Genomic DNA, 55212 nt, shown 5'->3' with positions numbered 1-55212 from the left:
CGAACTCAGCCACGACGTGATCGGCGGCGCGGCCATCGACAAGCACGGCGTGCCCCTGGCCGATGAAACCCTGGACCGTGCCCGTGCTGCCGATGCCGTGCTGCTGGGCGCCGTGGGCGGCCCGAAATGGGACAAGATCGAACGCGACATCCGCCCCGAGCGCGGCCTGCTGAAGATTCGTGCGCAACTGGGCCTGTTCGGCAACCTGCGTCCGGCGATTCTCTACCCGCAACTGGCCGATGCCTCGAGCTTGAAGCCGGAAATCGTTTCGGGCCTGGACATCCTCATCGTCCGTGAGCTGACCGGCGGTATCTACTTCGGTGCCCCACGCGGTACCCGCGAGCTGGATAATGGCGAGCGTCAGGCCTACGACACCCTGCCGTACAGCGAGAGCGAAATCCGCCGTATCGCCCGGGTCGGCTTTGACATGGCCCGCGTGCGGGGCAAGAAGCTGTGCTCGGTAGACAAGGCCAACGTACTGGCGTCCAGCCAACTGTGGCGTGAAGTGGTCGAGCAGGTGGCCAAGGATTACCCGGACGTCGAACTGAGCCACATGTACGTCGACAACGCCGCCATGCAACTGGTGCGCGCACCGAAGCAGTTCGACGTGATGGTCACCGACAACCTGTTCGGCGACATCCTGTCCGACGAAGCATCGATGCTCACCGGTTCCATCGGCATGCTGCCGTCGGCCTCCCTGGACGCCAACAACAAGGGCATGTACGAGCCGTGCCACGGTTCGGCGCCGGACATCGCCGGGCAGGGCATTGCCAACCCGTTGGCGACCATCCTGTCGGTGTCGATGATGCTGCGCTACAGCTTCAACCTCAATGACGCTGCCGATGCCATTGAAAAGGCTGTCAGCGTGGTGTTGGACCAGGGCTTGCGCACGGGCGACATCTGGTCGGCCGGTTGTACCAAGGTCGGTACGCAGCAAATGGGCGACGCGGTAGTCGCCGCGCTGCGGAATCTGTAATCTCTCCGGTCCACCGCTTCGACGGTGGCCCACTTTTGTATAGGTGCAGTTGCGATGAAACGTGTAGGTCTGATCGGTTGGCGGGGCATGGTCGGTTCCGTGCTCATGCAGCGAATGCTGGAAGAGCAGGATTTCGATCTCATCGAGCCGGTGTTTTTCACCACCTCCAATGTCGGTGGCCAGGGCCCATCCGTGGGCAAGGACACCGGTGCGCTCAAGGATGCCTACAGCATTGAAGAGCTCAAGACCCTCGATGTGATCCTGACGTGCCAGGGTGGCGACTACACCAGCGAAGTCTTCCCGAAACTGCGCGAAGCCGGCTGGCAGGGCTACTGGATCGACGCCGCTTCCAGCCTGCGCATGCAGGACGACGCGGTGATCATCCTCGACCCGGTGAACCGCAAGGTCATCGACCAGCAACTGGACGCCGGCACCAAGAACTACATCGGTGGCAACTGCACCGTCAGCCTGATGCTGATGGGCCTGGGTGGCCTGTTCGAAGCCGGTCTGGTGGAATGGATGAGCGCCATGACCTACCAGGCGGCTTCCGGTGCCGGCGCGCAGAACATGCGTGAGCTGATCAAGCAGATGGGCGCGACCCACGCCGCTGTCGCCGATGACCTGGCCAACCCGGCCAGCGCCATCCTGGACATCGACCGCAAGGTCGCCGAGGCGATGCGCAGTGATGCCTACCCGACCGAGAACTTCGGCGTGCCGCTGGCCGGCAGCCTGATCCCGTGGATCGACAAGGAGCTGCCTAACGGCCAGAGCCGCGAAGAGTGGAAGGCCCAGGCCGAAACCAACAAGATCCTCGGCCGCTTCAAGAGCCCGATCCCGGTGGACGGCATCTGCGTGCGCATCGGCGCCATGCGCTGCCACAGCCAGGCGCTGACCATCAAGCTGAACAAGGACGTGCCGATCGCCGACATCGAAGGGCTGATCAGCCAGCACAACCCTTGGGTCAAGCTGGTGCCGAACAACCGCGAAACCAGCATGCAGGAGCTGAGCCCGACCAAGGTCACCGGCACCCTGAACGTGCCGGTGGGTCGCCTGCGCAAGCTGAACATGGGCTCGCAGTTCGTCGGTGCCTTCACCGTCGGCGACCAACTGCTGTGGGGCGCGGCCGAACCGCTGCGTCGCATGCTGCGGATCTTGCTCGAACGTTGATCGTTGCTGCTGTGAAAGAACCCGTGCCTTGTGAGAGGTGCGGGTTTTTTTATGGCGATTGTATTGGTAGTTAGATCGTCATCGCGAGCAGGCTCGCTCCCACATTGGGTCTTCAGTGAACACACAACCTGTGGGAGCGAGCCTGCTCGCGATGACGCCAGTCCATCCACCACCAATCCCCCGTCAATTGCCTGGCCGCCAGCCACCCGGTAAAGTGCCGCTCCCCACGCATTACCCGAGGTAGACCCCATGAGCCAGTCCTTTGACATTGCCGTGATCGGCGCCACCGGTACGGTCGGTGAAACCCTCGTCCAGATTCTCGAAGAGCGCGACTTCCCCATCGGTAACCTGCACCTGCTGGCCAGCAGCGAGTCGGCGGGCAGCTCGGTGATGTTTCGCAACAAGAACGTGCGGGTACGAGAAGTCGACGCGTTCGACTTCAGCAAGGTGCAACTGGCGTTCTTCGCCGCCGGCCCGGCGGTGACCCTGAGCTTCGCCCCGCGTGCCACGGCCGCCGGTTGCGCGCTTATCGACCTGTCCGGCGCCCTGCCGCCGGAACAGGCGCCGCAGATCGTGCCGGAAGCCAACGCCCAGTTGTTGGCCGGCCTCGGCAAGCCGTTTCAGGTCAGCAGCCCGAGTGCCTCGGCCACCGCGCTGGCCGTGGCGCTGGCGCCGTTGCGTGAGTGCCTGGATGTGCGGCGCATCAGCCTGACCGCCAGCCTCGCCGTGTCCGCCCAGGGCCGCGTTGCCGTAAACGAATTGGCGCGTCAGACCGCCGAGTTGCTCAACGTCCGTCCCCTGGAGCCGACCTTCTTCGATCGGCAGATGGCGTTCAATCTGCTGGCCCAGGTCGGCACCCCGGACGAGCAGGGCCATACGCAACTGGAAAAGCGCCTGGTGCGCGAACTGCGCCAAGTGCTGGATCAACCTTTGTTAAAGATTTCCGTCACTTGCATTCAAGCCCCGGTATTTTTCGGCGATAGCTTTAGCGTGACCGTGCAGTCCGCGAACGCCGTCGACCTGAAAAAGGTCAACGCGGCCCTGGAAGCAGCCCCCGGCATCGAGCTGGTGGAGGCGGGCGACTACCCGACGCCGGTAGGCGATGCGGTGGGCCAGGATGTGATTTATATCGGGCGTGTGCGCGGCGGGATCGACGACCCGACGGAACTGAATATGTGGCTGACGACGGATAACGTGCGCAAGGGCGCGGCGCTCAATGCAGTGCAGGTGGCGGAGTTGTTGATAAAAGACCTGCTGTAAAAGATACTTGGCAACAATTTGTCGAATGATTCTAGCCGGGCGCTATGCTTGGCCTGGACGCTGAAGGCGAAAATCTCCCGCTGGGGACGTTCCCGGGCATGAGTAAAACGATCGTGTGGCCCGTCGCTTTGGGGCTGCGCGAGATGCCTTACGGCAGCGACATCAATACCTTCTCGCTGGCCGAGGAATGTTCAAACAAAGGAAGAGGCTATGGTTCAAGTTCGCAAACTGGTGTTAGCAATAGCGGCCGCCTCGGCGCTGTCCTCCGGTATGGCGCAAGCGCTCGGGCTCGGGGAATTGACCCTGAAGTCGCCGCCGAACCAGCCTCTGGTCGCGGAAATCGAGCTGCTCGATGTCCAGCAACTGACCGCCGCCGAAGTCGTACCCAGCCTGGCCTCGCCTGAGGATTTCGCCAAGGCCGGCGTCGACCGCCAGGCGTTCCTCAATGACCTGACCTTCACCCCGGTGATCAATGCCAATGGCAAGAGCGTCCTGCGGGTGACCTCCAGCCGGCCGTTGTCCGAACCGCTGGTCAAGTTCCTCGTGCAGGTGATGTGGCCCAATGGCCGCCTGCTGCGTGACTACAGCGTACTGGTCGATCCGTCCAAGTTCTCGCCCCAGGCTGCCGAGGCCGCCCGACCGAAACCGCCCCAGGTGGTGTCGACGCCGGTCACCGGCGCTACCAAACCGTCCCAGTACACCACCACACCGCGCGATACCCTCTGGGAAATCGCCGCCAAGGCCCGCAACGGCGGGTCGGTCCAGCAAACCATGCTGGCGATCCAGGCGCTGAACCCGCACGCATTCATCAACGGCAACATCAACCTGCTCAAGACCGGCCAGGTCCTGCGCCTGCCGGACCCGGTGCAAAGCACCGCGTTGCCACAACCCCAGGCCATTGCCGAAGTGGCTGCGCAGAACGCCGCCTGGCGCCAGGGGCGTCAAGGGCGTGCGACTGCAGCACCTGGTGGCCGGCAGCAACTGGACGCGACCAAGCGTGGGCAGGGGGAAGCCGCACCGGCGCAGACCGCAGGCCGCGATAACCTGAGCCTGGTGACGGCCGAGTCTGCGAAGGCGGGCAAGGGCAAAGGCAAGGGGGCTGCCGGTGATGCCCAGGCCCTGAGCAACAAGCTCGCGGTCACCCAAGAAAGCCTCGACTCGGCTCGCCGTGACAATGAAGAACTGAAAAGCCGCATGGCCGATCTGCAGAGCCAGTTGGACAAGCTGCAGCGCCTGATCGAGCTGAAGAACAATCAGCTGGCGAAGATGCAGGCCGAAGGTGCCGCGGTTCCGCCAGCCAATGAAGCGCCACCGGCAATGTCGGCGCAGTTGACGCCCGCACCGACGGCACAGGTCCCGGCGCCTGCACCGCAGGTGGCCCCTGAAGCGACACCCGAAGCGACGCCTGCGGCTACTCCGGCCGAGGAACCGGCGGTATCCAGCGAGCAGAAGTACAACGACCTGCTGACCAACCCGATCCTGCTCGGTTTGGTCGGCGGTGGGGCGTTGGTCCTGCTGTTGCTGTTGTTGCTGCTCGCCCGTCGCCGAAAGGCCCACCAGGAAGCCGAGAAGCATCTGCGCATGGCTCGAGCCCTCGAGGAGGAGGCCGACTTCTCCCCGGAGCTCGATCTGCCCCCGAGCAGCTTCGAGGGCATTGAAGTACCCGCGCCAAGCGTAAAGCTCGATCCCAAGCCAGCCCCTGCGCCGGCCCCCAAGCCGATTCCCCAGCCGGCTCCTGTGGTTGCTCCTGTGGTGGTCTCGGCGCCTATCGCGGCGCCATTGGTCGCCCCGGCTGCCGATCCTTTCGACGACGTGCTGGGCCAGGCGCAGGCCCATATCGATCGCGGGCGCTTGAACCAGGCGGCCGATCAGCTCGAGCAAGGCATCAAGGCCGAGCCACAGCGCAGCGACCTGCGCCTGAAACTGATGGAAGTCTACGGCCAGCAGGGCGACCGCGACGCGTTTGTCGCCCAGGAACGCCAGTTGGTGGCCAATGGTGAAAACTTCGCCCAGGTCGAGCAGCTCAAGAGCCGCTTCCCGGCCATGGTGGTTGCCACCAGTGCCACCCTGGCCGCGGCGGCGGTGGCTGCCGAACTGGACGCCCAGTACGTCAAGGAACTGCTGGAAGAAACGCCGGCAACCAATGAAGAACTGGACAGTGCCTTCGACCTGAGTCTGGATGACCTGGAGAACGCACCGACAGCGCCCGCCCCTGAGCCGGTAGCGGAGCTGGATGCGTTCCCGATGGACGACGATCTGAGCTTCGAATCGGTGCTCAAGCAGCAGACCGAAGCCAACGAAAGCCTGGACGATCTGTCGGAGTTCGACCTGGACCTGGGCGCCGATGCCCCGGCTCCAGCCCTGGAAGATGAAGACTTCCTGCTGGACCTGGGCGACGACCTCAAGGGTCTGGACGTGCCTGCGGCCGACACCCCGGCCTTGCTCGACACCCCAGCCGACGATCTCGAGCTGCCGGCGGATTTCGATCTGTCCCTGGCTGACGAAATGGACGCACCGAAGGATCCCTTCGAGTCCGAGCTGGACGATGTCAACGCCGAACTGGATCGCCTGTCCGACAGCCTGGGCCAGCCATCCTTCACGGCGGAAGACGCCCTGGCCAGTGTCGAGGACGAGCCGGACTTCGACTTCCTCAGCGGCACCGATGAAGTGGCGACCAAGCTCGACCTGGCCCAGGCCTACATCGACATGGGCGACCATGACGGCGCCCGGGATATCCTTGGTGAAGTCCTCAGCGAAGGCGATGCGACCCAGAAGAGCGAAGCGCAGGAGATGCTGACGCGCCTGGTGTGAGATCTTTGCAGTAACAAGCGCGGCAGCCATTGGGGCTGCCGTTTTTGTTTGGGCTGAATGCGAAGGTGTCCGGGCTGGCCTCATCGCGAGCAGGCTCGCTCCCACAGGGGATCTGCAGCGTTCACAGAACCTTGTGGGAGCGAGCCTGCTCGCGATAAGGCCGGCACATCCGCCGCAGGATCGACGGTTGCACTGGCATCCCACCCCACCCGCCTTATAATGCCCGCCTTTGCGTACCTCAGCAGGCTGTAATTCCTTGGCAAACATAGACAACCCGGCCGCCGAAATGGCGGCTGACGGCTTTTCCCGGATCGCCTTGGGCGTTGAATACAAAGGCTCGCGTTATCGCGGCTGGCAGCGCCAGGCTTCCGGTGTGGCGACCGTGCAGGAAACCCTTGAAAACGCGCTGTCCAAAGTCGCCGATACACCTGTGTCGCTGCACTGCGCTGGGCGCACCGATGCCGGCGTGCATGCCTGCGGCCAGGTGGTGCATTTCGACACCCAGGTCGAGCGTTCGATGAAGGCCTGGGTCATGGGCGCCAATATCAACTTGCCCCACGACGTCAGCGTCAGTTGGGCCAAGGTGATGCCGGCGCATTTCCATGCGCGTTTCAAAGCCATCGCCCGGCGTTATCGCTACGTGATCTACAACGACCAGATCCGCCCGGCGCACCTGAACGAAGAAATCACCTGGAACCACCGTCCGCTGGATGTCGAGCGCATGGCCGAAGCCGCGCAATACCTGGTCGGGGTTCACGATTTCAGCGCCTTTCGTGCCGGCCAGTGCCAGGCCAAGTCGCCGATCAAGGAACTGCATCACCTGCGCGTGACCCGTCACGGCAAGATGATCGTGCTCGACATCCGCGCCAGTGCCTTCCTGCACCACATGGTGCGCAACATCGCCGGCGTGCTGATGACCATTGGCGCCGGTGAACGGCCGGTGGAGTGGATCAAGGAAGTACTCGACAGCCGCATCCGCCGTTCCGGCGGCGTGACCGCGCATCCGTTCGGCTTGTACCTGGTGCAGGTTGAATATCGCGACGAGTTCGAATTGCCGCAGCGTTACATCGGGCCACATTTCCTCACCGGCTTCTCGGAACTCGACGGCTGACGCCCTCCGTTGCATTTGCTACCATCCGGGACTTTCACGGATTTACCTGGGGTTTTGACAACATGTCGGTCGTTCGCAGCAAGATTTGCGGGATCACCCGCGTCGAGGACGCGCTGGCGGCTGTCGAGGCCGGGGCCGATGCCATCGGGCTGGTGTTCTATGCCAAGAGCCCGCGGGCGGTGACCGTGCAGCAGGCGAGGGCGATCATCCAGGCCTTGCCGCCGTTCGTGACCCCGGTCGGCCTGTTCGTCAACGCCAGCCGTTGCGAGCTGGGCGAGATACTCGATGCGGTGCCGCTGGGCCTGTTGCAGTTCCATGGCGACGAGATGCCGGCCGATTGCGAAGGCTGGCACCGTCCCTACATCAAGGCGCTGCGGGTCAAGGCGGGGGATGACATCGCGGCCGCTTGCGAGACGTTTGCCAGCGCCAGTGGCATTTTGCTGGACACTTATGTAGAGGGCGTTCCAGGTGGTACCGGTGAAGCGTTCGACTGGTCGCTGGTGCCCCATGGCCTGAGCAAGCCGATCATCCTCGCCGGTGGCCTGACGGCTGACAACGTGGCCGAAGCGATTCGCCAGGTTCGTCCTTACGCGGTAGACGTCAGCGGTGGGGTGGAGCAGGGCAAGGGCATCAAGGACCCGGCGAAGATCCGGGCGTTCATGGCGGCTGTACGCAGCAGCCAGTCGCCAATGTGACGGCTGGCAGACTGCCGCCGTCCATACCTGCACTGTACACAGCAGGCAGGCGCCGCCTCCGGGCGGGCCGATAGCGTAGTGGCAACCGCGGTGCAGCGGTTGCAGGAATGGTTGAGGAAGGTTGGGCTGCACGCAGGTCATGTCTGGCACTGACCGTGGTGGCCTTTCGGCCCTCGCCGCACAATGAATTTAGCTCAAGGGCATACGCGGGGCCGCGAACCAGAGCGTTCGGGCCGCCGGTACTGGAGAAAGAAAGCATGAGCAACTGGTTGGTAGACAAACTGATCCCTTCGATCATGCGTTCCGAGGTGAAGAAAAGCTCGGTGCCTGAAGGTCTGTGGCACAAATGTCCATCCTGCGAAGCGGTGCTGTACCGCCCCGAGCTGGAAAAGACCTTGGACGTTTGCCCCAAGTGCAACCACCACATGCGCATCGGTGCGCGTGCCCGTATCGACATCTTCCTGGACGCCGAAGGCCGTGTTGAGCTGGGTGCCGACCTGGAGCCCGTGGATCGCCTGAAATTCCGCGACGGCAAGAAGTACAAGGACCGCCTGACCGCGGCCCAGAAGCAGACCGGTGAAAAAGACGCCCTGGTGTCCATGAGTGGCACCCTGTTGGGCATGCCGGTGGTGGTCTCGGCCTTCGAATTCTCCTTCATGGGCGGTTCCATGGGCGCCATCGTCGGCGAGCGCTTCGTTCGCGCCGCCAACTATGCCCTGGAAAACCGTTGCCCAATGATCTGCTTCGCCGCTTCCGGCGGTGCGCGGATGCAGGAGGCATTGATCTCGCTGATGCAGATGGCCAAGACTTCTGCCGTCCTGGCGCGTCTGCGTGAAGAAGGCCTTCCGTTCATTTCCGTGCTGACCGATCCGGTCTACGGTGGCGTTTCCGCCAGCCTGGCGATGCTGGGCGACGTGATCGTCGGCGAGCCGAAAGCCCTGATCGGCTTTGCCGGTCCACGCGTCATCGAGCAAACCGTGCGCGAAAAACTGCCGGAAGGTTTCCAGCGCAGTGAGTTCCTGCTGGAACACGGCGCCATCGACATGATCATTCATCGCCAGGAACTGCGTCCGCGCCTGGGTAACCTGTTGGCTCAACTGATGGGCCTGCCGACGCCGACATTCGTCGCCGCGCCAATCGAGCCGATGGTGGTTCCGCCGGTGCCTGCCGGGCTATGACCGAACGCACCCTGGGCGACTGGCTGGCCTATCTCGAGCAATTGCACCCATCGGCCATCGACATGGGGCTGGAGCGCTCGCAAGCGGTCATGTCCCGCATGGGGCTGGGCAAGCCGGCGCCCCGGGTCATCACCGTCACCGGCACCAACGGCAAGGGCTCGACCTGTGCCTTCGTGGCCTCGTTGCTGCGGGCCCAGGGGTTGAGCGTCGGTGTCTACAGCTCGCCGCACCTGCTGCGCTACAACGAGCGGGTGCAGGTCAACGGTGTCGAAGCTGCTGACGCCGAGCTGTGCGAAGCCTTCGCCGCGGTGGAAGCCGGGCGGGGCGAGATATCCCTCACGTATTTCGAAATGGGCACTTTGGCGGCTTTCTGGCTGTTTGCCCGTGCCGGTCTCGACGCCGTTGTGCTGGAAGTCGGCCTGGGCGGACGGCTGGACACGGTCAACCTGGTGGACGCGGACATCGCGTTGGTCACCAGTATCGGCGTGGACCATGCCGATTACCTGGGCGATACCCGCGAATCCGTGGCCTTCGAGAAGGCCGGTATCTTTCGCCAGGGCGCGCCTGCGCTCTGTGGTGATCTCAATCCTCCGCAACCGCTGCTGGACAAGGCCCGGGAACTGGCCTGTCCGTTCTTCCTGCGGGGGCGGGATTTCGATCTGGCAATGACCGAGCAGCATTGGCAATGGCGTGGCAGCGATCTGCACGGTAATCCGGTGGAGTTGCGCGACCTGCCGCTGCTGGACCTGCCGATGGAGAATGCCGCGCTGGCGCTCCAGGCCTACCTGCTGCTGGGGTTGCCGTGGGACGCCGGGAAAATCGTCGAAGCATTGCAGGCGACGCGCATCGTCGGTCGTCTTGATCGGCGCCAGTTCGAGTGGCAGGGCAAGCGCCTGAACCTGTTGCTGGATGTCGGTCACAACCCCCACGCGGCGCAGTACCTGGCTGAGCGCCTGGCGCGGCGGCCGGTGGCGGGGCGGCGGCTGGCGGTGTTCGGGTTGCTGTCCGACAAGGATCTGGATGGCGTGGTCGAGGCGTTGGATGCTAGTGTCCAGCACTGGGCGGTAACGCCCCTGGATTCGCCGCGATCACGTCCTGCGGCTGAATTGCAGGCCGCCTTGCAGGGTCGTGGCGCTTCGGTGGATGCTTACGCCAGTGTGGCCGCCGCGTTGGAAGGGCAGTGCGCCGTGGCAACGGCCGATGATGAAATCCTGTTGTTCGGATCATTTTTTTGTGTCGCCGAGGCCTTGCAATGGCTGGCCCGGCGCTCCACGGAGGAAGCTGCAGATGGCATTGCTGGATAAGGCATACAAGCAGCGCATGGTGGGGGCCTTGGTATTGGTGGCCCTGGCGGTGATTTTCCTGCCGATGCTGTTTTCCCGTCAGGACGAGCAGCGCCAGGTCATAGTCGATGCACCCGCCGCGCCCCAGGCGCCATCGGTTCCGCCTGTGCAGGTCGAGCCGGTGACGGTGCCCGAGCCGCAGGCATTGCCCCAGGAGCCCGTCCCGAGCGACGAGGAACTGGCTGAGCAACCGGCCGTGCCTTCCGCACCCATCCCCGCGGCACCGGCTGCATCGAGCAAGCCCGCCGTGGTTCCGGCTCCAGCTCCAGCTCCCGTTCCGGCGACCCCGGCGGTCAAGCCGGCGCCGACCCAACCGATCACCGCCGCGCCGAGCAAGCCGGACACCACTCAAAGTCGCGTGGACGCCAACGGCCTGTCGGTCAGCTGGTCCGTGCAACTGGCCAGCCTGACCAGTCGCGAAAGTGCCGAGAACCTGCAGAAATCCCTGCGCAGCCAGGGCTACAACGCCTACATCCGTTCCGCCGATGGCAAGAACCGGGTGTTTGTCGGTCCGCTGATCGAGCGTGCCGAAGCCGACCGTCTGCGGGACCTGCTCGGTCGGCAGCAGAATCTCAAGGGTTTTGTGGTGCGTTTCCAGCCGGAGCGCGGCTAAGCACCTGATTTGACTCACACTGACAATCGCAGCTTACCGACAGCCCTGGGCTCTGCTAAAATGCGCCGCCTTATCCGTCTGTAGGCTGCACCGTGCCATTTACCTGGGTTGACTGGGCGATCGTTGCGATCGTCGCCATCTCCGCATTGATCAGTCTGAGCCGAGGCTTCGTCAAGGAAGCCCTCTCGCTGCTGACCTGGATCATCGCGGGAGTCGTTGCCTGGATGTTTGGTGGCTCGCTGTCCCAGTACCTCGCCGGATACATCGAAACACCGTCGGCTCGCGTGATCGCGGGTTGTGCCATCTTGTTTGTCGCCACCTTGCTGGTCGGCGCAATGATCAACTATCTGATCGGCGAACTGATTCGCGTCACCGGGCTTTCCGGGACGGACCGGTTCCTGGGCATGGCCTTTGGCGCGGCGCGTGGCGCGTTGCTGGTGGTCGTGGCCGTCGGGCTCTTGAGCCTGGGGCCGGTACAACAGGATTCGTGGTGGCAGGAGTCCCGGCTCGTGCCACAATTTCTATTGGTTGCAGACTGGTCAAAAAACCTGATCCTGGGTTGGAGCAGTCAGTGGCTTGCCAGCGGTATCAGCGTACCCGCTGAAATACCGTTCAAGGAACACCTCTTGCCGACGGCCAAAACGCCGCAGTGAGTGTTGTTCAGTTCAGATCCATTAAGTAGGGGTTGCGTCGCATGTGTGGCATCGTCGGTATCGTCGGTAAGTCGAACGTCAATCAGGCGCTGTATGACGCGCTAACCGTGCTCCAGCACCGCGGCCAGGACGCTGCCGGTATCGTGACCAGCCATGACGGCCGGTTGTTCCTGCGCAAGGACAACGGCCTGGTGCGTGACGTGTTCCACCAGCGTCACATGCAGCGCCTGGTCGGCCACATGGGTATCGGCCATGTGCGTTATCCGACAGCGGGCAGTTCGACCTCGGCTGAAGCCCAGCCGTTCTACGTCAACTCGCCGTACGGCATCACCCTGGCGCACAACGGCAACTTGACCAACGTCGAGCAGTTGGCCAAGGAAATCTACGAATCGGACCTGCGCCACGTCAACACCAGTTCCGACTCGGAAGTGATGCTCAACGTGTTCGCCCACGAGCTGGCCCAGCGTGGCAAGCTGCAGCCGACCGAAGAAGACGTGTTCGCCGCCGTGACCGACGTGCATAACCGTTGCGTCGGTGGTTACTCGGTGGTGGCGATGGTCACCGGCTACGGCATCGTCGGTTTCCGCGACCCCCACGGCATTCGTCCTATCGTCTTCGGCCAGCGTCATACCGACGAAGGCGTCGAGTACATGATCGCCTCCGAAAGCGTGTCCCTGGACGTGCTGGGCTTCACCCTGATTCGCGACCTGGCCCCGGGCGAAGCGGTCTATATCACTGAAGACGGCAAGCTGTTCACCCGTCAGTGCGCGACCAACCCGAGCCTCACCCCGTGCATCTTCGAACACGTCTACCTGGCGCGTCCGGACTCGATCATCGACGGCATCTCGGTCTACAAGGCCCGCCTGCGCATGGGTGAGAAGCTGGCCGACAAGATCCTGCGCGAACGTCCGGACCACGACATCGACGTGGTCATCCCGATCCCGGACACCAGCCGCACCGCGGCCCTGGAGCTGGCGAACCACCTGGGCGTCAAGTTCCGCGAAGGCTTCGTGAAGAACCGCTACATCGGCCGGACCTTCATCATGCCGGGCCAGGCAGCACGGAAAAAATCCGTACGCCAGAAACTCAACGCCATCGAACTGGAATTCCGCGGCAAGAACGTGATGCTGGTGGACGACTCCATCGTGCGCGGCACCACGTGCAAGCAGATCATTCAGATGGCTCGCGAAGCCGGCGCCAAGAACGTGTACTTCTGCTCGGCGGCCCCGGCCGTGCGCTACCCGAACGTCTACGGCATCGACATGCCGAGTGCCCATGAGTTGATCGCTCATAACCGCACGACCCAGGAAGTGGCCGACCTGATCGGTGCCGACTGGCTGATCTACCAGGACCTGCCGGACTTGATCGAAGCCGTGGGCGGCGGCAAGATCAAGATCGAGCAGTTCGACTGCGCGGTGTTCGACGGCAAGTACGTCACCGGCGACGTCGACGAGGCCTACCTGAACAAGATCGAAAGCGCCCGCAACGACGCGTCCAAGGCCAAGACCCAGGCGGTCAGCGCGATCATCGATCTGTACAACAACTAAAGTGACAAACCGGCCCTGAGGGGCCGGTTTGCGTTTGACCGATTGCAGGAGTGACAGCATGAGTCAGGATTGGGATGCCGGTCGGCTGGACAGCGACCTTGAAGGAGTAGCGTTCGACACCCTGGCGGTTCGCGCCGGCCAGCACCGCACGCCGGAAGCCGAACACGGCGATCCGATGTTCTTCACCTCCAGCTACGTGTTCCGTACCGCCGCCGATGCGGCGGCGCGGTTCGCCGGTGAAGTGCCGGGTAACGTCTACTCGCGCTACACCAACCCCACCGTGCGCGCTTTCGAAGAGCGCATTGCCGCGTTGGAAGGTGCCGAGCAAGCGGTTGCCACCGCCACCGGCATGGCGGCGATCATGGCCGTGGTGATGAGCCTGTGCAGCGCCGGTGACCATGTCTTGGTATCGCGCAGTGTCTTCGGCTCGACCATCAGCCTGTTCGAAAAGTACTTCAAACGCTTCGGCGTGGAAGTCGATTATGTACCCCTGGCGGATCTGTCCGGGTGGGATGCGGCGATCAAGGCCAATACCAAGCTGCTATTTGTCGAATCGCCGTCCAACCCATTGGCCGAACTGGTGGACATTGCCGCGCTGGCGGAAATCGCCCATGCCAAGGGCGCCATGCTGGTGGTCGACAACTGTTTCTGCACCCCGGCGCTGCAACAACCGCTGAAGCTGGGCGCGGACGTGGTGGTGCATTCGGCAACCAAGTTCATCGACGGCCAGGGCCGTTGCATGGGTGGCGTGGTGGCCGGTCGTGGCGAGCAGATGAAAGAAGTGGTGGGCTTTTTGCGCACCGCCGGGCCGACCCTCAGCCCGTTCAACGCCTGGGTCTTCCTCAAGGGCCTGGAAACGTTGGGCCTGCGCATGAAGGCCCATTGCGCCAACGCCCAGGCGTTGGCCGAGTGGCTGGAACAGCAGGACGGCATCGAGAAGGTGCATTACGCCGGCCTCAAGAGCCATCCGCAACACGACCTGGCCCTGCGTCAGCAGCGCGGTTTCGGCGCGGTGGTGAGCTTCGAGGTCAAGGGGGGCAAGGAGGGCGCCTGGCGCTTCATCGACGCCACCCGGCTGGTCTCCATCACCGCCAACCTGGGCGACAGCAAGACCACCATCACCCACCCAAGCACCACCTCCCATGGTCGCTTGTCGCCGCAAGAGCGTGAAGCTGCGGGGATCCGCGACAGCCTGATCCGCGTCGCGGTCGGCCTGGAAGACGTGGCCGACCTGCAAGCCGACCTGGCGCGTGGGTTGGCGGCCTTGTGATCGAGCTGGCGACGCCGCCGAGCGGCACCCATGGCCGGGTTGCACTGGTGACGGGCGCCGCCCGGGGCATTGGCCTGGGCATCGCCGCCTGGCTGATCTGTGAAGGCTGGCAAGTGGTACTGACCGACCTGGATCGTGAACGCGGCTCCAAGGTGGCCAAGACGTTGGGTGATAACGCCTGGTTCATCGCCATGGACGTGGCGGACGAAGCGCAGGTCGCCACGGGCATTGCCGAGGTGCTGGGCCAGTTCGGCCGGCTCGACGCGCTGGTGTGCAACGCGGCGATTGCCGACCCACACAACATCACCCTCGAAAGCCTGGACCTGGCCTACTGGAATCGGGTCCTGGCGGTGAACCTTGGCGGACCGATGCTGCTGGCCAAGCACTGTGCGCCTTACCTGCGTGCCCACAACGGCGCCATCGTCAACCTGGCCTCGACCCGCGCCGCGCAGTCGGAACCCGACACCGAAGCCTATGCCGCGAGCAAAGGGGGCCTGTTGGCCCTGACCCACGCTTTGGCAATCAGCCTCGGGCCGGAGATCCGGGTCAATGCCGTCAGCCCTGGCTGGATCGACGCACGGGACCCGTCCCAGCGCCGTGCAGAGCCGTTGACCGACACCGATCATGCCCAGCATCCGGCGGGCCGGGTCGGCACGGTGGAGGACGTGGCGGCAATGGTGGCCTGGTTGCTGTCGCGCAATGCCGGTTTCGTCACGGGCCAGGAGTTCGTGGTGGACGGCGGCATGACCAAGAAAATGATCTATGAATGAAGCAGCTGCAAGTGGCGAGTTGCAAGCTGCAAGCGGTTTCGCGGTGTTGGCGTTTCTGCTTGCAGCTTGAAGCTTGTCGCTCGAAGCTGTTTTTGAAAAAAAACCAACCCTGCTATTGACTTAGCTTCGGCACCTGCGTAAATTTCGCGGCCTCAGCGAAGCAAAGGGTGATTAGCTCAGCCGGGAGAGCGTCTGCCTTACAAGCAGAATGTCGGCGGTTCGATCCCGTCATCACCCACCATGTTTCACGAGAGTTTTGCGAAAGCAAGACGGAAGCTGTCAAAAGCCTCCACCGACGCGCAGCGGTAGTTCAGTCGGTTAGAATACCGGCCTGTCACGCCGGGGGTCGCGGGTTCGAGTCCCGTCCGCTGCGCCATATTTTCCGAGTCAGGTCCGCCTGGTTCGAGATCAAGCCCGAGGGTTTTGATCAGACGAGTCAAATGGACGCAAGTCCACAGCGATACGCAGCGGTAGTTCAGTCGGTTAGAATACCGGCCTGTCACGCCGGGGGTCGCGGGTTCGAGTCCCGTCCGCTGCGCCATATCTGCTTCGAGGCCCACTGAACGCCTTGAAGCCAGGAAGAAAGCCAAAAGGCCTCTTCTGATCGATAGCAAAGACCCTGGTCGAAAGACCGGGGTTTTTTGTTTGTGCAATTCAAGACAAGCCTGCGACCATTCCAGTTTCTGAAAGAGTGGATTGTGGTTTGTGCGCATTCCGTCACAGGTGCATCAGGAGGAATATGAGCGCTCACGCTCACCTCCGCAGGGGGTGAAAGAACTCTGGCCGTAGCCGCTGGCGCGCGATTGCGCCGCGTGCGCGAGGTGACCTCGAATGGACAAAATCTCAACACCACAACGTTCGCCCTGGCATGAAGGCGAGTTGACCTTGCAGCGCGCAGTCGGTGCGGTCGACATGATGGTGGGTGTAGGCCAGCGGCAAATGGCCCGGGCGTGGATGCCGGACCAGCATCGTGAGTTCTATGCCCAACTGCCCTTCGTGGTGTTGGGGGCTGTGGACCGGCAAGGCGATGTGTGGGCCACGATTCGCACGGGGCAACCTGGCTTCATGCATTCCCCAACGCCGGAACGCCTGCACATCACCCTCCAGCCACAGCCCGACGACCCTGCCCAGGACGGCATGCAGCAAGGCGATGCCATTGGCATGCTCGGCATCGAGTTGCATACCCGTCGACGCAACCGCATGAACGGCAACGTGCTGCGTCAGCTGGATGACGGCATTGAAATCGCCGTGACCCAGGCCTACGGCAATTGCCCGCGCTACATCAATCTGCGCCAGTACGCCTTCGTCGACGAGACAGCGGGCGCCGTGCTCGAGTTGACCAGCGCAGACCCACAGGTACGGCGCATGGTCACCGCGGCCGACTCGTTCTATGTCGCGACCTACGTCGTGCGCGACGGCCAGAACCAGGTCGATGCCTCACATCGCGGCGGCAAACCCGGTTTTGTGCGAATGGAAGAAGACGGGACGCTGACCATTCCGGACTTCTCCGGGAATCTGTTCTTCAACACCCTGGGCAACATCCTGCTGAACCCCCGGGCTGGACTGGTGTTCGTTGACTTCCAGACCGGCGACCTGCTGCAGATGAGCGGCTCTGCCGAGGTGCTGCTGGACAGCCCCGAAATTGCTGCGTTCCAGGGCGCCGAGCGGCTATGGCGCTTCAAGCCGCAGCGTATTGTCTATCGTCAGGCCGCGATCCCGTTGCGCTGGACAGACACGGCCGAAGGCGCCTCACCTAACTCGATGATGACGGGCAGTTGGGAGCAAGCCACCGAGCGCTTGCAGGCCGAAGCCCTGCGCAGTCACTGGCGACCGATGCGGGTGGTGCGCATTGAGGACGAGAGCCGCAGCATCCGCTCGTTCTATCTGCAAGCCAATGACGGCGCCGGCTTACCCAGCTTCGAGCCGGGGCAGCACTTGCCCGTGCGGGTTCTGCTGGAAGGGCAGCAGGCACTCTCGATTCGTACCTACAGTGTTTCCAGTTCACCGTCCGATGAGTTCTTGCGCATCAGCGTCAAACGCGACGGCTCGGTGTCATCGCATCTGCATGATCGTATTCACGTCGGGGACTGGATCGAAGCCCGAGCGCCCCAAGGGGATTTCACCGTCCAGGCCGCCGAGCGACGCCCCCTGGTACTGCTGGGCGCGGGGGTTGGCATTACGCCGTTGCTGTCGATGTTGCGGGAAGTGGTTTATCAAGGGAAACGCATCAATCGCATGCGGCCGACGTGGCTGATACAAAGCAGCCGTGCAGTCGCCGACCTGGCTTTTCGTAATGAAGTCGACGAGCTGGTGGCCCGTGCGGGGGACAAGATCAAGGTCCTGCGGGTGGTCAGTCAGCCGCCCATCGACGGTTCAGCCGACAGCTATGACATGGCCGGCCGCATCGATGTCGAGCTGCTCAAGACCTTGCTCCCGCTGAATGACTACGACTACTACCTCTGCGGGCCGGGGAGCTTTACCCAGGCGCTGTATGATGGCCTGCGCAAATTACGCATTCCGGATGATCGCATCCTCGCGGAAACCTTCGGCCCGTCGACGCTGGTTCGTGACATTGAAGTCAGCGTGCCTGCGGCGGAACAGGTGCCCATGGCCGATGAAGCGGTGAAAGTCCTGTTCGCCACCTCGGGCAAGGAAGCGCGCTGGGAACCGGGGGCCGGGACGTTGCTTGAATTGGCGGAGGCACGAGGCCTGAGTCCGGAATTCAGTTGCCGCGGAGGTTCCTGCGGCACCTGTAAAACCCGACTGAGCAGTGGCCAGGTGCATTACCTGAACACGCCGGCGCAACGATTGGCGGAGGATGAAGTGTTGATCTGTTGCGCTGTGCCGGCCCAGGGGAGTGAGACTCTGGTGTTGGACGTCTGAGGCGTTTGAAGGCTGCCCTGGTTCAATCAGGCGCGTCCGGCTCGGGCTCCAGCAGGTTCGACAGGCGTGTCAGCCCCTGGGTCAGTTCCTCGAAGGACGGGCCCCCAAGACACAGGCGAATGCCGGTCATCGGTTCATCGCGATCCACCATCAGCGATTCCGGCGCCGTCACCCTGATGCCTGCCAGGGCAGCCGCCTTCGTGAAGCGATCAGCGGCGTCGCGAGGCATCGGTAGCCAGATGTGATAAGCGTCCGGGTGCGAGACGCATTCGGCCTCGCCGAGCAATTCGCTGGCGAGCCCCGTTCTGCGCCGCGCTTCATGCCGCAAGTCCTGCTGGATGGAGGCGATGACGCCGCTGGACAACCAGTCTTCCACCACGGCACAGGACAACGGCGACGGGCCCAGGGGAATATCCTGCAGGTGTTCCTGCGCCGCGACAAGCAACTCAGCGGGCAGCGTGAGCATGCCGATCCTCAATCCGGGGCCGAGGGATTTGGACAGGCCGTTGACGTGCAGCACCCTCTCGGGCGCCAGCGTCGCGAGGGCAGGCACTGACGCAGATCCCAGCGCATAGACCCCATCCTCGATGATCCAGACGCCCGCTTGTCGACAGACCTCGACAATAGCTTGCCGTCGCGCCGCATCCATCGTCGCCGTGGTCGGGTTGTGAAGCGTGGGGGTGAGATAGACCACTTTATTGCTGGCTGCTGCGAGATGACCGAGGGCCTGGGCGAGCGCCTCCGGCAGCATGCCTTGCGCGTCGATCTGGACCCCTTGCATCCGGTAGCCTTTGCGCCGGGCCAGGGCAATCGCGCCGGGGTACGTGAGGCGTTCCGTCAGGATCACTCCGTGGGGGCCGCAGGCGAGGTCGAAAGCCAGGGAAATGGCCTGGCGGGCATTGCCCGTCAGCACCAGGTGGGACGGTTCGACCACGATGCCGAGGGTTTCAAGCCAACGGGCCAATAGGCGCCGATGTTCCAGGTGTCCGGCGGGTGGTGAGTAGAGATTGAGATGGTCGGCGTCGATCTTGCGAGCGATGCCGGTCAAGGTCTGCGCCAGGAGGCGGCTCGTCAACATGGCCGGCGGCACATTGGACGAGAGATCGATCTGCCGCTGCCCGTGTGCCTGCAGGATGGCCACGAACGTTGCCCGCCCTTTGACGCTGCGCACCAGGCCCCGTCGTTCCAGGGCGGCATAGGCTTTCGTCACCGTGCCCAGCCCGATTCCCAGTTGCCACGCAAGCTCCCGATGGGCGGGCAGGCGGTCGCCACTGTTCAATCGTCCTTCAACGATATCGTCGGCCAGGGCGCACACCAGCCGTTCTGATGCGTTCGCTTCGATGTCCGCGAGGCGGGGTGTCCAGGGCGATTGAAGGCGCATTGCGGGTACCCAGTGAATGAATAGTGTCGCGTGACACTATTTCAATAGTCATGAAGTGTCACGCGCATTATGGTGCTTTCTAAATGACTTATTTAACTGCGATAGCGAACCAGGGAGCGCCTAATGTTTAGCCATGTCACCGTGGGGACGCAGGACCTTGAGCAGGCCGGCCATTTCTACGATGCCATCCTCGCGCCACTCGGTCTGAAGCGTCGTGCCGTCGTGCCGGATGGCGGGCCAGCGTCGCTCTGCTGGGTGACGGGCGTTGCGCCGTTGCCACGCTTTTATGTCTATACCCCTCGCAACGGCGACCCGTCGACCATTGGCAATGGCAGCATGGTCGCCTTCCTGGCGTCCTCGAAAGACGCCGTAGAGCAGGCCTACGCTGCGGGGCTTGCCAAGGGTGGGACGGACGAAGGAGAGCCAGGTCCGCGCCCTCACTACGGCGACGGTTATTTCGGCGCCTATCTGCGCGACCCTGATGGAAACAAGGTTCACATCGTTCACCGCGCGGACCTGCTGCCATGAATAAACCTACTCATGGATTTAGGGCTCCGTGCCTAGGGGCGTTCCCATGATCGACCACACGATCATGCTCGCCTTTGGCAGCTACATTCTTGCTGCCGCCAGCCCGGGCCCGAGCAATATGGCGATCATGGGCGTGGCGATGCGTGACGGGCGCTCCCACGCCTTGGTCCTGGCGTCCGGCGTCATGACAGGGTCGCTCTTCTGGGCGTTCCTGGCGGCAACGGGCATCTCCGCATTGTTGGCGGCTTATGCTCAGGCGCTCTTCGTCATCAAGGTGGCGGGCGGGGTCTATTTGCTCTACCTGGCGATGCGCGCGGGTAAGGCTGCCATGGCATCGACACACGAGGGCGCCGGTGCGGTTGACGGGCGGGAGGCGCGACGTTATCTGCCTCTGTACCGCCAGGGCGTGCTCATGCACATCGGCAACCCCAAGGCCGTTATGTCGTGGATGGCGATCATGTCGCTCGGGCTTCGTGAAGATGCGCCAGCCGGCACCTTGGCTGCGATCATCGGCGGCTGCGCCTTGCTCGGCGTCCTCATCTTCGGTGGCTATGCCATTGTCTTTTCAACGGCCAGGATGATCGCTGGCTACGCCCAGCTGCGACGCTGGATACAAGGGCTTTTTTCTGCGCTGTTTGCTGTTGCGGGATTGAAGCTGCTCGTGTCATCCAACTGACGATTCGCGTTCGAAACCAGCAGAAAAAATGAGGAGGAATGCCTTGGAGCCTGTGATTCAGATCGTTGATGTGTTTAGCGCGGGGCCGCTCTCCGGCAATCCGCTGGCGGTGGTCATGGGAGCCGATGCGCTGGAGACGGATGAAATGCAGCGTCTGGCGCGCTGGCTCAACTTGTCGGAAACGACCTTTTTGTTGGCGTCGGCGCATCCGGACGCAGACTACCGGGTCAGGATTTTCTCGCTGGACCGAGAGTTGCCGTTCGCCGGGCACCCGACATTGGGGAGTTGTCATGCCTGGCTTTCGACCGGCCGCACACCCAGGAGTGAAGCGCAGATTGTCCAGGAGTGTGGTGTAGGACTCGTTGCAGTTCGTCGTGACCAAGGCCGGCTTTGCTTTGCCGCTCCGTCGTTGATTCGCGCCGGCGCCCCGTCAAGGGAAGAGCTGAGCGAGGCGGTGCGGTTTCTGCGGATAGATCCGTGCGACGTCGTCGATGCGACCTGGGTCGACAATGGTCCTGGATGGTTGGGAATCCGATTGGCATCGGCCGAGCAAGTCCTCGCCCTGCAACCGGCACCAAACTAGCCGGGTAGAATCGACGTTGGCGTGGTCGGGCCGCACGCCAGTGGGGATGCGGCTTTCGAAGTGCGCGCCTTTTTCAATAATCACCTGGGCGCTATCGTCGAAGACCCGGTCACGGGCAGTTTGAATGCCTCATTGGCGCAGTGGTTGTTCAAGGCTGGTCAGGCTGAGCAAGCCTATGTCGCGGCCCAAGGCACTTGTCTCGGTCGCAAAGGGCGCATCCATGTGAGCCGCGATGAGGCCGGTCAGGTCTGGGTCGGTGGAGAAACGCGTACTCAGGTTGAGGGAAGGTTGCAGGGGCTTTTTTGAGCATCAGCCCCTGATGGAATAGCCCCATTCTCTCGCGGGGACTACTACAGGTTTCAAACCCCGAGCTTGTCCCGCAGCCCGTAATACCATGCGCCCAGCGCCGCGAATGGCGTGCGCAACAGCTGGCCGCCGGGGAACGGATAATGGGGCAGGTCGGCAAACGCATCGAAACGCTCGGCCTGGCCGCGCAACGCCTCGGCCAATACCTTGCCCGCCAGATGCGTATAAGTCACGCCATGACCGCTGCACCCCTGGGAATAGTAGACGTTGTCCCCCAGGCGTCCGACCTGCGGAAGACGCGACAAAGTCAGCAGGAAGTTTCCGGTCCAGGCGTAATCAATCTTCACATCCTTGAGCTGCGGGAACGCCTTGAGCATCTTCGGCCGGATGATCGCCTCGATGTTCGCCGGGTCCCTGGCGCCATACACCACGCCACCGCCGAAGATCAGGCGCTTGTCGCCGGTCAACCGGTAGTAGTCGAGCAGGTAGTTGCAATCCTCGACGCAATAATCCTGAGGCAACAGGCTGCGAGCCAATTCCTCTCCCAACGGCGCGGTCGTGATCACCTGCGTGCCGCAAGGCATGGACTTGGCCGCCAGCTCCGGCACCAGATTGCCCAGATAGGCATTACCGGCCACGATAATGAACTTGGCCCTGACCTTGCCCTGTGGCGTATGCACCACTGGGCTGGCACCGCGCTCGATGCGCACCGCCGGCGACTGTTCATAAATCACCCCACCCAGGGACTCCACCGCCGCGGCTTCACCCAGCGCCAGATTGAGCGGATGGATATGGCCGCCGCTCATGTCCAGCATGCCGCCGACATATTGATCGCACGCCACCACCTCACGGATACGACGCTGATCCAGCAGCTCCAACTGGGTATGGCCGAAGCGCTCCCACAAACGCTTCTGCGACTCCAGATGGCCCATCTGTTTAGCTGTAAGGGCCGCGAATACACCGCCGTCCTTCAGATCGCACTGAATCTGATACTTCGCCACCCGCTCGCGAATGATCCGCCCACCCTCGAACGCCATCTTGCCCAGCAACTGCGCCTGCTGCGGGCCGACACTGCGCTCGATCACATCGATGTCGCGGCTATAACTGTTGACGATCTGCCCGCCATTGCGACCCGAAGCGCCAAACCCCACCTTGGCGGCCTCGAGAATCGTGACCTTGAAACCGTTCTCCAGCAAAAACAGGGCAGAGGACAGACCGGTATAGCCTGCACCGATCACGCACACATCAGTCTCGATGTCATCCTGCAGGGCCGGGCGGGGCGGCACCGGATTGGCCGACGCGGCGTAATAGGACGCTGGATAAGGTGTGTTCGCCATTCTGCAACCTCTGTTTTATATTTTTTACGAGTGCGCAGATCCTACCCGAGATAAAAATCGGCCGCCAGCCACCCCCAAAGTCTCCGTCCCGTGGGGGAAATTAAATATTTTGCATATTCATAGGGTTAGGTGAAAAAAAGGTGTTGACACCCCTTCGGAATTCCGTAGAATGCCGCCTCACAGCAGGCACGTAGCTCAGTTGGTTAGAGCACCACCTTGACATGGTGGGGGTCGTTGGTTCGAGTCCAATCGCGCCTACCAAACAAAATCCGCTCTGCTGGGCGGTCTAGAGGGGCTCACCGAAAGGTGGGCCCTTTTTGCTTACAGAGAAACATTCACAATTTAGCCCCTCCTTTCACAGTTGCCTAGTGTGAACGGTTTAGGGGCTTTCTTGTTTTCACACTCAGAATTGTGAACGGCTCTCCTTAACCTATTGATACGTAAGGCTTGAGCCCTTTCTTGTCTAGGTGGTGGTACGTTCGCAAGCTCACTCCCTTGCCCGTTGTTCGTACCTCACACGGGCATGCTGTCTATCCGAGGATGAAGGCTGCCAGTGTGTATCTGCGGCGTCTGTGACGTGGACGAAAGCGGAGGCGAACACGATGGAGCGGGTGCTTGCACCGGCCAACCTCAAGCGTGGGTATCAACGTGTAGTCAGCAACAAGGGGCATCGGGTGGCGGCAATGGAAGCGACCCTCGACGAGGGCCCGCAACCTGATCCGGCTTGCCTCGATGAAGCGCGTGCTTGGAAGTCGACGGTCAATGGTCGTGGCCCGTGGTGGAACTCGGCAGCGCCACGTATGAATCAGGCACTGCCGAAGAAGTTGTGGGATGGCCTTGGGCTGGTCTCGATACTGGATACGATCAACGGTTTATCCGCATAGCCTGAACCGCCGTATACGGAACCGTACGTACGGTGGTAATGGAATGGACGCCCCCTATCCTGACGGCATCGATGTGCCAAAGTGAAAGTGTTAATAGCACTTAACGGAAGGGAGCGTCCCCATGAAGCTTACGACTGTTGGTATCGACTTGGCAAAAAACGTGTTTCAAGTGCACGGAGTCGACGAACAAGGCAAGCCAGTACTGAAAAAGCAGCTCAAACGTGACCAGCTTGCCCCTTTCTTTGCAGTATTGGCGCCGTGCTTGATCGGTATGGAGGCTTGCGGCAGTGCCCATCACTGGGCAAGAAAACTGCAAGCATTTGGACATACGGTCAAGTTGATGGCTCCACAATTTGTTAAGCCCTATGTGAAACGAACAAGAACGACGCAGCCGATGCAGAAGCCATCTGTGAAGCGATAGCTCGACCCAATATGCGTTTCGTGCCGATCAAGACGACAGAGCAACAAGCGGTCTTGGCCACGCATCGTGCGCGTCAGGGTTTTGTTAAGGCGCGTACAGCGCAAGCGAACTCGATTCGAGGTCTGCTCGGTGAGTTCGGCATTGTCATCGCGCAAGGGATCGGCCATATCGTCGAGCGTTTGCCGGGCATCCTGGAAGATGGCGAAAACGGTCTACCCAGTTCATTCCGGCAATTGATGCAGCGCCTGGGCGATCATCTGAAGGAGTTGGACCGGCAGGTGGGTCAACTTGAACGGGAAATTCAACAATGGCATCGAGGGAACGAAGCCAGTTGCAAGCTTGCAGAAATACCGGGTATTGGACCGATCACCGCAAGTGCTCTGGTGGCTTCGGTAGGTGATGCGAAGAGTTTTGCCAACGGTCGGCAGATGGCGGCATGGTTGGGATTAGTACCGCGACAGCATTCGAGCGGAGGCAAGTCCACGCTGTTAGGTATCAGCAAGCGGGGCGATAGCTATTTGCGCACATTGCTGGTTCACGGAGCACGAGCTGTGGTTCGTTACGCCGAAGGTAAAACCGACCCCTCAGCGGATTGGTTGAAGGGTTTGTTGGTGCGTCGCAACACGAATGTGGCAGTCATCGCACAGGCCAACAAAAATGCCCGGATTGCCTGGGCGCTGTTGGCCCATGACCGCAGATTCCGGTCTGGTTACACCCCTGCTGTCGCAGGAGCGTAACCAGACCGGTGGAGTCAGGCGATGATGGGTTAGAAGGAGTACTTCCAAGGTTGCCCAGGCAATCATGACGTGATGGCAAGACAGGTCGGACCGGGATCGGGTAACTCTGCCCTCTCACAGGCGCTTCGAGCGCGTGGTGGTGATAAGAGCCCGATCAGCGAATTCCATCAGGGACAGAGGCAGAGCCTCACATAAAGTCCGGATGTATGGCTGCAATCTCAACCCCGTCTGTGTTGTCGCGAATTGAAAGCTCGGCAAACTGGGGGCGTCCATGTATGTGAGAGGACCTTGGAAAGATCGGCCCGCCGCCGAAAAAATCGCATTGATCGTCGGCTGGTTGATCATCGCAAGCCTCATGGCATACGCATTCCTGCCGAACAAACCCGAACCGAGTGCTCCCTCACCAGGCATCGAAACTGAAGCACTGCCCCCCACAGCCCGACACAACCGCGCCAGTGCACAGGCCTTGAGCAGTGCAACCAGGTACCTATCGCAGCTGGATAGCGCGATGACTGAAGGGATGCACCTACTCAAGGCCAACCAGCTCCCTGAACTGGCCGCTCACAGCCAAATATTCAAATCATTGCTTAAAGAGGGCTACGCGCAATTCGGTCGCTCCGTGTTTCAACCCTTAGGCAAGTGCACCTCGGCGGCCGTCTTTGCCAACAGCTGGTGGCAGGCCCAAGTGGCAGCCGCTCGCCAAGGCGGTACTGAGCCGATTCCCGGCTCGATCCAAAGCCACTTGGATGAGTACACACTCAACCGAGCTGACTGCCTGCAAAGCGCGAATCCCCCGGTCGAAACCGCTACGTCAACCATCGACAAAACACGGCGGATTGGTCAGCGCACTTATCAGCCATGACAGGCTGAGAGCAACGCGTCGATGCAGGTGACGACGGGCAGAAATCGGCCGATTGTGTTGAAAAAGTCGGCCATGGTTTGCGCGTCAGAAAAGTACGCGTCCGAGATTGAAATCTTTACTTTTGGCAGAGGCTTTCTGACTCGGATTTCACGTAGCAGCGTGCAAAAAAGGCGTTTTCACCGGTCAATGGCTATGCAGTTTGGGCAGACCGACTTTTTCAACAGAATCGGCCAATTGCAGTCGTTCGCGAGCGACAGTCTCCGACCCAAAGCTGCCATCGACGACTCAGCTTATGGCATGTGTAGAATAGCGATTTCCCCCATTTTCAAAGGAATGACCCAGTGATCACTTGCCACGTCAGGTATGTAATCGATCCCTATCAGATCCCGGCTTTCGAAAGCTATTCTCGCCATTGGATTCGTGTGGTGAACCGTATGGGAGGGAGCCACCACGGCTACTTTCTACCAGCCGAAGGCGCCAATAACATCGCTTACTGTCTATTCAGCTTTTCCAGCCTGGCAGATTATGAGCAGTACCGTAGGGAGGCCGGAGTAGATCCTGAGTGCGTTCAATTGGTGAAGCAGGCTACCGAGCAAAAATTCATCCTGAGCTACGAGCGCAGTTTCCTTCGTCCCGTTCTTGATTGAAATGACTGTTTCGGCCATGCTCGGGCAGGCGAAGGAGGCTGCTTTTGGCCGATCCACGCCTGCGTCCACCCCAATAACGAAAAACTCTCAATTTGTAAGGGCTCGCATTATTTCGCTAACCACCGGCCTTGTGTATTTCTCACTGGGGTCAGTCTCAGGCGGGTCGCTACTACGGATCCACTCACCTTGATCGAACGCTTGGTAAAGCGAGAAAGCAGGCTGAGGCATTTCGTTGGTCATACCCACCTCAACCACGGCATTTACGATCCCGTTCATGACGTCGTCGCAAAAATCATAGATCAAAGATCCCTGTAGATAGCCTTCCGCAACCGCAACGGACAGCTCGTTCAGCACATCTTGCGCCGTAACATCAAATTTCTCACAAGTGGCGGTAAGATCACTCAGGGTTAAACCGTCTGCGCCAGCTTTCATCGAAAGCTTCTCGAGCTCACTCTTCGGTAACACCCTGATCATGAGCTTCTTCCGGTTAGGTACGAAGGTACGCTTGCATCACTCATAAGCTCTCTATCCAACAGGGTGGCCGCACAGCCGCCACATGTTCAATGCCATGCTGCAATACGGCTTCATTGACGGTCAACTTCAAATCCAGGCAATGCCCGCTTCGGGTTAGCAGCCGTTATTCCTTGCACCAGCCAAACGGGCTGAGTACGTTCTGAAAGCGCTTATAGCCACGGAGGTGCATATGGAAAGCCATGCAGCATTGGAAATAGAGCAAGCGGCTTACGATGAGTTTCTGATCCAATGGAATCAAGACGCCTTCCAACAACAGAGGCTCGGTCAAGCTTTCTACAATTTTTTCAACCTTCATAAGCTAGCGGATCAGACATTGCTGACTGGCCTCTATGAGGCTGACGGTCAAAAAGCTACAGCCCTGATTTCCCGAATTTTCAACATTAGGTAGTAGCCGGCTACCGGCCAAGAACAGTCGATAGGATTGTGGGAGACGTTGCAGCAATCGAGCAAGAGCCTTGGTTGCCTGGTTACCTCTAAGAGCGCGTGCCCAACAGGCGCTGCCCGCCGACGCGTGAAGGCCCTTTACCGTCTCCTTAACCGCGAAAGCTGCCTGCGGATGGAATAATGGCAAATAGATGGCTATGCTTGCTTGGATCCCGGATCGACTGGACAGATTTGGCATTCCGTTTGCGAAAATTCGGGCGCCCCGCCGTGGCGATGAGGAGGATCCCGACGTCAATAATCGCCACGTCGAGTTCAAGTGGAAGGTGCGAAATTGCACCTCTTCAACCCTAATCAAGATCAACCGATGCAAAACACTTTGAAAACTTTGGCTTGCTTACCGATGCTTTGGGTCACATTAGCCAGCGCAACTTCACCCTGCACAGGTGATGGGTGCGTTGACGAAGCATCGGCTTCCTTTATTGCCCCATACGATTTTTTCGAGGCCAAGTGCTCTTCAGTGAATCCTGGTATGCGAGAGCGATACTCTGCGGTGGCCGCCACCTTCCTACAGGATGCGGATGCAGATTTCCTCAAAAAATTGCGGGCTTCTGAACCCTACGCTCGTGTGTTCGCCCAGATAGAATCGAAGGCAAACTCCTTAAGCTCAGATGAGCTTGGCAACGCTTGTGAGGAGTTCTCTAAAGAAAACTAAAGCCCAGCAAAAAAGAGCAAAAAACGAATCTAACTAGAACAATGAGCATCGATATGTCGAAACAGCTATTCACGTTCCTTCTTATGGCAACCCTGTCTACTTCTACTCTGGCTCTCCAAGAGTCCCCGCAGCAGACCCTCAAGTACGATGGCAATGAGCTACTTAGCGCCTGCCACGAGTGGAGCAATTCGGATGCATCTCGAAGAGACCCGTTCAGGGCTGGCTACTGCGTTGGTACCATACTTAGCACGAAGAGCACGATATCCGGTTTGCAACAGGCTCAATTGATGAAGCCATTCTTGTGCGTTCCCAAGGGGATTATTAACAGCGAGTTGATTAAGTTGGTAATGCTGCGCCTGGAAGACGATGACGAGTTGCGCCAGCTGAACCAAAACGTGGCTGTTGCCACTGCGCTATCGGATGCCTATCCTTGCCGATAGGATAGCGCCCCTTGGGGGCGTCGCAGTGTATTCCTTCCTCCTCTTCTCAATAGCAGCGTTTGAGCGGGGATGCCCCAAAAAAGGCATAAAAGGGAGGTGGCAGGAAAGGGATTTATTTGCTGTAAGTAAATTTTTCTCTTTTTCTGTTCGTTCCCTTTTCTGTTTCTATCGCGGACTATTAGCTTCACACATTAAATTATTTTAATCCGTCTAGCTCTTTTACTGCAGACCACATCACCGGCCAATCTTTATAGATTTCCGTGTATTGCGTGCCGAAACACATTAAGTTAATTCAATATTTTTGACTGCAATACTATGCGAGTAAAAAGTTTCGTCACCCTCATAAAGAAACTTAATGGATAATTTGTTTTCGAGATAGTCACGCCTTGATATCAGCTCATCACGACATGACTTTCTATCATGGTACTCTGCTATCGCGTTAATCGAAAACACCAGCTTGCTTTTAGGCGTCACACCGATTTTTAGGGTGCTGAAAGGCAGCTCATTATGCTTGAAGTCAATATAATATGAACCAACGCCATTTTTATCTCCCATAAAATGGGGTTTATATGTAGCGCTGCCCGCCAATTGAAATTCCTTACCTAGCTCGATGCCGAGAAATGGCTTAACCACATCCCAATTTGTAGTATCAACCAGCGTTGTGCAAGAAGCACACAGCCCAGCAAGCACCAAAGGTACCCCGCTCAATAAACGCATAGCTTCGATTGCCCCGAATGTCTAATTATAAGTTAGCTATAAGCAAGCGATATAAGTGGCGTAATTTTTCCGCCATTCCGTATGACGCCCCCCGTCCCAGCCTTACATTTTAAGGCAACTGCGTCGAACATGGGAGGTATGACATTGCCAAAAGGGAAGGAAGAACTGTTGAGTTATCGCAGCCTACCTGATAGTCGTAACCCACCGATCTTTTGCAATAGAGCTTTTTCGCTACTCTTTCGATGGACGTGTTAGACCTCAGGGGGCACACAACGCTTTCAGTCTTCGTATCAGCTAGCCAAAGGCCAACCGACCCGCGCCGCACGAAGAAGGCTGGCCTTAACAACCAAGCGGTGAAACGGGGCAATCATCAAAATGTAGGCCCGGCCTAAACGCTTGCGACACTGCACCACGGTTGAAAAAACCAGTTGGCGACTGCCTTCCTGTTCTGCCTCCTCAGCACATAGGATCGATATCCGGAAGTCGAGGTGCTTGTCGTCTTCTCCCAGCACGATTTCAGTCTGGTTCGTGCTGTAGACCTTGAAGATTCCAACCCGATTGGCAAGCGTTGCCAACTGTTTGGCTGTCTTGAGACTAAAACAGGCAACGATGTCTCGGACTTTCATGAGCCAGCCGATCCGCTCACTTTTCCTTGGCGAATACTGAGCCCGATCAAGGCATCATAGAGCGCTTGCTGCCCAGCTGGCAGAACAGGGAGCAATGTCGCACGGCGCTTGGCAACACCGAACCAGGACTCCACCAACCATCCCACCAGATAGAGTGCCGAAAGGCATCCGCCAGCGGTGGCAACGTTCCCCTGGCATACAAGAGGCTGGTCCATGGGCTCAAGTCCCAGGGCTTGCAAGCTCGATCGTGCATCCGGGTGTGTCGTCGCTTGGCCGCTGAGCAGCCCAAGCCGTTCGAGAATGAAAGCGCCGGCGCATATGGAGCCGATTCGCTGGCGTCTGGCGTCAAGTTCAAACGACGGCAGGAAATCTGGGGCGGCAAGTGCCGTGGGTATACCTTCCTTGCCGCTGGCGAACAATATCGCGTCGGCACTATTGGCCTCCGAAAGCGGACCGTGCACCGAAACAGGCAGGCCATGTGCCGATCGCACGATAGGGCTAGCACCCAATATTCGGACGTGCCAGTCCTCAGTGTTGCGGCCTAAGATGTCCCACATCAGGAACAGGTCGATATCCGTGAATTGGTCGAAAGCAACCAGAACGATTTTCTTCAAGGCGAACTCCATGACAAGTGCTGGTGTTCGCAACGTATCAATCGGGTGTGCACCCTACACAGTCTGTATGGTGCTAAACAGGGAGCGAAATAACGGGTGAAAAAACTAACGCGTAACCATTGGATCGCGGCTGGTTTTGAGGCCCTCGACCAAATAGGGCACCTGGGCGTTTCGGCCGAGAGTCTATCGCGCCGATTGAATGTGACCCGTGGATCGTTCTATCACCATTTCCGCAATCGCGAAGACTTTGTCCGCACCTTGCTGGCCGCTTGGGAAGAAGACTACACAGAGCGCATGCTTGCTCATGCGGCGCAGGGTCGGAGCGCGGGCGAAACCTTGAAACGCTACTTGAGTATCGCCGCTGAGAAACAACCTGGACGGGAAGTTTCCATTCGAGCCTGGTCGCTGCACGATCCGTTGGTAGGCGAGTTTCAGCAGCGTGTCGACACAAGACGACTGGACTTCGCGATACGGACCTGCCGCCGCTTGCTCCATAGGCCGGGCGAAGCAGAAGTGATTGGTCAAGTGGCCCATTTGTGCCTGATTGGCGGTCAACAGGCAGGGCTACGGCGTGATGCCGCTCGCTTCAATCGTTTCATGCATCGAGCCTTTTCACTTTTCGAAGGGGCTCTTCCACCGTGGCGGGCTAAGTCATGAGCTAATACCTTCCCGGCGTGAAATGAGTCCCTACACAGGTGCTATGGGCAGGCAACAGACTTTCGATACTGGTGCTTGGACCATAGGAGACGACCAATTTCCACTCAGCTTCAGAAAACAGAGCAGGCCACGAGTAAGACAGACCGATTACGGGATGAACCCAGAATCGCGGATTGCCCCCGATCTCTCATGATGCTCCCGGCTCGTAGTGGCGAAGTAATGATGCTAGATTCTGCGCGTTCGATGTGCGCGCTCATCCGGCCCAGCGGGAATACCTGACCGTCTCTCAACCTATCTTGTGGATATGGAAATCAATGAATAACTTCAAGCTTTCGATTGCGCTGTCCTGCTCTGTTGCCATCGTGATGTTGAGTGGGTGTGCTGCCTCCGTGAAAAGCGGCGGAACTGAAGCGCTGGTCATCCAGGAGTCAGCCAAGCAGAACCTGATCGTCAACTTCCAGGGAAACAGCAAGGTTGAACAAAACGAGGACTGGTCTCGCTTGAAGCAAGAATGGAATGACGCTCTGCAAGTGGAAGCGACTCGCGCGGGCTACCACCTTGTCGAAGCCCAGCCGACAAGTCTCGACGGTAAAGACGGAGTCGGCATCAAGATCAACGTGACCAATTTCCGTTACCTGACCCCAGGTGCACGCTACGGAGCCGGTGTCATGGTAGGAAATGCGTGGGTCAACTCCCGCGCAGATTATTCGGACTTGAAATCAGGCCGTCTGATTGGCACCCGGACCTATGACACGTCGTCCTCCGCTTGGGAAGGCGTCATGTCGGCCATGACCCAAAAGCAGGTTCAGGCTATTTCTCAGCAAATCATAAGTGACATCAAGAACGCGAAAGCCAAGTAAGACGATCCTGGCTTTAGGGAAACGGACAGAAAGGAAATAAGCTTTGCTGAGGTGCAAGGACGGCAATGCTCGATCCTGGATCATGTGTTCTGATGGGCGAGCCGCACTGAAGCCGATCAGGCACGCCCTGAGGAAGGGGTGATCGATGACAAAGAAAAATCAGGAAAGCAAAGCAGTGACTGCTGCTGACATCGAGCGCTCTATCCAGGCACTGAACAAAATGGCTGAACGCCTCTGGGGCGATGGCCGGGAAGTTGAGGCGAAAGCGCTGCTCGATGCCTTGGATGCGTTAAACAGAGCGCTCGACCGGATCAGGATTGGAGAGAGCCGTAGGGTTCTTCATTGAAGGCAAGAGCAGGCCGGTAACGCGGGGTGGGACCGGGGGAACTGGTTATCCAACCCATGCTCTCTATAGTCACCCGGTAATGTCCAGAGTGCTTGTCATGTCTGCCCCCTCTGATCAAAAAAACGCTGTCGTTTTACGCGGAGCATCAACCTGCGATCTGGAAGATCTGGTAGCCATTCGGATTGAGGCCATGCGCGAAAGCCTGGAGAGGCTTGGGCGATTTGATCCTGATCGTGCGCGCGAACGGTTTCTTAATGGTTTCGACGTCAGCAGTACACGCCGCATAGAGGTATCAGGTGATCTGGTCGGTTTTGTCGTTATCAAAGACCTTCAGGACGAGCTGCTGCTTGACCATCTGTATGTAATACCGAGCGCTCAAGGAGCAGGGATAGGCACTGAAGTTCTCACTCGGATTTTCCGAGAAGCAGATGAGATCGGACGTTCTATCAGGGTTGGCGCTCTCAAGGAAAGCGCCTCGAATCGGTTTTACGTTCGCCATGGTTTCGTATTCGTAGAGAGCAGCGAATTTGATAATTATTATGTCCGCGCCAGCAGTAAAACCGTTAGCTTGGGCCACTAGGCGAGTCCCAATACAGTGATCGGTTGGGTGGGTATGGGTATCGTGGTCAGCGGCGTGTGTGTAGCCATTGGTCTGCCACATCACCCATCGTCGATGGCTCGCCGCTCTTGATCCAGGCCATAAAGGCGCGATCAAACTTGAATGCGCCGCCGCATTCGTCGATGAGGAACTGGCGTACCTTCTGGGTACTCCGGTAGTTCTGGTCGATAAGCGTGGAGCGGGTGATAGGTCCTGAGTGCCAATCGAATGCCATGATCATTCCTTTGATTGATGCCGGTCCTTCCCGGTGCGGCATTGAAAATAGCATTCCCGCGCCACGTTATCGAACAAAGCCTGGCAGGGTCACGTTGACCTTCTCGGTTTTGCCCAGGTAAGGCGTGATGTCCATTTCCAGCGTGTTTGGATGCTTGAACATGTGATGGCTCCCGGTTACTCGACCCGAACCCGCATTGCACGAGAACCACGTAAAAAGGTGACAAACGTTGAGCCATCCGTTGTCGATAGCCCGGCCTCATAAAACCTAAGAGGTGAATCCATGCATCTATGCGTCATACGGCACGGTGAAACCTGCGCGAACGCCGAACAACGTTACCTCGGATCGCTCGATCCAGCACTTAACGAACGGGGCAGGGCACAAGCTCTCGCGCTCCTAGGACATCTGCCTGAAAACCTGGACGCAATCGTCGTTTCTCCACGTCTCAGGACCCAGGAAACTGCCGATATCATCAACCGCTCCCTGAATCTCTCCAGCGAAATAATGGATGCCTTCCGAGGGCGCGACGTTGGCGTTTTTGAGGGCCTGACTCCGGAGGACGCAAGCGAACGTTATCCGGAATTGTGGTCACAGAACATCACGCGTCGCTGGGCTGCTGGCCCGACGGGTGGGGAGTCGGTCTCTGATGTGGTGACGCGAGTGAGAAGGGGTTTGCTTGAGCTTGGAGATCGATACCGGTCAAAGACTATCCTGCTGGTTACCCACGGCTTCATTGCCAAGACGATATTTGCGCTGGCAAGGACAGACTTTTCAGACTTCTACGATTGGCAGCTCCCCTGTGGAGACATGCTCATGTTGGAGAACGTTGATGTAGAAGAGCGCGACGCTTTTGGTCAGAAGCGTCCTGAGGGTTGGAGTTGTTCAGATTTGGTCTTGGATAGATGAAACAGGCACGAGCACCCGATGCTCAGCCTATAGTCTGCGTCAGCAGCCACTCACTAAAAAACCGCACAGCCGCTTCCCGCTCCCGCCCCGGCACGCACACCACGCTATACCGTGCCCCCGGCAGACGCACCTCAGGGCGATAGCCAACCAATTGCCCTCGCGCAACCGCGTCAGCAACCAGCACATTACTGGCAAGCACCAGCCCATGCCCGGCGATTGCTGCCTGCAACGCGTGTTGCTCCTCGTCATAACGCCGCAAGCGCGCGTCATCCAACCAGCCGAGGGTACCGGCCTTGGCGCACCAGGCAGGCCAGTCGACCGCGAGGTTCGAGCTGCTCAACCACGGCACGTCGATCAGTTCGACGGGCGAGTTCGCAGCGGGCGGTTGCCAGTCGGGGCGGCAATAGACGCCAAAGTACTCATCCAATAAAGGCTGCTCGAATAGCTGTGGATCAGTCATGAACAGGGCGCGGATCGCCAGGTCGATGCTTGCGTCACGCCGCAGGTCCACCACCTCGTTGCTGCTGTGCAGGCTGACGTCGATCTCCGGGTGCAGGCGATGAAAGTCCCCAAGCCGGGGTATCAGCCACAAGCTGGCAAACGCCGGCGTGGTGCTCACCACCAGGGACTGGGCAGCACGAGGCGGCGACAGCAGTTGCAAGCCGTGTTGGATATCGAGCAGAGCCCGGTGGATGTGCGGGTGAAGGCGCTCGCCATCGGCGCTCAGGCGTACATTCTGGCTGGAGCGTTTGAACAGTTGCACTCCGAGGAAGGCTTCGAGGCTTTTGACTTGATGGGAGATCGCCGCCGGGCTGACATTCAGTTCCTGGGCCGCTGCCTTGAAGCTGCTCAGCCGTGCGGCAGACTCGAAGCCGCGCAGGGCGGTGAGGGGCAGTTTGGCGAACATGGGAGGGTGGGTTACTCAGGTTGAGCGTGGCTCAATTTAGCTCAATTGTGCGTGGGCGCTCAACTCGCCAGGCTGTGGTCTCCTCACCCCAATCGAGAGAGCCACGATGCAAGGCGCTCCCCGCAAGATTCTCCAGGCGATCCTCTATGAGGTTGGCGGCGTGCTGTTCGTGGCGCCGGCCCTGGCGCTTACTTACGAACAAGGTCTGGCCTATTCGACCCAACTGTCGTTGGTGATTTCCGCCGTCGCGCTGGGCTGGAACATGCTTTTCAACGGCTTGTTCGAATGGTGGGAGCGCCGCCAGTACCATCGTCATCGCAGTTGGCGACGACGCTTGTTGCATTCCTTGGGATTCGAGGGGGGATTGACGCTGATCCTGACTCCGGTGATTGGGGCGTGGCTAAGCATCAGTCTGTGGCTGGCATTGATCACCAACCTGGGGCTGTTTGTGTTTTTCTTTTTCTATTCACTGGTTTTTCAATGGGTGTTCGATCGCGTGTTCGATGTACCGCTTTCGGCGCAGCCTGATCAGGATGCTGCCTCCAGTGCCAATACTCCCTGAGCCTGAATGGACCCCGGGCCGACGGTCATACCACCTCGGACTCACCGGTGATGAGCGCTGAAGACAGTGTGGCTCACCACAACGCGACGCTGGATGGGCCGTTCTGCCAACTGGTTCCGGCAGAGGAGCAGGACTTCCGGTAACTTGGGCTTGTTGCCCAACGCCCGCGATATTTTTGGAGTGCTCCATATGAAGTCTTTTCTTGGCGCGATCACCGTCATGCTCCTGACGGGATGTTCGACGCTTGCCGAAACCTTTGACGATCACCCGCGTTGTGGTGCTCATCCCTATTGCGGATCTTCCACGGATATCGAGGTGTTCAAGGGGGCGACGGAGGAAAACGCTGGCGTGCTCCGTGTGTTGTTACCGGTGGCGCTCATTGACCTGCCGTTCAGCCTGGTTGCCGATACATTGTTCCTGCCGTATACCGCGTTCAATACCGAACCTGCGCATAAGTAGCCGGAGGAAGCGTGGCTGTGAGAAACAGGTTTATAACGGGTGCGTTTTTTCTGCTGATGGCCATGATTGTTCAACCGGCCTACAGCAGTGGGGGAGATGAGACTGAAGAGAGCGCATCGTTGCTCTGCAAGCTGCTGGATGGCATGGATGCCTTGACCCAGGCTTCCGAGTTCTCGGTAGAGCATCGTACGGTCAATATCGTCATAGACGGTTCTTCAGAAGACGCCCGCAACCTTTGTCCGGAAATCAGCGCGATGGTTGAGGAGCAGGCGTTGGTCTTTAGCGAAGGCTGGGTGGTCGAGATCGTATCTTCCAAACCGGACTATCAAGTCATCGGCACTTGCCCGCTGTTGTGAAAGTCTTTCCGCCGGCACTTTGTCACTCGAGCGCCGTCAGGTACTCAGCGGCCTTGCGATACTTTTCAACCCGCTCCAGATCGTTCTGGCTCGGCCTGTCTAGCCGTGATAAATCACTGTTTTCCGCGAGGTCGGCGAGTTTCACCCGACGCGCCAAGGGGTCAAGGCCAGCCCGTTCGATGAACGCCTGATAGGTCTCGCCTTCGCGCTTGGTGAGGGATTCGATGGCGGTCAGAATAGCCTCGCTGAAACCCTCGTTGCGCAGGTCTGCGAGTGTCACGTGGGTGTCTTCGACCACGTCATGCAGCACCGCCACGATACGTTCGTCGTGATGCACCAGACGCAACATGACCTTCAGCGGGTGCAGGATGTAAGGCGAGCCACCCTTATCGGTTTGCCCTTCATGGGCCCGGGCGGAAATCGCTATGGCTTTCTCAAGCGTACTCATGCCACCTCACTCGTTCTCCAGGGATGCTCGACGCGGGGACTGATCGACCGTGCGGCAATCTTAGCGTCAGACAAGCGTCTTCGATATGAACGCGTTCACTGAAGCATGAGGTTATCGAATAGGGCCTGTTCGAATTATGTGCTTTTCGGAAGTCGCCTTCGGCTCGCATACTGATTCCTTCTAAGCCGATCCTTGAACGAGGCGCTGTCTTGTCAAACGTTGAACCCCCTCTGCACGAGTTGAAGCGCGAGTACATCTACGACGGCTTCCGGCTGTTGATGCCGATCTCTCTGTTCGTCGTCGTGTTCGGGGTCGCGTTCGGCCTGGCTGCAGCGCAAACGGGCTTGAGTGATACGTCGGCGGTACTCATGAGTACGCTGGTATTTGCCGGCGCTTCACAATTTGCCGCGCTGGATCTGTGGGGCGAACAGGTGCCCGTGGTGCCGTTGATCATCACCGTGTTCGCCATCAACGCCCGCCACCTGTTGATGGGCGCGACGCTCTACCCGTGGCTGCGGGAGCTGCCGGTGGCCAAGCGCTACGGCGTGATGCTGGTGGTTTCGGACGCCAACTGGGCCATGGCGATGCAGGCGTTCAACCGCGGTAAACCGGGGTTCGGGTTGTTGTTCGGGGGCGGCATTGCGCTGTGGGCCGCCTGGATCCTGGGCAGTTGGCTGGGCCTGCATTTCGGCAGCGCCATCCAGAATCCCGTCAGTTTCGGGCTCGACATGGTGATGGGGTGTTTCCTGCTGGCGATGGTGGTTGGCGGCAAGAAGAACTTGCGCATGTTCATCATCTGGACCGTCGCGGCCTGCTCTTCGCTGATGGCTTACTGGTACTTACCGGCCAACAGTCATGTCGTCGTGGGGGCTTTGGCGGGCGGGCTGCTGGGCGCGTTGTGGATGGAGGAAAAACAATGAATATCGCGACGGCGGGGTATGGCACGCTGGTGATCATCCTGATCATGGCGCTGGTGACATTGGCGACCCGCTGGGGCGGGGTCTTCGTGATGTCGTTCGTACCGATCAGCTATCGGGTGCAGCAATTCATCACCGCCATGTCAGGCTCGGTATTGGTGGCGCTCCTGGCACCGATGGCGGTCAAGGGGGATGACGGCGCACGCCTGGCGTTGCTCACCACGGCAGTTGTCATGCTGGTCCTGAAGAAACCGTTGCCGGCGATTGCGGCCGGCATACTGGCAGCTGCTGTGGTGAGGCACCTCTGATGTCTATGATTTTATGAGGGGAAAGCCCCTGATCGTGAGCTCTTCATGATTTCCCGAGGGAATAACTGCTTTTTCTCCATGCCTTACCCTTTCAGTCGCAATACGAAAGGGAATACCCGGCGGTTCTCAGCAAACCGACCGACTACGACGATGGCATGGTCCTGCTGTACCGTCAGTGCTGACAGAAACATTTCGTCCTTCATGGGATACTCGTTCCAGCCATGGTTTTTGCCGAAGCTGGCATCGAACGTCCCATCGGGCTGATAACGTCCAACAATCAGGAGCTCTTCATTTTTCCCGGAGCTGCCACAGGTGACAATGCGCCCGTCCGGTTGAACGGCACAGTCGTGCCATCGAGAGCTACCATTCATGATACTCAGGATGGGCTCGCCATAATTGAAATTCGGATCTGCGCTGCCTTCCTTGTCGATGCTTGCCAGCATTCCATGACTCGTAAGCCGAGTGGCGGCGCTCTTACCGCTGCCGACTCCGACAAGCGTGAGGTCGTTTCTGAATGTGATGGAGTTGAAAGTTCCTCTGCCTTTATCGTCGAAATCAAAGACAAAGCCACCTGCGCCAAAACTCAAGTCGAGCTGTCCGTTCAAGTGTACTCTGACCCATGCCATGTAATTCTTTTGGTTGTACTGTATATGACCTCCCAGATAGATATGGCGATCGGTGACCAGCATGCTTCGTGCATTCACATGATGGGTATCGGGGTACGGCTTGGGATGCTCAATGATACTTCCTCCCTTGTTGCCAAAGTCCTGTACGAGATTGCCCAAGTCATCCAGACACATGAGCAGCGTCAAGGCTTTGCCCTCTCTCACAGTAAATCCCGAAATGTACGTGCGCCCGCCATGCAGAAATAACGAAGTTTGCCCAGGCTCAAGATACTTTGGGGCAGGTGAGTCGGCTGCAAAGTTGTAGCTGCTCAAGCTTAGATTATCGAAATCTTCATGAAGCGGAACGGAGTGACCGTTGACGCCGAATGAAAGATCCGGGGTGCCGTCTGGCAGGTAACGGGCCAGTGCGAAATTGCTAACCATAACATCAGGTGGAATTATTACTCTTCCAAGGATGAGGATTTTTCCATCTGGTAATACGTGAACCTGATCTGCCAGGCTTGGTAAGTCAGGTACGAATGAGTTTGTGACGGAGCTGCCGTTATTGAAGGTTTCATCGGGAGTACCGTCAGGATTGAGCACAGTAATCAGGTATTGACTACTGGCGTTGAGGGCAGTGCCACCCACGATATACAGCTTGTTCCCTGGACCGATTGCAACATCGGTGGCGTCTGTTCCGGAAAGAATGAGGATCTGACCGTTATTGAATTCGGGATCAAGTTCGCCTGCCCGGGGTGAGGCTGCGTTTGTAGTTTTACTGTTGTCGGTGTCCACGCCGGTATCTCCATTTGGGGTACTGGCGTCATTTCATGCCTCGATCCGATTCATGGCTACTGTCAGAGTTGACAGGTCGCGCAATGTATCTGATGAGTGGTGATGGAAAGACTTATGCAGTTCATAAATCCTGTACACATGTTTCCAGAATGTGTTTCTCCGGTCCCCTCGACACCGGAGTGAGAAATCAGATCGTGCAGCCAGTGCCTTCCACGAACGAATGCTCCAGAACGGGAGCCATGAAGAACAAGGCCGACTCCTGCGTCGCATCAACAGACGGCAGTCCAAAACCACCCAGCACCTGTGCATGAAACTCACTCAGCCGTATCGATTCTTCTTCCTTTGCCTTTGCCATTCTCGCGTGGTTCGCTGCGATTTCATTGAGAGTTGACACGGTACATCTCCGGTGGCCGACCAAGCGTGATTGGGTTGTCGCAGCGCCAGGATATCGTCGTCCTGGCTGCTACGGCGATTGCTGCAAACCCTGAGCCAGACGTGACCGGGCAAGGTTGGCCACGTCTGACAGGCGACGAATGGATTCGTACACCTAATGCCTCAATCATGCCTAAACAATAAGTCAGTAAGCGTGCAGCGACGGGCTGACAGCGCGAGGTCATCATCGGTTGCGCGAATTCATTCGGTATCCGCGCCACGGAACGTTGATCGAGGACTCCGGCTTCGATAGGCCACCACCACCCCGAAGCCGATCAGGCCAGTCGCCAACGCCAGCAGCAGAATCAACTTTTGCAATCCGATCGGTGCGGCCAGCAGCGCGACCAACAGGCCCGCCAGCGGTTGTGACAGGTTGTTGAGCAGTGTGATGACGCCGACGGTCTTGCCGAAGTCCTGGGGCGGAATGACTTGCTGGCGGATGCTGCGCATGTAGACGTTGAACATCTTGTCGAAGCCGACGACCAGCAGGAAACCCACCACGTAACCCCAGGCGTTCGGGCTGAGGGCGGTGATGAAGGCGCCTGTGGCGATCAGCGTGTAGGACAGAATACCCAGCCACTTCAAGGGCAGCGTGACCCGTGCCAGGAGGAACAGAATGACGATAGTGGTCACGGCGCCGGCCGCCTGCAGCCCGGCGTAATAGTCCTTGCCGGCGCTGTAGTGGCCGATGACCATGGCCGCCGAAGTGGCGAGGGTGACACCGATGATCAGATTGACGCCGACCGCCAGGCTGATGAGCTTCTTCAGCTCTGCCAGGTTGCGGATATGGCTGAAAGCGATGCGTAGCGGGTTCAGCCAGAGGTCGTGGTGTTGCTCAAAGGTTTCCAGGGTGACCGAACTGGTGCGCTGCCAGTACCGCATGGCCAGGTCCGCCAGCAGAAACAGCGCGGAAATGGCCAATACCACCCAATGCCATGCTCACACGTCGAGCATCAGCGCGGCGAGCAGCGGGCCCAGTACCAGTCCGCCCTGGTCGGCGATCTGCGAGTAGGACAGGGTTTTGGTATAGGTGTAGTGCTTGAAGATATACGGCATCACCACTTCGCGGGCCATGATGCCTTGGGTGGTCAGCACGCCGCACACGGCCGAGAGGGCGATGATCCAGTAGAGGCCGCCAACGATCCCATAGAGGGCCATGGCGACGACGCACGCCACGGCGCGGTAGACCTGGCTGATGTGCAGGATGCGGATGGGCGGGAACTTGTCGCACAAGGCGCCGCAGATCGGGAACGACAAATAGCGCGGCAGGGATTCGACGAAGAAGGCCAGGCCCGCCCAGGAGACGCTGTTGGTGTCTGGAACACAATCAACGGGACGATGAACAGCAAGATCTGGTCGGCCAGTCGGGAGAGGAACAATGAGACGAAGAAGGCCAGGTAATCCTTGTGCATGGAGCTCCTTGATAGCGTTCGTTGCAAGCCTCAGCAGCAGGAGACGTGATGTGGAACTAATATCACCCTAAGCGTCCATATGTGCAGGGACATTCCCTTTTTAGTGAGAACCATAATGCTCAAATCGCGCTCGTTGATTGCAGTGGTGACTTGCTTCGCCTTGGTGGCGGGGCCTGAAATTGTCGTTGCGGATCCGGGGAACGGCAAGGGAAACGCTCAGTTCGACCAGGGTCCGGGTCACGGGCAGGGAAAAGGAGGACAAGGCAACAAGGGTGGTCAAGGCAACTACGGTAACCAGGGTGGCAAGGGCAACGCTCACGGTGGCGGTGGCGATTGGCACAACGGCCCGAGCATCGACCGAGGCGGTATCATCGGCGTGATCGGCGGTTATCGCGATTATTGGAGCCCCGGCCCGGCACTGCCGCCGGGTATCCAGAAGAACCTCGCCCGGGGCAAACCGATGCCGCCGGGTATCGCCAAGAAGCTGGACGGGCGCCTGTTGGGACGCTTGCCGCACTACGATGGCTACGAGTGGCGGCAGGTGGGCACGGACCTGATCCTGGTAGCGATAGCCACTGGCATCATCTACGAAGTTCTGAACGGTGCGTTCGATTGAGACTCGGTTGAATCAGGCGTAGCAGCCTGTCCGCAGGCTGCTGCATCCTCAGCTCTCAAGCTGCCGCAGACGTTTGTACAAGGTATTGCGACTGACCCCGAGCCGACGTGCCAGGTGCGAGATGTTTCCGCCCACCGCCTGCAATTGGCGGTTCAGGTCTTCGGCATCGTTCAAGTCCACCGACAGCGGCTCCGGTGTGTCCACCGGGTCCATTTCCAGGTCCACGAAGAAGTCATCCGGCAGATGTTCCGGGCGGATCGGCTGTTCCTCGGCCATCGCCAGGGCCACTTGCAGCACACTGCTGACTTGGCGCAGGTTGCCCGGCCACGGATGACGCTCGAACAGCTCCTGCACCTCGCGGCTCAGGCCGGCCCATTGGCTTGGTTCGCGGTGATGTTCCCAGAGGCGTTTGAACAGGGCCTGCTTGTCGCTGCGTTCGCGCAGGGGCGGCAGTTCCAGGGTCAGGCCGCCGATGCGGTAGTACAGGTCTTCGCGGAAGCGGCCCAGTTGCACCTGTTCGCGCAGCGAGCGGTTGGTGGCGGAGATGATGCGGATGTCCACCGGGAACAGCTCGGCGCTGCCCACCGGTTGCACGCAACGCTCCTGCAACACCCGCAGGAGTCGGGCCTGGGTCGGCAGGGGCATGTCGCCGATCTCGTCGAGGAACAGCGTGCCACGGTCGGCCTTGCGGATCAGGCCGATGCTGCCCTTCTGGTTGGCGCCGGTGAAGGCGCCTTTTTCGTAACCGAACAATTCCGATTCCACCAGTTCGGCCGGGATCGCCGCGCAGTTGACCGCAATGAACGGCTGCTTGCAGCGGGAACTGGCCTGGTGCAGGGCCTTGACGAACACTTCCTTGCCGACGCCGGTCTCGCCGTGGATCAACAGCGGAATGTCTTTTTCCAACAAGCGCTCGGCCTGGCGCACGGCCTTTTCCACACGGCTGTCACCAAAGTGCAGGGTGTTCAGGCTGATGACGTGGGTAGCAGCAGCCGGGGCGGGCGAGGGCGCCGGCTCGGTGAAGATGCGTGGCTTGATCGACACCTGGTTCGGGCGCTTGAGCATGCACTGGAAACGATGGCGCCCAGCCGCTTGCAAGGAGAACGGCAGGCCGTCGGGCTGGTTCAGCAATTCCAGCAGCGAAACCTTGAACAGGCTTTCGATGCTGACCCGCGACAGGCTCAGGCCCAGCAGGTTGTCGGCCCGGCGATTGGCGGAAAGCACCTGGCCGCTCTCGTCGAAAATCAGCAGCCCGGCCCATTGGCTGTCGAGGTTGTTCAACCCGGTGTTGAAGGTCAGCTGGAAGTGTTCACTGCGGAACAGGTTGAGGATCAGCCGGTTCTCCACGGTCTGGCTCATCATCTTGACCATGCCCAGGGTGTGGGAGGGCGGCAGGTAGCTGTCGCTGGACACGTCCAGCACGGCGATGACCTTGCGCTCGGCGTCGAAGATCGGCGCGGCGGAACCGGTCATGAAGCGGTTGGCCTTGAGGAAGTGTTCATCGTGTTCAATGTGCACCGCCTGCTCACAGGCCAGTGCGGTGCCGATGGCGTTGGTGCCGGTGCAGCGCTCCATCCAGCTCGCCCCGGCGCTGAAGCCGTGGGCCAGTTTCGGCTCGATGAAGCGCTGGGTGCCCCAGGAGGTCAGCACCTGGCCCTGGTTGTCGGCCAGCATGATCAGGCAATTGGAGTTGCTGAGGATGTTTTCGTAGTACGGCAGGACTTCCTGGTGGGTGGTCTGCACCAGGGAATGCTGGCTCTCCAGCAACTGGGCGATGCCTTCGGCGGGCAACGGGTCGAAGGCTGGTGCGCTCTGGTGATTCAGGCCAAAGGCACGGCAGCGGGACCAGGAAGCCTGGATGATGGCGTCGTGGGACAAGGCAGGAGCTGGTGCGGCCATGGGGCATTCTCGCAGGAGCTGTTTTTATTGTTGTGGTGAGTTTCGCACAGACTCCTTGTGCTGGGGCAAGCCCCGATTGCCAGGTAGAACGCAAATCCTGTGTGGGAGCGAGCCTGCTCGCGATAGCGGTCTATCGGCAATATGGATGCTGGCTGATCCACCGCTATCGCGAGCAGGCTCGCTCCCACAGGAAAACAGTTTCCGCCCGAGAAAACGTTCATTCATTGTTGTTCAGAATTGTTCATTGTCAACCTACGAATTGTTCAGTTGTTCAATCATGTCTGTTCACTTGTGTTCATCGGCGAATACATTTTTCCTACAAAAAACACCAAAACCCAATAAATTCAGGCGGTTGGAATTTCTGGCACGCCTTTCGCTTTTAACCTTCGGTCGCTTGACTCCAAAAAATAAAAAGGCCGAGCCATGTCATTAACGCTTGAGCACATCTGTCGCACCGTCGAAGGCCAGACCTGGATCGACGATGCCAACCTGAATTTCGAACCCGGATCCTTCAACGTTCTGTTGGGCCGCACCCTGTCCGGCAAGACCAGCCTCATGCGTTTGATGGCTGGCCTGGACAAGCCCGACAGCGGGCGCATCCTGATGAACGGCGTTGATGTGACCAATCGTCCGGTGCGACTGCGTAACGTGTCGATGGTCTATCAGCAGTTCATCAACTACCCGACCATGACCGTTTTCGAAAACATCGCCTCGCCCTTGCGCCAGGCCGGTGTGTCCAACGAGGTGATCCAGAGCAAGGTGCTGGAAACCGCGAAGATGCTGCGGATCGAAAAATTCCTGAAGCGCCATCCACTGGAACTGTCCGGCGGCCAGCAGCAGCGTACCGCCATGGCCCGCGCGCTGGTGAAAGATGCCGAGCTGATCCTGTTCGACGAACCCTTGGTGAACCTGGACTACAAGCTGCGCGAAGAGCTTCGCCAGGAAATGCGCGAACTGTTCCAGGCTCGCCACACCATTGCCGTCTATGCCACCACCGAGCCCAACGAAGCGTTGGCCCTGGGTGGCACGACCACGATCCTTCACGAGGGGCGGGTGATCCAGAGCGGCAAGGCGGCCTCGGTCTATCACCAGCCGCAAACCGTGCTGGCCGCCGAGCTGTTTTCCGAGCCGCCGATCAACCTCATGCCGGGCCGTATTGCCGGTAATGAAGTGAGCTTTGCCAATTTTGTGCACTTCCCGTTGAACGTCGACCTGCGCCCGGTGGGCGAGGGCGAGTTCCGTTTCGGCGTGCGTCCCAGCCATATCTCGCTGGTGCCGAGCAACGACGACGACCTGGAACTGGCGGTGACCGTCGAGGTGGCCGAGATCAGTGGTTCGGAGACCTTCCTGCACGTGCGCAACGAGCATTTCCTGTTGGTGCTGCACCTGCCCGGCGTGCATGAGTACGACGTGGATGCGCCGATCCGCATCTACATCCCGACCCACAAACTGTTTGTCTTCGATGCCCAGGGCAAGTTGGTTCAGGCCCCCGGCCAGCGTATTGCGAGGGTTGCCTGATGGCTGAAATACATTTGCAGAACCTCGCCCACAGCTACACCAGCACTCCGGCGGGGCCCGAGGATTACGCGATCCGCGAGATGAACCACGTCTGGGAGCAGGGCGGCGCCTATGCGTTGCTCGGTCCATCGGGCTGCGGCAAATCCACCTTGCTCAATATCATTTCCGGACTGCTCAGCCCCTCCGAAGGCCAGGTGAAGTTCGACAACAAAGTCGTCAACGACCTGAGCCCGGAGCGGCGCAACATCGCCCAGGTGTTCCAGTTCCCGGTGGTGTACGACACCATGACGGTGTTCGACAACCTGGCCTTCCCGTTGCGTAACCAGGGCATGGGCGAGGCGAAAGTCCACACCAAGGTGCAGGAAATCGCCGAAGTCCTCGACCTGCAGAACCTGCTGGACAAAAAAGCTCGCAACCTCACCGCCGACGAGAAACAGAAAGTCTCCATGGGCCGTGGGCTGGTGCGCGATGACGTGTCGGCGATCCTGTTCGACGAACCGCTGACGGTGATCGACCCGCACCTGAAATGGAAGCTGCGGCGCAAGCTCAAGCAGATCCACGAGCAGTTCAACATCACCATGGTCTACGTCACCCACGACCAGTTGGAAGCCTCGACCTTCGCTGACAAGATCGCCGTGATGTACGGCGGCCAGATCGTGCAGTTCGGCACGCCTCGGGAGTTGTTCGAGCGCCCGAGCCACACCTTCGTCGGCTACTTCATCGGCAGCCCGGGCATGAACCTGATCGAGGTCACGGCGCAACCCGGCGGTGTCGGTTTCGGCTCGACCCATTTGCCGCTGTCCGCAACCCTGCAGCAGCGTGTGGCCGAGGCTGAAGGCAAGTCCTTGAAAGTCGGCATCCGTCCCGAATTCGTCCACGTCTGGGAAGGTCCCTACGACGACGCGATGCGGGCCGAGGTGACGCATGTCGAAGACCTGGGCACCTACAAGATCCTGACCCTCAACCTCGACGGCGAACCACTGAAGGTACGCCTGGCCGAAGACAAACCGGTGCCGGAGGGTACGGCGTACATCAGCTTCCCGGCCCAATGGCTGATGGTCTATGCCGATGAATATTTGCTGGAACCGCTGAGCGAGGTGCAGCCATGAACAAGGTGCAGAACAACAAGGCCTGGTGGCTGGTGCTGCCGGTGTTCCTGCTGGTGGCCTTCAGTGCCGTGATCCCGATGATGACCGTGGTCAACTATTCGGTGCAGGACATCTTCGACCAGTCCAGCCGCTACTTCGTTGGTGCCGACTGGTACAAGCAGGTGCTGCTCGATCCGCGGCTGCACGATTCGCTGCTGCGCCAGTTCATCTACTCGGCGTGCGTGCTGCTGATCGAAATCCCCCTGGGCATCGCCATCGCCCTGACCATGCCGACCAAGGGCAAATGGTCGTCGCTGGTGTTGATCATCCTGGCGATTCCGCTGCTGATCCCATGGAACGTGGTCGGCACCATCTGGCAGATTTTCGGCCGCGCCGATATCGGCCTGCTCGGTTCGACCCTCAACGCCCTGGGCATCAACTACAACTATGCGGCCAACACCATGGACGCCTGGGTGACGGTGCTGGTGATGGACGTCTGGCACTGGACCTCGCTGGTGGCGCTGCTGTGCTACTCCGGGTTGCGGGCGATTCCGGATGTGTATTACCAGGCGGCGCGGATCGATCGGGCGTCCAACTGGGCGGTGTTCCGGCACATCCAGTTGCCGAAGATGAAGAGTGTGCTGCTGATCGCGGTGATGCTGCGCTTCATGGACAGCTTCATGATCTACACCGAACCGTTCGTGCTCACCGGCGGCGGACCGGGTAACGCCACCACGTTCCTGAGCCAGACCCTGACGCAGATGGCCATCGGTCAATTCGACCTGGGCCCGGCGGCAGCGTTTTCCCTGGTGTACTTCCTGATCATTCTGTTGGTGTCGTGGCTGTTCTATACCGCCATGACTCACTCCGACGCCAACCGTTGAGGCCTGCACGATGAGCAATAAGAAGCTGATTCCGTTGCTGCTCTATATCCTGTTCCTGCTGGTGCCCATCTACTGGCTGCTGAACATGTCGTTCAAGAGCAACACCGAGATCCTCGGCAGCCTGACCCTCTGGCCCCAGGATTTCACTTTCCACAACTACAAGGTGATCTTCACCGACCCGAGCTGGTACACCGGTTACCTGAACTCGCTCTACTACGTGAGCCTGAACACGGTGATTTCCCTGTGCGTGGCGCTGCCGGCGGCGTATGCCTTCTCGCGCTACCGGTTCCTGGGGGACAAGCACCTGTTCTTCTGGCTGCTGACCAACCGCATGGCGCCACCGGCGGTGTTCCTGTTGCCGTTCTTCCAGCTGTATTCGTCCATCGGGCTGTTCGACACCCATATCGCCGTGGCCCTGGCCCACTGCCTGTTCAACGTGCCGTTGGCGGTGTGGATCCTCGAAGGCTTCATGTCCGGGGTGCCGAAAGAAATTGATGAGACCGCCTACATTGACGGCTACAGTTTCCCCAAGTTTTTCGCCAAGATCTTCATCCCGCTGATCGGCTCCGGCATCGGCGTGACGGCGTTCTTCTGCTTCATGTTTTCCTGGGTCGAATTGTTGCTGGCCCGCACGCTCACCTCGGTGAATGCCAAGCCGATCGCGGCGGTGATGACCCGCACCGTGTCGGCCTCGGGGATCGACTGGGGTGTGCTGGCGGCGGCAGGGGTGTTGACCATCCTGCCGGGCATGCTGGTGATCTGGTTTGTTCGCAACCACGTGGCCAAGGGCTTTGCCCTGGGTCGGGTCTGAGGAGTCGATGATGGAATGGATGAACTGGACCGTCCCGACGGCGGCGTTTTTTGGGGTTATCGCCTTGTTCCTGGTAGGCATGACCACTTGGGAGTTGCGTTCGCCGAGCATCCCTCGGCGTGGTTTTCTGCCGATTACCACGACCCGTGGCGATCGGTTGTTTATCGGTCTTCTCGGTAGCGCCTACCTGCATCTGCTGGTAATCGGCGCCACCGACTGGAGCATCTGGACAGCGTTCGCGTTGTCCTGGGTGTGGCTGTTGGCAGTGATGCGGTGGGGCTAGTCGCGCAAATTTGACGATCAGGCTCTTAAAACCAAACAGGAGGTCTCTATGTTCAATAAAAACAATAAGCTGCGACATAGCGTTTCATTGGCAGCCGCACTGGCACTCAGCGGGTTGAGCGCTGTGGCCTGGGCTGACGCCTATGAAGACGCCGCAAAAAAATGGATCGGCAGTGAATTCAAGCCGTCAACCCTGACAGCCGAGCAGCAACTCGAAGAGCTCAAGTGGTTCATCAAGGCTGCGGAGCCGTTTCGTGGCATGAAGATCAACGTGGTGTCGGAAACCCTCACCACCCACGAATACGAGTCCAAGGTACTGGCCAAGGCCTTCACCGAAATCACCGGGATCCAGTTGACCCACGACCTGCTGCAAGAAGGCGACGTGGTGGAAAAGATGCAGACGGTGATGCAGTCGGACAAGAATATCTATGACGGCTGGGTCAACGACTCGGACCTCATCGGTACGCACTTTCGCTACGGCAAGACCGAATCGATCACTGACCTGATGGCCAATGAAGGCAAGAACTTCACTTCCCCGACCCTGGACATCAAGGACTTCATCGGTACGTCCTTCACCACCGCGCCGGACGGCAAGCTCTATCAACTGCCCGACCAGCAATTCGCCAACCTCTACTGGTTCCGCGCCGACTGGTTCGAGCGTCCGGACCTGAAAGCCAAGTTCAAGGAGAAGTACGGCTACGAGCTGGGCGTACCGGTGAACTGGTCGGCCTATGAAGACATCGCCAAGTTCTTCTCCGAGGACGTCAAGGAGATCGACGGCAAGCGTGTCTACGGCCACATGGACTACGGCAAGAAAGACCCGTCCCTGGGCTGGCGCTTCACCGATGCCTGGTTCTCCATGGCCGGTGGCGGCGACAAAGGCCTGCCCAACGGCTTGCCGGTGGACGAGTGGGGCATCCGTGTCGAGGACTGCCATCCGGTCGGTTCCAGCGTGACCCGTGGCGGCGATACCAACGGCCCTGCGGCCGTGTTCGCCACCACCAAATACGTGGATTGGCTGAAGAAGTACGCGCCACCGGAAGCGGCGGGCATGACCTTCTCCGAATCCGGCCCGGTGCCGGCCCAGGGCAACATCGCCCAGCAGATTTTCTGGTACACCGCGTTCACCGCCGACATGACCAAGCCGGGCCTGCCGGTGGTCAACGCGGACGGCACGCCGAAATGGCGCATGGCACCTTCGCCGCGCGGTCCGTACTGGGAAGAGGGCATGAAGCTGGGGTATCAGGACGTGGGTTCCTGGACCTTCATGAAGTCCACGCCTGAGAAGCAGAAACTCGCGGCCTGGCTTTACGCGCAGTTCGTGACGTCGAAAACCGTGTCGCTGAAGAAAACCATCGTTGGCCTGACGCCGATTCGTGAGTCGGACATCAACTCGCAGGCGATGACCGACCTGGCGCCGAAACTCGGTGGCCTGGTGGAGTTCTACCGCAGCCCGGCCCGCGTGCAATGGACCCCGACCGGGACCAACGTGCCGGACTATCCGCGTCTCGCGCAACTGTGGTGGAGCCACATCGCCGAAGCTGCCAGCGGCGAGAAGACTCCGCAACAGGCACTCGACGGCCTGGCCAAGGATCAGGACGCGATCATGACCCGTCTGGAACGCTCCAAGGCCCAGGCCACCTGCGCGCCGAAAATGAACCCGGAACGCGACGCGCAGTACTGGTTCGACCAACCGGGCGCACCGAAGCCGAAACTGGCGAACGAGAAGCCTAAAGGCGAAACCGTGAGCTACGCCGAACTACTGAAATCGTGGGAAGCAGCCCGCAAGTAAGCACCCTGCAATAAAAAAACGGCACCGAAAGGTGCCGTTTTTCTTGAACCCGGGAAAGAACGGAAGCGCCCAAACCACCCAGACACCCCACCGAACCCTGTGGGAGCGAGCCTGCTCGCGATGACGCCGGCCCATCCAACATCGACGCTTACTGATCCACCACCATCATGTGAATCAGCCAGCCTTGACCTTGCTTGCCTGGGGAGCCCCAGCCATGGGAGAGGGCCGGGCTTGCATCAGTGTATCCAGCGCCTGCCGGTAGTTTTTGCCGGCCAGACTCATGCTGTTGTTGTGCGTTCCTCCAGGCACCAGCAGCAGGTGTTTCGGCTCATGGGCCGCCTTGAACAGTTGCTCGCTGAAACGCGGCGCAACGTAGTTGTCCGCCGCGCCATGCACCACCAGCAGTGGCATGTTGATCTCGGGGATTTTGTCGATGGAGTCGAATTTCTGCGACAGCAGCCAGCGCACGGGCAGGGAGGTGTTCGCCATGGCGGTCGCCACATCGCCCAGTGACGTGAAAGTGGATTCGATGATCAGGCCGCGAGCCGGGACGACGCCGCCGTCTTTGGCGGCCTTCTGGCCGAGTTCGGCAGCGAGGTCCACCGCGACGGCGCCGCCCAGGGAATGACCGTAGATCAGCCGCAGGGCCGGGTCCGGTTGCAACACTTCAAGCCGCTCCCAGGCAATCCGCGCATCTTCGTAGACGCTGGCCTCGGACGGCAGGTCGCCATGGCTCTTGCCAAAGCCACGGTAATCGATCGCCAGCACCGAAAAGCCCAGGGCCCGCAACTGCTGGATACGAAACAACTGGCCAGTCAGATTCCAGCGCACTCCGTGCAAATACAGGATCGCCGGTGCGTTCTTGCGTTCGGCCGGCCACCACCATCCGTGGATATTTTCCCCGGCCTTGAAGCTTTTGGGCTTGAGGTCAAACTCCTGCACGCTGCTCGGAAGGCCGCTGAACCAGCTCGCCGTTCCCGGCTCGATGCGAAACACCAACTGCCGCTCCTTGTGCTGCAACACAGCGCAGCCCACCGGCAACCCGACCACCATTGCAGCCATGCACAAATAGGCGAGCCAGCGGCGCCGACGGCGTGGGAGTAAAGATGAAGACATCGACGCGACTCATACTCAGGACAGAAGATGCGTTTTAGCAGATTCGCTTGCAAGATGGAGGGATTTTGGAGGGTTCCAGTTTATGACTGGCTACACAGGCCACTTGGTCGCGCGCATAAGTCGATGCCCAAGGCGTGAACCACTTTGAGTACGGTATCGAAACGAGGCTTCGCTCCAGGTGCGAATGCCTTGTAAAGACTTTCGCGACCCATGCCGGAGTCCCTGGCAATCTGGGCCATGCCTCTGGCCTTGGCAACGTAGCCTATTGCTCTGAGAAACTCTTCATTATCACCGTCGGCCAATACCTGAGAAAGGTATTCGCTGATGGCTTCGTCACTGTCCAGCAACGTTGCCAGATCAAATGCAATCAGTGTCTGGCTCATACCTGTACCTCCTTTGCCATTTTTTTTGCTCGCCTGATATCTTCCATTCGAGAAACGTTGAAGTCTGCTGGATAAGATAGTTCATTCGGCGAATGTATCCAGGTGGATACTATTCGGGCAATGCAGTATCACAGCATTTGCTTGTCACGATGTAACTGCCTCATCCCGATTGAGCATTCTCTTCAATCAATGCGCATCCTCAAACTCAGTCCACACCAACCGCCGTCTCGCCCCGCCATAAGGCACCTTGGGCACCCCTTCCAAGCGCTTGCGCAACACCTCGGTCAATGAATGCCCGGCTTTCAGGCTGTCGTCGCCAAAGTCCCCTTCGAGGTGCAGCGGATGCACGATCACTTCGAGAGTGCCATGGTCCGGTGGTGCGGCGTGTTGCAGGTCGGCCGGCGTGCAGACGTAGTCGGCCGTGGCGCCGCTGAGGTTGCGCAGGCGCCGGTTGAGCAGGGTCTTGAAAATGCGCTTGGGCAGGTTCAGGTTCGCCCCCAGGTTGCGTGCCAGGCGTACGGGCACGCCTTGCCGGGCGGCGAAACGGGCCACGACTTCGCCGATGGGCCAGATATTGTGCACATGCTGGTGGGAATCGAGGTGGCTGGGCCGCACGCCGTAGTCCAGGCAACGTTGCCACTGGGCTTGGAGTTCCTCCTGCACCGCGGCCAGGTCCTTCGCGCCCAGGCGCAGGGCATAACGCGACAGGTTCAGGTCGAATACACCGTCTGTGTCGCAAAATGCGGGGCGTGATGCAATCGACGGGCTCAGCGGCAAGCCATGAGTCATATTGAAGTGCAAGCCAATACGCCCGCGGAGCATGGGGTGTCGGGTCATCTTGCAGGCTTGTTCGAAACCCGGGGTATTGACCATCAGGGTGGCGGAGCTGATGACCCCTGCCTTGAAGGCCGATTGAATGATTGCGTTGTCGCTGCAACTGAGTCCGAAGTCGTCGGCGTTGATTATGACCTCGCTAGGCATGATCGCTCTCCTTGCTTTTGGGATTGGGTGAAGAAACAGTCGTTGTGTTTTGTTGGCGCGGGCGCTTGCCGAGCCACGGCTTGAGACTCTTCCATAGTCGTAGCGCCAGGCCCAGAACCAGGCCATCGGGTTGCCATGAATAGAAACTCCAGCGCCAGTGTTCCAGTTGTCCGGTCATGCGCTCATGCAATTGATGGCTGGAATTTTCCAGGCTGACCCGCGACGCATCGATCCAGTGCCAGTTGTCATCCAGCCCCCAGCGAATCCACTCTTCGAGCAGTACCCGGCCACTGCCCAGGTCGGCATGCTCCGGCAGGAATGCCAGGTTGTAGTCGTACAAGCGCCCCTGCTCCAGCAGCCCGAGGCGATAGCTGATGCAGTGCCCATCCAGTTCCAGCATCACCACCCGCACCAGGCCTTCGGCGGCGAGGGCTGTGAAGGCGTGGTTCATCCACTGTCGGCGCATGGGGTCGGAGAAGATGCCGACACCTTCTTCGCCTTTCCAACTGAGCGCCTCGACTTCGGCGAGGGTCCGCAGCAGCGGCCCCATGCCAATGGCATCCGGCGTTTCCCGCTGGATACGCGCACCGCACGCAGCGATCCGCTTGCGCGCCCGGCGCAGCTTGTAGCGTGGATCACCGGAAATTTCCTGATGATCACTGTCGCTGATCAAGTGCACCGGAACCCGGCAACTGAGCCGCCGCTCTCCGGTGGAGCTCAGCGCCATCCAGGCGCTAAGGACGCTTTGCTCGCCGACCGGTTCCACCACTTCATTGAGTTGCAACATCGCGTGGGGCAGTTGCTGACGAATCTGCATCAGCGCCTGGCCCATGCCTTCGGCGTCCAGGCGCGCCAGCAGGCCGATGCGGTCGGCCAAGGGATAACCCAAGTGATGCAACACCCGGAACCGCAGTCCGCCGATACGCTCACGTCCCGAAACCAGGGGCAGGCATAGAGACAAGTCCTGGTCCTGCCAGCCCAGTAACACATGCAACTGCTGATCCGGCAACAGGGCGAATTCCGCCGCCTGCAGCCAGGCCAGGGTGTTGAAAGGGGTTGCATCGGCCACCTGGCTTCGCAGCTGTTCATAAGCTGATACAGGAAAGTCCGCCGCGCCCAGGGAGTGGCACCATTGGAACCGGATGGTCATGGACGTCAGGCCGCCGCAGTAGATGGAACCGGCTTGGCCGGTTTACGAAAAGAGTCCAGGAGCGAGCCGGTGTAAAACGTGTCACGGAAGAACCGCCAGCGGCTGAACAAGCAATACATATGGGTAATCTGGCCGCGCTCCTGATAGTCCATTCGCAAATGTAGCTTGACGGCTGGAATGTTGCTCAGCTCGAAGACGTCGACCACTTTGTTGCAACCCTGCTCGGCCATGGCTTTCCACAGATCCAGCTGGAAATCCACCGATAGCTGGGTCCCCCAGTAAGTGCGGTACAGCTCACCGCCGAACTCGAAGAACTCACCCGGTTTGACCGGGAACCAGCAGCGAAAGAAATGGCGGTCGAAATAGTCCCGTTTACTGCCCCAGATGAAAGCGACGGCGTCGCCCTTGTCGTCCAGGTACATGAGCCCGGTGTGGCCTTCGGCAGCCAGTTCGCGCATGGTCTCGACGCGGTCGCCAAAGTACGTGGCGAAGGCATCGGCATTACGGGTGGTAATGATTTCCCGGCGCAACGGCGTATAGGGCCTGAGGTTGTTGGGCCGTATCGGACTGACCAGATCACGTTCCATCCATACCAGTTGTTCGTGGAAATACACGTAGTGCCTGCACAGCTGATTCAGAACGGCGCGCAAACCTCTTGTCCGAATGCGATCACGCAATTTTTGCAGAACGTTCATGGTACCTCCTGGCACGGGGCGGGTTGGGGAAAGACCCCATCGCGGGTTTGCTCGCGATGGGGGGATCGCCATGGACATCAGACTGGGGCAGTCGATGCAAGCGGCGGGGCCGGTTTACGAAAGGCGTTCAGTGCCGAGCCGCGGTAGAGCGTGTCGCGGAAAAACCGCCAGCGACCGAACAGGCGATACACATGGGTGATCTTGCCGCGCTCCTGGAAGCCCATGCGCAGGTGCATCTTGATTGCCTGGATGTTTTGCAAATCGCAGACATCGACCATGGTGTTGCAACCGTGGTCTGCCATGACTTTCCACACTTGCAACTGCATGTCCGCCGAGATACTGGAACCCCAGTATTCACGGATCGCCTCGCCACCGAACTGAAAATACTCGCCAGGCTTGATGGGAAAATTGCAGCGATAGAAATGGCGGTCGAAATAGTCCCGTGTACTGGCCCAGGCGAAACCCACGGTATCGCCCTGAGCATCCAGGTACATCAAGCCTGTGTAGCCTTCGGCCGCCAGCTCGCGC

The 55212-nt window shown here is 59.6% G+C and carries 55 protein-coding genes, 4 tRNA genes and 7 pseudogenes (2 of these 66 only partly in view); 46 read left to right on the top strand and 20 right to left on the bottom strand.

Annotated features, from left to right (window positions below; all coding sequences use genetic code 11):
• The 17 genes from leuB to LOY67_RS18780 all read left to right on the top strand — a co-directional run.
• Positions 1 to 976, top strand: partial view of a 3-isopropylmalate dehydrogenase gene (gene leuB, locus LOY67_RS18860; protein ID WP_265063920.1) — the 3' portion only. It extends 107 nt beyond the left edge of the window; only the last 976 of its 1083 coding nucleotides appear in the window; its start codon lies beyond the left edge, outside the window; its stop codon occupies positions 974 to 976.
• A gap of 54 nt (positions 977 to 1030) precedes the next feature.
• Positions 1031 to 2143, top strand: a complete 1113-nt coding sequence (gene asd, locus LOY67_RS18855) for an aspartate-semialdehyde dehydrogenase (RefSeq protein ID WP_024779161.1) — start codon at positions 1031 to 1033, stop codon at positions 2141 to 2143.
• Positions 2144 to 2392: 249 nt separating this feature from the next.
• The gene (locus LOY67_RS18850; RefSeq protein WP_265063919.1) at positions 2393 to 3403 is read left to right on the top strand and encodes an aspartate-semialdehyde dehydrogenase; all 1011 of its coding nucleotides are present in this window, start codon (positions 2393 to 2395) and stop codon (positions 3401 to 3403) included.
• A 210-nt stretch (positions 3404 to 3613) separates the two neighbouring features.
• Positions 3614 to 6214, top strand: a complete 2601-nt coding sequence (locus tag LOY67_RS18845; RefSeq protein WP_265063918.1) for a FimV/HubP family polar landmark protein — start codon at positions 3614 to 3616, stop codon at positions 6212 to 6214.
• Positions 6215 to 6500: 286 nt separating this feature from the next.
• Complete coding sequence (gene truA, locus LOY67_RS18840) at positions 6501 to 7325, top strand: tRNA pseudouridine(38-40) synthase TruA (RefSeq protein WP_265067785.1); 825 nt, start codon at positions 6501 to 6503, stop codon at positions 7323 to 7325.
• A gap of 62 nt (positions 7326 to 7387) precedes the next feature.
• Positions 7388 to 8020 carry a phosphoribosylanthranilate isomerase gene (locus LOY67_RS18835; protein ID WP_265063917.1) on the top strand — a complete coding sequence of 211 codons (633 nt, stop codon included), beginning with the start codon at positions 7388 to 7390 and terminating at the stop codon, positions 8018 to 8020.
• Positions 8021 to 8277: 257 nt separating this feature from the next.
• Positions 8278 to 9198, top strand: coding sequence for an acetyl-CoA carboxylase, carboxyltransferase subunit beta (accD, locus tag LOY67_RS18830; protein ID WP_265063916.1), 921 nt, complete (start codon positions 8278 to 8280; stop codon positions 9196 to 9198).
• Complete coding sequence (gene folC / locus LOY67_RS18825) at positions 9195 to 10502, top strand: bifunctional tetrahydrofolate synthase/dihydrofolate synthase (protein ID WP_265063915.1); 1308 nt, start codon at positions 9195 to 9197, stop codon at positions 10500 to 10502. The genes accD and folC overlap by 4 nt, the downstream gene beginning before the upstream one ends.
• Positions 10486 to 11154, top strand: a complete 669-nt coding sequence (locus LOY67_RS18820) for an SPOR domain-containing protein (RefSeq protein WP_265063914.1) — start codon at positions 10486 to 10488, stop codon at positions 11152 to 11154. Before folC ends, LOY67_RS18820 begins: the two co-directional genes overlap by 17 nt.
• A gap of 92 nt (positions 11155 to 11246) precedes the next feature.
• Positions 11247 to 11807, top strand: coding sequence for a CvpA family protein (locus tag LOY67_RS18815; RefSeq protein WP_265063913.1), 561 nt, complete (start codon positions 11247 to 11249; stop codon positions 11805 to 11807).
• A gap of 41 nt (positions 11808 to 11848) precedes the next feature.
• On the top strand, positions 11849 to 13354 hold the full coding sequence (purF, locus tag LOY67_RS18810) for an amidophosphoribosyltransferase (protein WP_265063912.1): 1506 nt from the start codon (positions 11849 to 11851) through the stop codon (positions 13352 to 13354).
• 58 nt (positions 13355 to 13412) lie between these two features.
• On the top strand, positions 13413 to 14624 hold the full coding sequence (locus tag LOY67_RS18805) for an O-succinylhomoserine sulfhydrylase (protein ID WP_055129740.1): 1212 nt from the start codon (positions 13413 to 13415) through the stop codon (positions 14622 to 14624).
• Positions 14621 to 15394 carry an SDR family oxidoreductase gene (locus LOY67_RS18800; RefSeq protein ID WP_265063911.1) on the top strand — a complete coding sequence of 258 codons (774 nt, stop codon included), beginning with the start codon at positions 14621 to 14623 and terminating at the stop codon, positions 15392 to 15394. The genes LOY67_RS18805 and LOY67_RS18800 overlap by 4 nt, the downstream gene beginning before the upstream one ends.
• 165 nt (positions 15395 to 15559) lie before the next feature.
• A tRNA-Val gene (locus LOY67_RS18795) sits at positions 15560 to 15635 on the top strand.
• A 58-nt stretch (positions 15636 to 15693) separates the two neighbouring features.
• A tRNA-Asp gene (locus LOY67_RS18790) sits at positions 15694 to 15770 on the top strand.
• 88 nt (positions 15771 to 15858) lie between these two features.
• Positions 15859 to 15935: transfer RNA gene (locus LOY67_RS18785), tRNA-Asp, on the top strand.
• A gap of 290 nt (positions 15936 to 16225) precedes the next feature.
• Entirely contained in the window at positions 16226 to 18277 is a 2052-nt protein-coding gene (locus tag LOY67_RS18780) for an FAD-binding oxidoreductase (RefSeq protein WP_265063910.1), read from the top strand.
• A gap of 22 nt (positions 18278 to 18299) precedes the next feature.
• On the opposite strand, the gene LOY67_RS18775 is transcribed toward LOY67_RS18780, so the two are convergent.
• On the bottom strand, positions 18300 to 19658 hold the full coding sequence (locus tag LOY67_RS18775; protein ID WP_265063909.1) for a PLP-dependent aminotransferase family protein: 1359 nt from the start codon (positions 19656 to 19658) through the stop codon (positions 18300 to 18302).
• Between the two features lie 123 nt (positions 19659 to 19781).
• On the opposite strand from LOY67_RS18775, the gene LOY67_RS18770 reads away from it, so the two are divergent.
• From LOY67_RS18770 to LOY67_RS18760, 3 genes and pseudogenes are all read left to right on the top strand, one after another.
• Positions 19782 to 20186 (top strand): VOC family protein, encoded by a 405-nt coding sequence (locus LOY67_RS18770; RefSeq protein WP_265063908.1) that lies wholly within the window; start codon positions 19782 to 19784, stop codon positions 20184 to 20186.
• Between the two features lie 46 nt (positions 20187 to 20232).
• The gene (locus LOY67_RS18765; RefSeq protein WP_265063907.1) at positions 20233 to 20862 is read left to right on the top strand and encodes a LysE family translocator; all 630 of its coding nucleotides are present in this window, start codon (positions 20233 to 20235) and stop codon (positions 20860 to 20862) included.
• A gap of 28 nt (positions 20863 to 20890) precedes the next feature.
• Positions 20891 to 21751, top strand: a pseudogene (locus LOY67_RS18760) (PhzF family phenazine biosynthesis protein).
• Between the two features lie 53 nt (positions 21752 to 21804).
• Here LOY67_RS18760 and LOY67_RS18755 read toward each other — a convergent pair.
• Complete coding sequence (locus LOY67_RS18755; protein ID WP_265063906.1) at positions 21805 to 23088, bottom strand: NAD(P)/FAD-dependent oxidoreductase; 1284 nt, start codon at positions 23086 to 23088, stop codon at positions 21805 to 21807.
• Between the two features lie 184 nt (positions 23089 to 23272).
• Between LOY67_RS18755 and LOY67_RS18750 the strand changes: the two genes are divergently transcribed.
• From LOY67_RS18750 to LOY67_RS18730, 5 genes and pseudogenes are all read left to right on the top strand, one after another.
• A tRNA-Val gene (locus tag LOY67_RS18750) sits at positions 23273 to 23349 on the top strand.
• Positions 23350 to 23751: 402 nt separating this feature from the next.
• Positions 23752 to 23972 (top strand): annotated as a pseudogene (locus LOY67_RS18745) (group II intron reverse transcriptase/maturase); the annotation flags it as partial.
• 121 nt (positions 23973 to 24093) lie between these two features.
• Positions 24094 to 25130, top strand: a pseudogene (locus LOY67_RS18740) (IS110 family transposase).
• 271 nt (positions 25131 to 25401) lie between these two features.
• On the top strand, positions 25402 to 25992 hold the full coding sequence (locus tag LOY67_RS18735) for a hypothetical protein (RefSeq protein ID WP_265063905.1): 591 nt from the start codon (positions 25402 to 25404) through the stop codon (positions 25990 to 25992).
• Positions 25993 to 26333: 341 nt separating this feature from the next.
• Positions 26334 to 26639 (top strand): NIPSNAP family protein, encoded by a 306-nt coding sequence (locus LOY67_RS18730; protein WP_265063904.1) that lies wholly within the window; start codon positions 26334 to 26336, stop codon positions 26637 to 26639.
• Positions 26640 to 26726: 87 nt separating this feature from the next.
• Here LOY67_RS18730 and LOY67_RS18725 read toward each other — a convergent pair whose 3' ends face one another.
• A complete protein-coding gene (locus tag LOY67_RS18725; protein ID WP_265063903.1) occupies positions 26727 to 27113 on the bottom strand; it encodes a hypothetical protein in 387 nt (128 codons plus the stop codon).
• Between the two features lie 229 nt (positions 27114 to 27342).
• Between LOY67_RS18725 and LOY67_RS18720 the strand changes: the two genes are divergently transcribed.
• The 3 genes from LOY67_RS18720 to LOY67_RS28615 all read left to right on the top strand — a co-directional run bounded on the left by LOY67_RS18720 (position 27343) and on the right by LOY67_RS28615 (position 28709).
• Complete coding sequence (locus LOY67_RS18720; RefSeq protein ID WP_265063902.1) at positions 27343 to 27561, top strand: hypothetical protein; 219 nt, start codon at positions 27343 to 27345, stop codon at positions 27559 to 27561.
• A 360-nt stretch (positions 27562 to 27921) separates the two neighbouring features.
• A complete protein-coding gene (locus LOY67_RS18715; RefSeq protein ID WP_265063901.1) occupies positions 27922 to 28269 on the top strand; it encodes a hypothetical protein in 348 nt (115 codons plus the stop codon).
• Between the two features lie 41 nt (positions 28270 to 28310).
• Entirely contained in the window at positions 28311 to 28709 is a 399-nt protein-coding gene (locus LOY67_RS28615) for a Rap1a/Tai family immunity protein (RefSeq protein ID WP_413776144.1), read from the top strand.
• A gap of 282 nt (positions 28710 to 28991) precedes the next feature.
• Here LOY67_RS28615 and LOY67_RS18710 read toward each other — a convergent pair whose 3' ends face one another.
• The 3 genes and pseudogenes from LOY67_RS18710 to LOY67_RS18700 form a co-directional block, all read right to left on the bottom strand.
• Complete coding sequence (locus LOY67_RS18710; RefSeq protein ID WP_265063900.1) at positions 28992 to 29426, bottom strand: hypothetical protein; 435 nt, start codon at positions 29424 to 29426, stop codon at positions 28992 to 28994.
• Positions 29427 to 29716: 290 nt separating this feature from the next.
• A pseudogene (locus LOY67_RS18705) lies at positions 29717 to 30064 on the bottom strand (DUF2867 domain-containing protein); the annotation flags it as partial.
• Positions 30049 to 30666, bottom strand: a complete 618-nt coding sequence (locus LOY67_RS18700) for a DJ-1/PfpI family protein (protein ID WP_265063898.1) — start codon at positions 30664 to 30666, stop codon at positions 30049 to 30051. The gene LOY67_RS18700 and the pseudogene LOY67_RS18705, both read right to left, overlap by 16 nt.
• Positions 30667 to 30762: 96 nt before the next feature.
• On the opposite strand from LOY67_RS18700, the gene LOY67_RS18695 reads away from it, so the two are divergent.
• From LOY67_RS18695 to LOY67_RS18680, 4 genes are all read left to right on the top strand, one after another.
• On the top strand, positions 30763 to 31323 hold the full coding sequence (locus LOY67_RS18695) for a TetR/AcrR family transcriptional regulator (RefSeq protein WP_265063897.1): 561 nt from the start codon (positions 30763 to 30765) through the stop codon (positions 31321 to 31323).
• 314 nt (positions 31324 to 31637) lie between these two features.
• Positions 31638 to 32183 (top strand): hypothetical protein, encoded by a 546-nt coding sequence (locus tag LOY67_RS18690; RefSeq protein WP_265063896.1) that lies wholly within the window; start codon positions 31638 to 31640, stop codon positions 32181 to 32183.
• A gap of 145 nt (positions 32184 to 32328) precedes the next feature.
• A complete protein-coding gene (locus tag LOY67_RS18685; RefSeq protein WP_265063895.1) occupies positions 32329 to 32529 on the top strand; it encodes a hypothetical protein in 201 nt (66 codons plus the stop codon).
• 97 nt (positions 32530 to 32626) lie between these two features.
• Positions 32627 to 33109, top strand: coding sequence for a GNAT family N-acetyltransferase (locus LOY67_RS18680; protein WP_265063894.1), 483 nt, complete (start codon positions 32627 to 32629; stop codon positions 33107 to 33109).
• 46 nt (positions 33110 to 33155) lie between these two features.
• On the opposite strand, the gene LOY67_RS18675 is transcribed toward LOY67_RS18680, so the two are convergent.
• Both LOY67_RS18675 and LOY67_RS18670 read right to left on the bottom strand, forming a co-directional pair.
• Positions 33156 to 33362 (bottom strand): DUF6434 domain-containing protein, encoded by a 207-nt coding sequence (locus LOY67_RS18675; protein ID WP_265063893.1) that lies wholly within the window; start codon positions 33360 to 33362, stop codon positions 33156 to 33158.
• Between the two features lie 72 nt (positions 33363 to 33434).
• Positions 33435 to 33503: pseudogene (locus LOY67_RS18670) on the bottom strand (type II toxin-antitoxin system HicB family antitoxin); the annotation flags it as partial.
• A 141-nt stretch (positions 33504 to 33644) separates the two neighbouring features.
• Between LOY67_RS18670 and LOY67_RS18665 the strand changes: the two are divergent.
• Positions 33645 to 34268 (top strand): histidine phosphatase family protein, encoded by a 624-nt coding sequence (locus LOY67_RS18665; protein ID WP_265063892.1) that lies wholly within the window; start codon positions 33645 to 33647, stop codon positions 34266 to 34268.
• Positions 34269 to 34290: 22 nt separating this feature from the next.
• On the opposite strand, the gene LOY67_RS18660 is transcribed toward LOY67_RS18665, so the two are convergent.
• Positions 34291 to 35175, bottom strand: coding sequence for a LysR substrate-binding domain-containing protein (locus tag LOY67_RS18660; protein ID WP_265063891.1), 885 nt, complete (start codon positions 35173 to 35175; stop codon positions 34291 to 34293).
• Positions 35176 to 35281: 106 nt separating this feature from the next.
• Here LOY67_RS18660 and LOY67_RS18655 point away from each other — a divergent pair, with 106 nt between their 5' ends.
• The 4 genes and pseudogenes from LOY67_RS18655 to LOY67_RS18640 all read left to right on the top strand — a co-directional run bounded on the left by LOY67_RS18655 (position 35282) and on the right by LOY67_RS18640 (position 36552).
• On the top strand, positions 35282 to 35737 hold the full coding sequence (locus LOY67_RS18655) for a PACE efflux transporter (RefSeq protein WP_265063890.1): 456 nt from the start codon (positions 35282 to 35284) through the stop codon (positions 35735 to 35737).
• 17 nt (positions 35738 to 35754) lie between these two features.
• Positions 35755 to 35880: pseudogene (locus LOY67_RS18650) on the top strand (cysteine hydrolase); the annotation flags it as partial.
• Positions 35881 to 35926: 46 nt separating this feature from the next.
• Entirely contained in the window at positions 35927 to 36196 is a 270-nt protein-coding gene (locus tag LOY67_RS18645; RefSeq protein ID WP_265063889.1) for a YceK/YidQ family lipoprotein, read from the top strand.
• An 11-nt stretch (positions 36197 to 36207) separates the two neighbouring features.
• Positions 36208 to 36552, top strand: coding sequence for a hypothetical protein (locus LOY67_RS18640; RefSeq protein ID WP_265063888.1), 345 nt, complete (start codon positions 36208 to 36210; stop codon positions 36550 to 36552).
• Between the two features lie 22 nt (positions 36553 to 36574).
• Here the strand turns inward: LOY67_RS18640 and LOY67_RS18635 are convergent, their stop codons facing one another.
• The gene (locus LOY67_RS18635) at positions 36575 to 37000 is read right to left on the bottom strand and encodes an HD domain-containing protein (protein ID WP_265063887.1); all 426 of its coding nucleotides are present in this window, start codon (positions 36998 to 37000) and stop codon (positions 36575 to 36577) included.
• 209 nt (positions 37001 to 37209) lie between these two features.
• Between LOY67_RS18635 and LOY67_RS18630 the strand changes: the two genes are divergently transcribed.
• Together LOY67_RS18630 and LOY67_RS18625 are read left to right on the top strand one after the other, a co-directional pair.
• On the top strand, positions 37210 to 37920 hold the full coding sequence (locus tag LOY67_RS18630) for an AzlC family ABC transporter permease (protein WP_159285814.1): 711 nt from the start codon (positions 37210 to 37212) through the stop codon (positions 37918 to 37920).
• A complete protein-coding gene (locus LOY67_RS18625; RefSeq protein ID WP_265063886.1) occupies positions 37917 to 38225 on the top strand; it encodes an AzlD family protein in 309 nt (102 codons plus the stop codon). Before LOY67_RS18630 ends, LOY67_RS18625 begins: the two co-directional genes overlap by 4 nt.
• Positions 38226 to 38308: 83 nt before the next feature.
• On the opposite strand, the gene LOY67_RS18620 is transcribed toward LOY67_RS18625, so the two are convergent.
• From LOY67_RS18620 to LOY67_RS18610, 3 genes and pseudogenes are all read right to left on the bottom strand, one after another.
• Positions 38309 to 39625, bottom strand: a complete 1317-nt coding sequence (locus LOY67_RS18620) for a hypothetical protein (protein WP_265063885.1) — start codon at positions 39623 to 39625, stop codon at positions 38309 to 38311.
• A gap of 187 nt (positions 39626 to 39812) precedes the next feature.
• Positions 39813 to 40019 (bottom strand): hypothetical protein, encoded by a 207-nt coding sequence (locus tag LOY67_RS18615; RefSeq protein WP_265063884.1) that lies wholly within the window; start codon positions 40017 to 40019, stop codon positions 39813 to 39815.
• Positions 40020 to 40258: 239 nt separating this feature from the next.
• A pseudogene (locus LOY67_RS18610) lies at positions 40259 to 41469 on the bottom strand (MFS transporter).
• Between the two features lie 115 nt (positions 41470 to 41584).
• Between LOY67_RS18610 and LOY67_RS18605 the strand changes: the two are divergent.
• Positions 41585 to 42085: an anti-virulence regulator CigR family protein gene (locus LOY67_RS18605; protein ID WP_047700608.1), complete on the top strand. Its 501-nt coding sequence runs from the start codon at positions 41585 to 41587 to the stop codon at positions 42083 to 42085.
• A 48-nt stretch (positions 42086 to 42133) separates the two neighbouring features.
• On the opposite strand, the gene LOY67_RS18600 is transcribed toward LOY67_RS18605, so the two are convergent.
• Entirely contained in the window at positions 42134 to 43984 is a 1851-nt protein-coding gene (locus LOY67_RS18600; RefSeq protein WP_265063883.1) for a sigma-54-dependent Fis family transcriptional regulator, read from the bottom strand.
• Between the two features lie 423 nt (positions 43985 to 44407).
• Here LOY67_RS18600 and LOY67_RS18595 point away from each other — a divergent pair, with 423 nt between their 5' ends.
• Genes LOY67_RS18595 through LOY67_RS18570 form a run of 6 tightly spaced genes read left to right on the top strand, consistent with a single transcriptional unit; the run spans position 44408 to position 50359 of the window.
• On the top strand, positions 44408 to 45502 hold the full coding sequence (locus LOY67_RS18595; protein ID WP_041023712.1) for an ABC transporter ATP-binding protein: 1095 nt from the start codon (positions 44408 to 44410) through the stop codon (positions 45500 to 45502).
• Positions 45502 to 46611: an ABC transporter ATP-binding protein gene (locus LOY67_RS18590; RefSeq protein WP_265063882.1), complete on the top strand. Its 1110-nt coding sequence runs from the start codon at positions 45502 to 45504 to the stop codon at positions 46609 to 46611. The genes LOY67_RS18595 and LOY67_RS18590 overlap by 1 nt, the downstream gene beginning before the upstream one ends.
• Positions 46608 to 47474 carry a carbohydrate ABC transporter permease gene (locus LOY67_RS18585; protein ID WP_258625617.1) on the top strand — a complete coding sequence of 289 codons (867 nt, stop codon included), beginning with the start codon at positions 46608 to 46610 and terminating at the stop codon, positions 47472 to 47474. Before LOY67_RS18590 ends, LOY67_RS18585 begins: the two co-directional genes overlap by 4 nt.
• Positions 47475 to 47484: 10 nt before the next feature.
• A complete protein-coding gene (locus LOY67_RS18580; protein ID WP_047700612.1) occupies positions 47485 to 48285 on the top strand; it encodes a carbohydrate ABC transporter permease in 801 nt (266 codons plus the stop codon).
• A gap of 10 nt (positions 48286 to 48295) precedes the next feature.
• Positions 48296 to 48568 carry a DUF2160 domain-containing protein gene (locus LOY67_RS18575; protein WP_265063881.1) on the top strand — a complete coding sequence of 91 codons (273 nt, stop codon included), beginning with the start codon at positions 48296 to 48298 and terminating at the stop codon, positions 48566 to 48568.
• A gap of 48 nt (positions 48569 to 48616) precedes the next feature.
• The gene (locus LOY67_RS18570) at positions 48617 to 50359 is read left to right on the top strand and encodes an ABC transporter substrate-binding protein (protein ID WP_265063880.1); all 1743 of its coding nucleotides are present in this window, start codon (positions 48617 to 48619) and stop codon (positions 50357 to 50359) included.
• Between the two features lie 174 nt (positions 50360 to 50533).
• Here LOY67_RS18570 and LOY67_RS18565 read toward each other — a convergent pair whose 3' ends face one another.
• From LOY67_RS18565 to LOY67_RS18540, 6 genes are all read right to left on the bottom strand, one after another.
• Complete coding sequence (locus LOY67_RS18565) at positions 50534 to 51475, bottom strand: alpha/beta hydrolase (protein ID WP_265063879.1); 942 nt, start codon at positions 51473 to 51475, stop codon at positions 50534 to 50536.
• 80 nt (positions 51476 to 51555) lie between these two features.
• The gene (locus LOY67_RS18560; protein WP_265063878.1) at positions 51556 to 51858 is read right to left on the bottom strand and encodes an addiction module antidote protein; all 303 of its coding nucleotides are present in this window, start codon (positions 51856 to 51858) and stop codon (positions 51556 to 51558) included.
• A gap of 186 nt (positions 51859 to 52044) precedes the next feature.
• Complete coding sequence (locus LOY67_RS18555) at positions 52045 to 52839, bottom strand: carbohydrate deacetylase (protein WP_265063877.1); 795 nt, start codon at positions 52837 to 52839, stop codon at positions 52045 to 52047.
• The gene (locus LOY67_RS18550) at positions 52832 to 53989 is read right to left on the bottom strand and encodes a GNAT family N-acetyltransferase (RefSeq protein ID WP_265063876.1); all 1158 of its coding nucleotides are present in this window, start codon (positions 53987 to 53989) and stop codon (positions 52832 to 52834) included. The genes LOY67_RS18555 and LOY67_RS18550 overlap by 8 nt, the downstream gene beginning before the upstream one ends.
• 5 nt (positions 53990 to 53994) lie before the next feature.
• Positions 53995 to 54684, bottom strand: a complete 690-nt coding sequence (locus tag LOY67_RS18545) for an N-acetyltransferase (protein WP_265063875.1) — start codon at positions 54682 to 54684, stop codon at positions 53995 to 53997.
• A 77-nt stretch (positions 54685 to 54761) separates the two neighbouring features.
• A protein-coding gene (locus tag LOY67_RS18540) for a GNAT family N-acetyltransferase (protein ID WP_265063874.1) crosses the window boundary here: on the bottom strand, positions 54762 to 55212 show its 3' portion. The gene runs 239 nt beyond the window's last position; 451 of the gene's 690 nt are visible here — the last part of the coding sequence; its start codon lies beyond the right edge, outside the window; its stop codon occupies positions 54762 to 54764.

The sequence above is a fragment of the Pseudomonas sp. B21-056 genome, from assembly GCF_026016325.1.
Classification (GTDB): domain Bacteria; phylum Pseudomonadota; class Gammaproteobacteria; order Pseudomonadales; family Pseudomonadaceae; genus Aquipseudomonas.
The sequence above is the reverse complement of the archived record's forward strand: the minus strand, read 5'-3'. Positions and strand labels throughout refer to the sequence as shown.

Excerpts from the sequence above, each read along its gene's own strand:
- LOY67_RS18680 (WP_265063894.1), top strand. The coding sequence starts at position 32,627 with ATGTCTGCCCCCTCTGATCAAAAAAACGCTGTCGTTTTACGCGGAGCA.
- LOY67_RS18805 (WP_055129740.1), top strand. The coding sequence starts at position 13,413 with ATGAGTCAGGATTGGGATGCCGGTCGGCTGGACAGCGACCTTGAAGGA.
- LOY67_RS18835 (WP_265063917.1), top strand. The coding sequence starts at position 7,388 with ATGTCGGTCGTTCGCAGCAAGATTTGCGGGATCACCCGCGTCGAGGAC.
- LOY67_RS18545 (WP_265063875.1), bottom strand. The coding sequence starts at position 54,684 with ATGAACGTTCTGCAAAAATTGCGTGATCGCATTCGGACAAGAGGTTTG.
- LOY67_RS18565 (WP_265063879.1), bottom strand. The coding sequence starts at position 51,475 with ATGTCTTCATCTTTACTCCCACGCCGTCGGCGCCGCTGGCTCGCCTAT.
- LOY67_RS18585 (WP_258625617.1), top strand. The coding sequence starts at position 46,608 with ATGAACAAGGTGCAGAACAACAAGGCCTGGTGGCTGGTGCTGCCGGTG.
- LOY67_RS18685 (WP_265063895.1), top strand. The coding sequence starts at position 32,329 with ATGACAAAGAAAAATCAGGAAAGCAAAGCAGTGACTGCTGCTGACATC.
- LOY67_RS18775 (WP_265063909.1), bottom strand. The coding sequence starts at position 19,658 with ATGCGCCTTCAATCGCCCTGGACACCCCGCCTCGCGGACATCGAAGCG.
- accD (WP_265063916.1), top strand. The coding sequence starts at position 8,278 with ATGAGCAACTGGTTGGTAGACAAACTGATCCCTTCGATCATGCGTTCC.
- LOY67_RS18560 (WP_265063878.1), bottom strand. The coding sequence starts at position 51,858 with ATGAGCCAGACACTGATTGCATTTGATCTGGCAACGTTGCTGGACAGT.
- LOY67_RS28615 (WP_413776144.1), top strand. The coding sequence starts at position 28,311 with ATGAGCATCGATATGTCGAAACAGCTATTCACGTTCCTTCTTATGGCA.
- LOY67_RS18635 (WP_265063887.1), bottom strand. The coding sequence starts at position 37,000 with ATGAGTACGCTTGAGAAAGCCATAGCGATTTCCGCCCGGGCCCATGAA.
- LOY67_RS18765 (WP_265063907.1), top strand. The coding sequence starts at position 20,233 with ATGATCGACCACACGATCATGCTCGCCTTTGGCAGCTACATTCTTGCT.
- LOY67_RS18720 (WP_265063902.1), top strand. The coding sequence starts at position 27,343 with ATGGAAAGCCATGCAGCATTGGAAATAGAGCAAGCGGCTTACGATGAG.
- LOY67_RS18600 (WP_265063883.1), bottom strand. The coding sequence starts at position 43,984 with ATGGCCGCACCAGCTCCTGCCTTGTCCCACGACGCCATCATCCAGGCT.
- LOY67_RS18845 (WP_265063918.1), top strand. The coding sequence starts at position 3,614 with ATGGTTCAAGTTCGCAAACTGGTGTTAGCAATAGCGGCCGCCTCGGCG.
- LOY67_RS18580 (WP_047700612.1), top strand. The coding sequence starts at position 47,485 with ATGAGCAATAAGAAGCTGATTCCGTTGCTGCTCTATATCCTGTTCCTG.
- purF (WP_265063912.1), top strand. The coding sequence starts at position 11,849 with ATGTGTGGCATCGTCGGTATCGTCGGTAAGTCGAACGTCAATCAGGCG.
- LOY67_RS18770 (WP_265063908.1), top strand. The coding sequence starts at position 19,782 with ATGTTTAGCCATGTCACCGTGGGGACGCAGGACCTTGAGCAGGCCGGC.
- LOY67_RS18555 (WP_265063877.1), bottom strand. The coding sequence starts at position 52,839 with ATGCCTAGCGAGGTCATAATCAACGCCGACGACTTCGGACTCAGTTGC.
- LOY67_RS18660 (WP_265063891.1), bottom strand. The coding sequence starts at position 35,175 with ATGTTCGCCAAACTGCCCCTCACCGCCCTGCGCGGCTTCGAGTCTGCC.
- LOY67_RS18655 (WP_265063890.1), top strand. The coding sequence starts at position 35,282 with ATGCAAGGCGCTCCCCGCAAGATTCTCCAGGCGATCCTCTATGAGGTT.
- LOY67_RS18645 (WP_265063889.1), top strand. The coding sequence starts at position 35,927 with ATGAAGTCTTTTCTTGGCGCGATCACCGTCATGCTCCTGACGGGATGT.
- LOY67_RS18820 (WP_265063914.1), top strand. The coding sequence starts at position 10,486 with ATGGCATTGCTGGATAAGGCATACAAGCAGCGCATGGTGGGGGCCTTG.
- LOY67_RS18850 (WP_265063919.1), top strand. The coding sequence starts at position 2,393 with ATGAGCCAGTCCTTTGACATTGCCGTGATCGGCGCCACCGGTACGGTC.
- LOY67_RS18675 (WP_265063893.1), bottom strand. The coding sequence starts at position 33,362 with ATGGCATTCGATTGGCACTCAGGACCTATCACCCGCTCCACGCTTATC.
- folC (WP_265063915.1), top strand. The coding sequence starts at position 9,195 with ATGACCGAACGCACCCTGGGCGACTGGCTGGCCTATCTCGAGCAATTG.
- LOY67_RS18595 (WP_041023712.1), top strand. The coding sequence starts at position 44,408 with ATGTCATTAACGCTTGAGCACATCTGTCGCACCGTCGAAGGCCAGACC.
- LOY67_RS18575 (WP_265063881.1), top strand. The coding sequence starts at position 48,296 with ATGGAATGGATGAACTGGACCGTCCCGACGGCGGCGTTTTTTGGGGTT.
- LOY67_RS18605 (WP_047700608.1), top strand. The coding sequence starts at position 41,585 with ATGCTCAAATCGCGCTCGTTGATTGCAGTGGTGACTTGCTTCGCCTTG.
- LOY67_RS18755 (WP_265063906.1), bottom strand. The coding sequence starts at position 23,088 with ATGGCGAACACACCTTATCCAGCGTCCTATTACGCCGCGTCGGCCAAT.
- LOY67_RS18725 (WP_265063903.1), bottom strand. The coding sequence starts at position 27,113 with ATGATCAGGGTGTTACCGAAGAGTGAGCTCGAGAAGCTTTCGATGAAA.
- LOY67_RS18570 (WP_265063880.1), top strand. The coding sequence starts at position 48,617 with ATGTTCAATAAAAACAATAAGCTGCGACATAGCGTTTCATTGGCAGCC.
- LOY67_RS18690 (WP_265063896.1), top strand. The coding sequence starts at position 31,638 with ATGAATAACTTCAAGCTTTCGATTGCGCTGTCCTGCTCTGTTGCCATC.
- LOY67_RS18735 (WP_265063905.1), top strand. The coding sequence starts at position 25,402 with ATGTATGTGAGAGGACCTTGGAAAGATCGGCCCGCCGCCGAAAAAATC.
- LOY67_RS18715 (WP_265063901.1), top strand. The coding sequence starts at position 27,922 with ATGCAAAACACTTTGAAAACTTTGGCTTGCTTACCGATGCTTTGGGTC.
- LOY67_RS18710 (WP_265063900.1), bottom strand. The coding sequence starts at position 29,426 with ATGCGTTTATTGAGCGGGGTACCTTTGGTGCTTGCTGGGCTGTGTGCT.
- LOY67_RS18780 (WP_265063910.1), top strand. The coding sequence starts at position 16,226 with ATGGACAAAATCTCAACACCACAACGTTCGCCCTGGCATGAAGGCGAG.
- LOY67_RS18590 (WP_265063882.1), top strand. The coding sequence starts at position 45,502 with ATGGCTGAAATACATTTGCAGAACCTCGCCCACAGCTACACCAGCACT.
- LOY67_RS18665 (WP_265063892.1), top strand. The coding sequence starts at position 33,645 with ATGCATCTATGCGTCATACGGCACGGTGAAACCTGCGCGAACGCCGAA.
- truA (WP_265067785.1), top strand. The coding sequence starts at position 6,501 with ATGGCGGCTGACGGCTTTTCCCGGATCGCCTTGGGCGTTGAATACAAA.
- LOY67_RS18625 (WP_265063886.1), top strand. The coding sequence starts at position 37,917 with ATGAATATCGCGACGGCGGGGTATGGCACGCTGGTGATCATCCTGATC.
- asd (WP_024779161.1), top strand. The coding sequence starts at position 1,031 with ATGAAACGTGTAGGTCTGATCGGTTGGCGGGGCATGGTCGGTTCCGTG.
- LOY67_RS18550 (WP_265063876.1), bottom strand. The coding sequence starts at position 53,989 with ATGACCATCCGGTTCCAATGGTGCCACTCCCTGGGCGCGGCGGACTTT.